Genomic DNA, 54,715 nt, shown 5'->3' with positions numbered 1-54,715 from the left:
GCAGCGGCCAGTCGGCGATGGCGTCGGAGCCGTCGGCCATCGCCTCGGTCTCCCGGTACGGCGAGGCCACCGACCCGCTGTCGAGGTGGTCGCGCCCGATGACGACCGGCGCCCGCAGTTCGCCGGAGGCGACCATGTCGTTGAAGCGCTCGCCCGCCAGGTGGCGCTCGCCGTAGCCGAGCCAGCAGATGCGTGCCGGAAGCCCCTGGAAGTGCACCTTCTCCCCCGCCTTGCGGATCCACCTGGCCAGCGGCTCGTTGTCGGGGAACAGCTCCAGGACGGCCCGGTCGGTGGCGGCGATGTCGGCCGGGTCACCGGACAGCGCGGCCCAGCGGAAGGGGCCTTTGCCCTCGCAGAACAGCGGCCGGATGTAGGCGGGCACGAACCCGGGGAAGTCGAAGGCGCGGCCGTACCCGGCGAGCTGGGCCTCGCCCCTGATGGAGTTGCCGTAGTCGAAGACCTCCGCGCCCGCGTCCTTGAAGCCGACCATGGCCTCGACGTGCCTGGCCATGGACTCGCGGGCCTTCTGGGTGAATCCGGCGGGGTCCTTCTCGCGCGCGGCGGCCATGTCCTCGAAGGCCACGCCGAGAGGCAGGTACATGAGGGGGTCGTGGGCGGAGGTCTGGTCGGTGACGATGTCGATCTCGGCGCCGCGCGCCAGCAGTTCCGGCAGGGCCTGCGCGGCGTTGGCGACGAGGCCGATGGACAGCGGCCTGCGGGCGTCGCGGGCCTCGTAGGCCAGGCGCAGGGCCTCGTCGAGGGTGGCGGCCTCGACGTCGAGGTAGCGGTGCTCGATGCGGCGGGCGACGCTGCGCGGGTCGCAGTCGAGGCAGATGGCGACGCCGCCGTTCATGGTGACGGCCAGCGGCTGGGCGCCGCCCATGCCGCCGAGCCCGGCGGTCAGCGTGACGGTGCCTTCGAGGGAGCCGCCGAAGCGCTTGGCGGCGACGGCGGCGAAGGTCTCGTAGGTGCCCTGGAGGATGCCCTGGGTGCCGATGTAGATCCAGGAACCGGCGGTCATCTGCCCGTACATGGTCAGGCCGGCGGCCTCCAGCCTGCGGAACTCCTCCCAGTTCGCCCAGTCGGGCACCAGGTTGGAGTTGGCGATGAGCACCCTGGGCGCCCACTCGTGGGTGCGGAAGACCCCGACCGGGCGCCCCGACTGCACGAGCAGGGTCTCGTCGCCGTCGAGCGTGGTGAGCGTCCTGACCATCGCGTCGAACGACGGCCAGTCGCGCGCGGCCCGGCCCGAGCCGCCGTAGACGACGAGCTGCTCGGGGTGCTCGGCGACCTCGGGGTCGAGGTTGTTCTGGAGCATACGGAGGGCCGCCTCCTGCGGCCATCCCTTGGCGGTGAGCTGGCTGCCCCTCGGCGCGCGCACGACCCGACTCATAACACCTCTCCTGAATGAACATATTCAGCTATGTCACTCGAAGAGTACAGCTCAGCCGCCTAGGCCACCAGGAACTGTGTGGCGGCCAGCTCTCGGTACAGCTCGTCGGCGCCGACGAGGTCGTCGTGGCTGCCGACGGCGCGCACCTGTCCGGCCTCCATGACCACGATGCGGTCGGCGCCGGTGACGGTGGACAGCCGGTGGGCGATGACCAGCACGGTCGTCTCCGCCGCGACCTCGGCGATCACCTCGCGCAGTCGCAGTTCGTTGACGGCGTCGAGCTGCGAGGTGGCCTCGTCGAGCAGCAGCAGCCGGGGACGGCGCAGCAGCGCCCTGGCGATGGCGACCCGCTGGCGCTCGCCGCCCGACAGCAGCACGCCCCGGTGGCCGACGGCGGTGTCGAGCCCCTCGGGCAGGCGGGCGACCAGGTCGTCGAGGCGGGTGCGGCGCACTGCCCGCGTCAAGTCCTCCTCGGTGGCGTCGGGGGCGGCGAACAGCAGGTTCTCGCGCAGGGTGCCCGCCAGGACGGGGGCGTCCTGCTCGACATAGCCGAGCGCGGCGCGCAGGTCGGCGAGCGGCCAGTCGCGGATGTCGCGGCCGTCGACGGTGATCGTGCCGCTCTGGTGCTCGTAGAAGCGTTCGAGCAGCGCGAACACGGTGGACTTGCCCGCGCCGGAGGGGCCGACGAGCGCGGTCAGGCCGCCGGGCGGCACGTCGAAGGTGACGCCGTGGTGGACGCGTTCGCGGTCTTCGCCGTACTGGAAGACGACGTCGTCGAAGCGCACGCCGACGGGGGTGCCGTCGCTCGCGCCGGTGGCGCCGGACGGCTCGCCGGGCAGGTCCTCGACCTCGCGGATGCGCTTGAGGGCGGCGAGGCCGTTCTGGAACTGCACGGCGCCCTCGACGAGCTGGCCGATCGGCGCGACCAGGTAGAACAGGTAGAGCAGGAAGGCGATCAGCGAGGAGATCTCCATCGCGCCCGAGGCCACGCGGGCGCCGCCGACGGCGAGGACCGCGAGGAAGGCGATCTGCACGGCCATCCAGGTGGCGGTCCCGGCCATGGAGGTCCAGACGGCGACGCGCAGGCCCCGGTCGTGCGCCTGCGTGGCGGCCTGCGTGACGTTGCCGATCTCGCGGTTCTCCGCGCCGCTGGCCTTGACGGTCCGGTACGACTGCAGTGCCCGGTCGAGCACCGCGCCCATCTCGCCGACGGACTCCTGCGCCTGGAGCTGGGCCCGCTGGATGCGCGGCATCAGCAGCGCGACCAGGCCGCCGATGACGACGATGACGAGCAGGGTGACGAGCAGCAGCACCCCGTCCATCACGATCATGAAGGCGATGGCGCCGGCCAGCGTGAACACCGCGCTGATCGAGTTGACGATGCCGTTGGTGAGCACCGCGCGCAGCAGCGTGGTGTCACCGGTGACGCGGGAGAGCAGGTCGCCGGGCTTCAGCCGGTCCACGTCGGCCACGCGCAGCCGAAGCAGCCGGTCCACGAGTTTGCGGCGGGCGCCGAGCACGACGCCCTCGCCGGTGCGTTCCATGAGGTAGCCGCCGAAGGCCGACACGACCGCGCCGACGAGGACCGCGGCGGTGAGGCCGAGAAGCGGGCCGGTCATCGACCCGCCCTCCCCGAAGGCGTCCACGACGTACTTGGCCAGCAACGGCATGGCCAGCCCCGCAGCGGAGCCGACGAGGCTCAGGATCCCGCCGAGCAGGAGCACCTTGCTGTGCGGCCGGACATACTCCACCATCAGCCGCCATGGCGCCTTGTTCTCCACGCCGGGGGTCCTTTCCTCCAGAAGATCTACCAAGGGGACAACGTGCGAACGGACCGAATCCGCACCCGTCAACATAAATTGACGACCTAAGTATGTCAATAGATGTTGACGCTCCTCCCTGGGGAGTACTCCTCTCAGTCGATCGCCGGTACGTCGGAGACGTCCACGGGGATGTCGCCGTCGTCCGCGCGGCGCAGTTTGACGTCCTCCGCCCACGCGCGGGCGAACCCGCGCACCCGTCGCGCGCCGTCGGCGCCGAGGCCGGGGAACGCCTTGTCCGACAGCAGGTCGGCACCCTCCAGCCGGTCGATCAGCTCGTCGAGCGGGAGCCCGTCCGAGTGCCGCCCGGCCAGCCGCTCCAGCTCGCGGAAGGAATAGCCGCCCGCCGTACCCGCGACGTCGGCGAGGTCGCCGGGCAGGCCGCGCTCGTACAACGCCCGCACGGCCAGCCCGACCGCGTCGTCCCTGCCGACGACCTGCGGCAGGCCGGGCCGGTCCGGCACGTCGAGCGGCCGCTCGCGCAGGTGCTCGGTCCGCAGCGTGATCGCGCACTCCAGCCCGGGCACCTCGTCGGTGACGGACATGTCGCGGACCGGCACCCGCCCGCCCGCGACCGGCCCCACGATCAGGCCCGTGGCGCCGACGCGGGCCGCGAGTTCCTCGGCCAGGCCCTCGGCGGCGCCGGTCACGGCCAGTTCGAGGCCGGGGCGGGGACGGTCGGAGAAACCGTGGACGCGCATCGCGAGGCCGCCCGCGAGCAGCACGCCACGGCTGCGGCACACCGGCGCGACGGCCTCCAGCACCCGCAGGTGAAGATCATCGAACATGTCAGTCAGTATGCCGCCGGATACGCCGCGTGGAGGGCAGGTCGTGGCGCCCTGACACGAACTCCTGAAATGCGATCTTGGCCCGGATCACCGGCCGCCGCCAGCGCTCCTCCCGGTGCAGCGCCCTGGCCAGCTTGCGCGGCGAACGGGGGACGAAGAACCAGTGCGCCCACGGCGAGCCGGGACGGGCCAGCCGGATCGCGCCGACGACGAGCAGGCCCGGCACGAACAGGCCGACCAGGCCGGTCCAGATCTTGCCCTTGAGCAGGGTGACGACCGCGAGCGCGCCGTTCGCCACGACGAGCATGCCGGGGCTGACCGGGGTGCCGTAGTCGTAGGCGAGCGGGCGCAGGCCCATGAGCAGCAGGCCGGTGACGGCGACGGCGACGAAGACGGCGTCGACGGAGGTGCGCCCCTCCTCCTCCCAGTACACGTCGTGCAGGTGCAGGATGAGCGCGAACTCGTCCAGGACCAGGGCGGAGCCCACGCCGAAGACGGAGGCGGCCACGGCGTACCAGACCTGCTGGCCGGACACCAGGAGCCCGGCCACGCCGCCGAGCAGCATCAGGACCACGCCGAACACCACGTGGTGGATGTGCATCTCACCGACGGTGACGTTGCGGAACCAGCCGACCTTCGCCCGGATCAGCCGGACGTTGATCCGCGTGAACACGAAAGTCAGGATGAGCGCGACGAAGAAACAGAACAGCGGCAGCCGCCCCGTTGCGATGACGTTCTGATCAAACCACCCCATAGTCCCCTCGATGCTACGAGCTCGCCCGGCCTCGCGGCTCCCATGCCGCCTCTCGTTTAGCCCCATCCAGCCGCAAAGCGTGTGATCTGGGATCATGTGGACATGCAGCTGCCAGCAGAGGACCGCGCGCTCAGCCCGTACACCGGATGGGGGCGGCCCCACTGGGAGGCGGTCGCCGACGGCCTCCTGCGCGCCGTCGAGCCCCACCGCTCGGCCGACGGGGCAACCGTCCTCCTGCCGGGCCGGGCCAGTGTGTCGCGCTGCGACGGGCTCGAAGGGTACGCCAGGACGTTCCTGCTGGCCGCCTTCCGCGTGGCGGGCGGCGGCCCGCCCGCCCTCCTCACCCCGTACGCCGACGGCCTCGACGCCGGCCCCCGCGTGTGGCAGCCGATCCGCGACCGCACCCAGCCCATGGTCGAGGCCGCCTCTCTCGCCATCGGCCTCTGGCTCACCCGCGAGCACCTGTGGGACACCCTGCCCTGGCCCACCCGCGAACGCGTCGCCGACTACCTCGCGGACGCCCTCCACCACGAGCCCGTCGACAACAACTGGTGGCTCTTCCCCGTCATGACCGGCGCCTTCCTCGACGCCGCCGGGCTGCACACCGGGCCCGCGCGGGCCGCCGTCGAACGCGGCCTGGCCCGGATCGAGGACTGGTACGCGGGCGGCGGATGGTACTCCGACGGCCCCAACCGGTCCTTCGACCACTACAACGGCTGGGCGATGCACCTGTACCCCGTCCTGCTCGCCCAGTTGAGCGGGCGCGAACCGGGGGCGTACGGGGCGCGCCTGCGCGACTTCCTCACCGGGTACGCACTGACCTTCGACCGCGACGGCGGCATGCTCTACCACGGGCGCTCGCTCACCTACCGCTTCGCCGCCGCGACCTCGCTGTTCGCGGGCGCGCTCGCCGGGGTCAGCCCGCTGCCGCCGGGCCGCACACGTGGCATCGCCTCCTCGGTGCTGCGGCGCTTCCTCGACCGGGGGGCGCTGTCGGCCGACGGGCTGCTCACGCTCGGCTGGCACGGGCCGCACCCGGCCTCGCTCCAGGGGTATTCGGGGTCGGCGTCGCCGTACTGGGCGGCGAAGGCGTTCGCCGGGCTCCTGCTGCCCGCCTCCCACCCGGTGTGGACCGCGCCGGAGGAGCCCGCAAGCACCGGTGTGGCGGCGCTGGCCGGGCCGGGGTTCGTCGTGCACAACACCGGACGGGTGGCCCGGGTCGTCAACCACGGCAGCCAGCATCACGTGGGCGACCCGCTCTACGACCGCTACGCCTACTCCACGCGGACGGGGCCGACCGAGGCCGGTGACGTACCGGACAACCACATCGGCCCGCCCGGCTCCGGACGCGGCCGCATCCGGCCCCTCGGCGCCGGGACACTCGCCGCCCCCGGCGCGAGGGCACCCGGAACGGGCGGTGCCGAGGCACCCGACGCACCCGGCGCCCTTCAGGCGCCTGTCGTCCGGGAGTCCCCCGCGTCCGCCGCATCCTCCGAGGTCGCGTGGGCGGCCTCGGTGGCGGAGGAGACGGGGGTCGAGAGCCTGAGCGTGGTGCGAGGGGCGGTCGAGATCCGCATCCACCGCACCCGCCCGGGGACGCTCCTGCGGCAGACCGGCTGGGCGCTGGCCGCCGCCTCGCCCGAGCCGGGCGCACAGGGCGCAGCGGGCGCGCGCGACGCGGACGGGCTGATCTCGCGCCTCACCCCGCTGTACGGCGCCGCCCAGCAGAGCCCGTCCGTGCTGGTCGCGGAGGCGGGCACCGCGTTCGGCGCCCCCGCCCTGGTGCCCGCGCTGACCGGGGTGACACCGACCGGCTGGGTGGTGACGGCGGCCGTCCTCGACCACGCCCCGGCCGAGGCCCTGGCCACGGCGGACCCCGGCGCCGCCACGACCGATCTCCGCCTGCCCGAAGCCGTGGTCGCGGCGGACACGGTGACGCTCACCTGGCCGGACGGCCTGTCGCACACCTTCACGGCGGCGGGACCGCTGTAACGGGCGGCGGCGGAACCACCCCGCCGACCGCTGCGGGTCAGCCCGTGACGGACAGCTCGGCCGCCGTGATCGCGTTGCGGAGCAGCATCGCGACCGTGGTCGGGCCGACGCCGCCGACCCGGGGCGTGATCGCGCCCGCCACCTGCTCGACGGACTCGTCCACGTCGGGCAGCAGCCGCCGTCCCTCGTAGCGGACCCCGCCGCCGACCACGACCGCGCCCGGCTTGACGTGCTCGGGCTGGATGATCCCCGGCACCCCGGCCGCCGCGATGAGGATGTCGGCCCGCTGCGTGTAACGGGCCCAGTCGGGCACCCCGGTGTGGACGACGGTCACGGCCGCGTTCGCGGTAGGCCGCTTCTGGCTGAGCATCATCGCCAGCGGACGCCCCAGCGTGGCCCCGCGCCCGAGGATGACGACCTCGCGCCCGGCCACCGGGATCTCGTAGTGCGCCAGCAGCGCCTCGATGCCCGCGGGCGTGCACGGCAGCGGGCCCGGCATGCCGAGCGCGAGCCGCCCCATGTTGATCGGGTGCATGCCGTCCACGTCCTTGTCGGGGTCCATGGACATCAGCGCGGCGTCGTAGTCGAGGTGGCCGGGCACCGGGTACTGCACGAGCAGCCCGTGCACGGCGGGATCGTCGTTGTAGGCGGCGATGGCGGCGTGCAGGTCGGCCTGGGTGGCGTCGGCGGGCAGGTGCGTGTGCGGCGCGTCGAAGCCCATCTCGGTGGCCTTGCGCTGCTTGATCCGGATGTATCCGGCGCTCGCGTCGTCGTCGCCGACGAGAAGGGTGGCCAGCGTGGGGGTGACCCCCTTGGCGGTGAGTACGGCGGCGCGGGCTGCCACGTCCTCCAGTACGCTCTCGGCGACCGGGCCGCCGGGTAGCAGTCGTGCGGACATGCTCCTCCTCCGGGAAGTGGTCGCCCAGGCGGTCGGCTTCCACCGTTGTGCTTCCCGATGGTCGATTCCATCCTCTTTGCCGCCAGTCGCTCCCCCTAAGCATGCCCGACTCGCGGGCGAACTCACGACAGGAAGCCGCGCAGCAGCGCCGCCGTGCCTTCGAGGTGCTCGGAGACCGCGCGGCGGGCGGCACCGGGGTCGCCCGCGAAGATCGCGGTGACGATCGCCTCGTGCTGCGCGGCGGCGTGCTCGATGTTGACCTGGAGCATCGGGATGGCGTTGAGCAGGTCGCCGACCCGCAGGCGGGCGTCGGCGCAGGCGGCGGCCAGCAGCGAGGACCCGGTGAGTTCGGCGATGCACAGGTGGAAGGCGGTGTCGAGGCGCCGGTAGTCGCCGGGCCCGGCGGCGTTGAGCTCGTCGAGGCGGGTACGCAGGGTGGCGCGCTGGGCGGCGGTCAACTCGGTCGCGGCGAGCACCTCGGCCGCCCCGCACTCGACGGCCATGCGGAAGGTGAGGGCGTCGGACAGGTCGGCGGTGCCCATGTCGGTCACGGCTCTGCGCAGCGCCCCGGTGCCGGGCCGGGGTGGGACGTAGGTGACGAAGGCGCCGCCGTACCGGCCGCGCCGTACGTCGAGGAAGCCCGCGTCCTGGAGGGCGCGGATGGCCTCGCGCAGAGTCACGCGGCTGATGCCGAGCAGGGCGGCCAGTTCGCGCTCGGGCGGCAGCTTCTCGCCGGGGCCGACGGCGCCGAGCTTGATGGCCTGAAGGAGTCGTTCGACCGTCTCCTCGAAGGCGTTGCCCGCCCGGACGGGTCGAAGCACCGTCAACGGGTTCACCATCGTCTCCCCCCATCGGGCCGGTGGGCCTTGACAACAGATCCCGCCGTCCATCTCAATGGTCTGACACTAGCCCAATTAACGGGAGACCGTGGCGGCCAGATCGGAGCGTGGTGACGTGAACACCGGAATGCTTTCCGTGGAGGAGTTGCGCCAGGAGGTCGCGGCCGGGCGCATCGACACGGTCCTGCTGGCGGTCGCCGACATGCAGGGACGTCTCCAGGGCAAGCGGCTGTCGGCCCGCTACTTCCTCGCGGAGGTGCTGCGGCACGGCTCGGAGGGCTGCGACTACCTGCTCGCGGTGGACGTGGACATGAACACGGTGGACGGCTACGCGATGTCGTCGTGGGAGCGTGGGTACGGAGACTTCGTGATGAACCCGGACCTGTCCACCCTGCGCCGCGTCCCGTGGCAGGAGGGCACCGTCCTGCTCATGGCCGACCTGGCCTGGGAGGACGGCACGGACGTGACGGCCTCCCCACGCCAGATCCTGCGCGCCCAGCTCGCCCGGCTGGAGGAGCGGGGCCTGCGCGCCTACGTCGGGACCGAGTTGGAGTTCGTCGTCAACGACAACAGCTACGAGGACGCCTGGAACCGCGCCTACCGTGACCTGACACCGGCCAACCAGTACAACGTCGACTACTCCCTGCTCGGGACCGCCCGCGTCGAACCCCTTCTGAGACGGATAAGACGCGATATGGAGGGTGCCGGGCTCTATGTCGAGTCCGCCAAGGGCGAGTGCAACCTGGGCCAGCACGAGATCGCCTTCCGCTACGCCGAGGCACTCGCGACCTGCGACAACCACTCGATCTACAAGAACGGCGCCAAGGAGATCGCCGCCCAGGAGGGCCGCTCGATCACCTTCATGGCCAAGCCGAACCAGCGTGAGGGCAACTCCTGCCACATCCACCTGAGCCTGCGCGGCGCGGACGGCGAGCCGGTGATGGCGGGCACCGGCCGGCACGGCCTGTCGGAGCTCGGCGCCCGGTTCGTCGCGGGCCAGCTCGACCGCCTGCGCGAGTTCACGATGCTGTACGCGCCCAACATCAACTCCTACAAGAGGTACGTCCCCGGCAGCTTCGCCCCGACCGCCGTCAAGTGGGGCGTCGACAACCGCACCTGCTCGCTGCGCCTGGTCGGCCACGGCCTCGGCCTGCGCGTCGAGAACCGGGTGCCGGGCGGCGACGTCAACCCCTACCTCGCGGTATCCGCGATGATCGCGGCGGGCCTCGACGGCATCGACGCCGAGCTGCCCCTCCCGGAGCCGTACGAGGGCAACGCCTACACCTCGGGCGCCGAGACGGTCCCCCACACGCTCCGCGACGCGCTCGCCCTGTTCGAGGGCTCGAAGGCGGCGCGGGAGGCGTTCGGCGAGGACGTGGTCGCCCATTACGCCAACTACGCCCGCGTCGAGCTCGCCGCCTTCGACGCCGCCGTCACGGACTGGGAACTGTTCAGGGGGTACGAGAGACTGTGAAGATCATCAATCCGGCCACCGAGCAGGTCGTCGCCGAGGTCGAGGCGGCGGACGCGGCCGAGGTGGACCGCGCCGTCGAGCGGGCCGCGCGGGCCTGCCCGGGCTGGCGCGCGATCGCGCCCGGCGACCGGGCCCGGCTGCTGCGCCGCTTCGCCGACCTGGTGGACGCGCACGCCGAGGAACTCGCCCAGCTGGAGATCGCCAATGCCGGGCACACGGTGGGCAACGCGCGCTGGGAGGCGGGCAACGTCCGCGACGTGCTGCACTTCTACGCGGGGGCGCCGGAGCGCCACCACGGCAAGCAGATCCCGGTGCCCGGCGGGGTCAACGTCACCTTCCAGGAGCCGCTGGGCGTCGTCGGCGTGATCGTCCCGTGGAACTTCCCGATGGTCATCATGACGTGGGGGGTCGCGCCCGCGCTCGCCGCCGGCAACACGGTGATCGTGAAGCCCGCCGAGTGGACGCCGCTGACGGCGTTGCGGCTGGCCGAGCTGGCGCTCGCGGCGGGCCTGCCGGAAGGGGTGCTCCAGGTGCTGCCCGGCGTGGGCGAGGTCGCGGGCGCCAGGCTGGTCGAGCACCCCGAGGTGGCCAAGATCGTCTTCACCGGGTCGACCGAGGTCGGCAAGGAGATCGCGGCCAAGGCGGCGGCCCGGGTCAAGCGGATCACGCTGGAGCTCGGCGGCAAGTCCGCCAACATCGTCTTCGCCGACGCCGATCTGGACAAGGCGGCGCGGACCGCGCCGTACGCGGTGTTCGACAACGCGGGGCAGGACTGCTGCGCCCGCTCGCGGATCCTGGTGGAGCGCGGGGTGTACGAGGAGTTCCTGTCCCGGCTGTCGCAGGCCGTGCTGGGCGTGAAGGTCGGCGACCCGCGCGAGGAGAGCACCGAGATGGGCCCGCTGATCAGCGCCGAGCACCTGGCCAGGGTCAGCGGCTTCGTCGAGGACCCCTACCTCCAGGGCTCCTGCCCGGCCGGTCCCGGCTACTGGTTCCCGCCGACCGTGCTCACCTCCGGTCCCGGCGACCGGGCCTTCACCGAGGAGGTGTTCGGGCCGGTGGTGTCGGTGGTGCCGTTCGTGGACGAGGCGGACGCGGTGCGGATCGCCAACGACACGAGGTACGGCCTCAGCGGCTCGATCTGGACCCGCGACACCGGGCGGGCGCTGCGAGTGGCCCGCGCGGTCGAGGCGGGCAATCTGTCGGTGAACTCGCACTCGTCGGTGCGGTACTGGACCCCGTTCGGCGGGTTCAAGGAGTCGGGGCTGGGCCGCGAGCTGGGCCCTGACGCGCTGAGCGCCTTCTCGGAGACCAAGAACGTCTTCCTGTCATGGGACTGACGCCCTTTACGAAGTAAGCCCATATTTCAGGAAGTGGGAGTTATGCACCGTTTGCAGGACCGGGTGGCCGTCATCACCGGCGCGGGCAGCGGCATCGGGCTCGCGACCGCCCGCAGATTCGCCGAGGAAGGCGCCAAGGTGGTCTGCGCCGACGTGGACGAGGAGGCGGGCACCAAGGCCGCCACCGAGGTCGGCGGCCTGTTCGTCAAAGCCGACGTGACCAGCGACGACGACGTCGCGCGGATGTACCGGATCGCGCACGACACCTACGGCAGCGTGGACATCGCCTTCAACAACGCCGGGATCTCCCCGCCCGACGACGACTCCATCCTGGAGACCGGCCTCGACGCGTGGCGCCGGGTGCAGGAGGTGAACCTGACCAGCGTGTACCTGTGCTGCAAGCACGTCCTGCCGTACATGCGGCGCCAGGGCAAGGGCTCGATCATCAACACGGCCTCGTTCGTGGCGGTGATGGGCTCGGCCACCTCGCAGATCTCCTACACGGCCTCGAAGGGCGGCGTGCTGGCGATGTCGCGCGAACTCGGCGTGCAGTTCGCGCGCGAGGGCATCCGGGTCAACGCGCTGTGCCCGGGGCCGGTGAACACGCCGCTGCTGCGGGAACTGTTCGCCAAGGACCCCGAGCGGGCGCAGCGGCGGCTCGTGCACGTGCCGGTCGGCCGCTTCGCGGAGGCTACGGAGATCGCGGCCGCGGTCGCGTTCCTCGCCAGCGACGACGCCAGCTTCATCACCGCGTCGGAGTTCCTGGTGGACGGCGGCATCTCCAGCGCGTACGTGACCCCTCTCTAGCCCCCTTACGGCTCGGCCCATCCACCGCCACCCGCCGACGCCACCCGGTGGCCTCCAGGGTGACGCCCCTGTCCCCCGCCGCGTCCCGCCGTGACGCCGTGCGTCGTCACGGCGGGACGGTGCGCGGGGAGGAGCGTCTTCCTGGAGGCCATGGTGGGATCACGGTGGGTGGCGTTAGGGTGGCTGGCCGTAATGAACTACGGTTCGGCGGCGATCAGCACGAGAGCGGAGAGCACCATGCGGCCCGTCATCGGGGTGTCGTGTTATGTGGAACGGGCGCAGTACACCGTCTGGGACCTTGAAGTCGCGCTGCTGCCCCGGATGTACGTCCAGAAGATCGTCGACGCGGGCGGCCAGCCGGTGCTGCTGCCCCCCGAGGGCGACCCCGCCTCGCTCGTCGAGCGGCTCGACGGCCTCATCCTGGCCGGTGGCGGCGACATCTCGCCCTGGCGCTACTCCGAGCCGCCCGACACCCGCACCGGCTACGTCCGCGAGTTCCGCGACGACGCCGAGTTCGCCCTGGTGCAGGCCGCGCTCGCGATCGATCTTCCCTTCCTCGGCGTCTGCCGTGGCATGCAGATCCTCAACGTCGCCCTCGGCGGCAGCCTCCACCAGCACCTTCCCGACGTCGTCGGCCACACCGACCACGCCCCCGAGCCCGGCGTGTTCGGCGTCATGCGCACCCTGCTGACCGAGGGCGGCTCCCTCGCCAAGATCCTGGACGCCGACGAGGTCATGGTCCCCCACTACCACCACCAGGGCATCAAGCGCCTCGGCGAGGGGCTCGTCGTCACCGCCGTCCACACCGACGGCGTGATCGAGGGCATCGAGGTCGAGGGGGCCGGGTTCGCGCACGGCGTCCAGTGGCATCCCGAGGCCGGTCAGGACCTCACCCTCTTCTACGCGCTGGTCGAGGCCGCGAAGGGGTCGTAGGACCAGCCGCTCCACCGCTCGACCGCGACCACCACGACCGGCCCCTCCGGCGGGGCCGCGATGTACTGCGGGTAGCGGGCGGCCAGCCGCGCCACCCATCGGGCCCGCTCGCCCGGCTCGGCCACGATCTCGGCCCGGCCGTCGGCCCGCGCCCACCACAGCCGCGTCCAGTCGTCCTCGTAGTGGTCGGCGAGGAGGCAGACGCACGGGTTCGCCGCGATGTTGCGCAGGCGCCGCAGGTCGGCGCTGCGCTTCGGCTTGTGGTCCACGGCGAAGGCGAGCGCGTCGCCCTCGACGGCGAACACCACGGGCACGAGATGCGGAACCCCGTCCGCCCCCGAGGTCGCCAGCCGGGCCACCCGCGCCGCCGCGAACCTCTCCCGCGCCTCCATCCCCACATTGAACCACCCTGCAGCCTTACGATCAGGGGATGTCCGTCAGACTCGCCCGCCCCGAGGACGTCCCCGGCCTGCTGCGTCTGGCCGCCCAGGTGGAGCACTGGTTCGGCCCGATGGTCGACGAACCCGGCTTCCACGACGCCCTGCACGCCCACATCCGCGACTCCATGGCCCTGGTCGCCGAGTCATCGGGCCCCGACCTCCTCGGCGGCCTGCTCTTCGGCGCGGAACCCCCCGTGTACCACGTGCACTGGTGCGTGGTCTCGGCGCAGGCGCGCGGCACGGGCGTGGGGCGCAGCCTCATGGACGCGGCCGTCGACGCCTACGTCCGCACACCGGGCACGCTGGAGGTCGTCACCTTCGGCCCCGACCACCCCGGCGCCGTCACCAGCGGCGCCCGCGCCTTCTACGAGCGCCTCGGCTTCACCCCCGCCGAAGCCACCGACCCGGGCCCGGAGGGCGGCTCCCGCCAGATCTACCGCCGCCCCGTCACCGCGAGTACGGCGTCGCCCGAGATCACTCTGCTCTGACACCCGAGGGCGGACGGAACCGGTGGTTCTCGCGAAATCGCGGGCGGCCAGGTGGCCCGACCTGGGGTGATGCCGTGTCAGCGGTGGCGTCAGCGCGGTGACGGTGCGGTATCAGGGTGGTCGGCGAACGTTGTCCACATGAACGGTTCAGCGATTGCGGCCTCGGGGCTGCGAAAGTCTTACAAGGACAAGGTCGTGCTCGACGGCATCGACCTGAACGTCCGGGCAGGCACGATCTTCGCGCTGCTCGGTCCCAACGGCGCCGGCAAGACCACGACGGTCAACGTGTTGACCACGCTGCTGCCCGCCGACGCCGGGAAGGCGCTCGTCGCCGGTCACGACGTGACCACGCAGACCAAGGCGGTGCGCGCCGCGATCGGAGTGACCGGTCAGTTCGCGTCGGTGGACAACCTGCTCACCGGCGAGGAGAACCTGCGGCTGATCGCCGACCTCCTGCACCTGCCCAAGTCGCAGGGCAAGCGGGTCATCCGCCGGTTGCTCGACCGGTTCGAGCTGACCGAGGCGGCGGGCAAGCCGGCGGCGTCCTACTCGGGCGGCATGCGCCGCAAGCTCGACCTCGCCATGACGCTGGTCGGCGCCCCGCAGATCATCTTCCTGGACGAGCCCACGACCGGCCTCGACCCGCGCAGCCGCCGCACCATGTGGGAGATCATCCGGGAACTGGTCGCCGACGGCACGACCATCTTCCTCACCACCCAGTACCTGGAGGAGGCCGACCAGCTCGCCGACCGCATCGCCGTACTCGACCAGGGCAAGCTGGTCGCCGAGGGCACCGCCGCCGAGCTGAAGCGCCAGGTTCCCGGCAGCCACGTCCGGCTGCGGTTCGCCGACCGGCCCACGCTCGACCTCGCGGCGCAGGTCCTGGACGCCTCCACGAAGGACGACGAGGAGCTGGCCCTCCGGGTGCCCGGCGACGGCGGGGTGCGGTCGCTGCGCGCGCTGCTCGACCGGCTCGACCGGCATTCCGTCGACGTCGAGGAGCTGTCGGTGCACACACCGGACCTGGACGACGTCTTCCTCGCCCTCACCACCAACACGAACACGAAGGTCAACGCCCGATGAACGTCATCTCAGACTCCACAACGCTGCTCCGGCGCAACTTCCGCCACTCGATCCGTAACCCCGTCGCGCTGTTCAACTCCGTCATCATGCCGATCGTGCTGATGTTCCTGATGGTCTACGTGCTCGGCGACGGGTTCAGCGTCGGCACCGCCTACGCCGACTACGCGACGCCGGGGCTGATTCTGACGACCATCTGCTACGGCGTCAGCGCCACCTCGATCGCGGTGAACTCCGACATGACGACCGGATTCATCAACCGGTTGCGCGTCATGGAGGTCTCCAGGGCCGCGGTGCTGAACGCCCATGTGATCATGACCGTGCTCCGGAGCCTGGTGGCCATCACCCTCGTCATCGGGGTCGCGCTGCTGATGGGTTTCCGCCCGGAGGCGAGTTTCACGCAGTGGCTCGGCGTGCTCGGCGTCGTCGCGCTGGCGGTGCTGGCGATCGGCTGGCTGACCGTCGCGTTCGGCCTCGCGGCGAAGACGCCGGAGAGCGCGGGCATGGCCGCCGTCCCGCTGATGATGCTCCCCTTCCTGAGCAGCGCGTTCGTACCCGCCGAGAAGATGGGCGCGGGCGTGCGGCAGTTCGCCGAGTTCCAGCCGTTCACCCCGATCATCGAGACCCTGCGCGGCCTGCTGGCCGGTACGCCGTCGACCGGGCCGATCCTCACGGCGGTTGTCTGGTGCGTCGGAATGGCGCTGGTCGGCTACCTGTGGGCGAGCGCCTCGTTCAAGAAGCGAGCGTGATCTCGGCCAGCTCCCGCCAGTCCGCCTGCCCGCCGTCCAGCATCGCCTCGGTGAACACCTGTTCACCGAGGCGATCGCGTGCGGCGGCGGCGTTCCGGGCGGCGTCCGGCTGCGACCGGTCCGGCGTACCGCGTACGCCGTCGCTCGCCCCGAGCAGGCGGGCCGCCTGCTCGTACTGCCCCTCGCGCGCCGCGAGATCCGCGAGCCCGATCAGCGTCTCGGCGACCAGCGGGTAGAACCCCTGTCCGTACGCCATCGCCGCGTGGAAGGCCTCGATCCGATACGCGCGGGCCTCCTTGAGGTCCTCGGTGAGGTAGGCGCGCACATCCGCGCTCACGGCACGGATCATGCTGTTCATATGGACGCCGCCCTGCACCACCTCCGCTGCGGCCAGGTACCGGTGGGCCGCGTCCGGCTCGCCCCGCCGACGCGCCAGCTGCGCCTTCTCCAGCTCCAGGTTGGCGAGGACGTCCGGCCAGGCGATCCCGCCCGCGCACCGCTGCGCCTCGGCCATGGCGTACGCGCTGGAGCGCTCGTCGCCGAGCAGCCAGTAGAGCTGAGCCTGCCGTGACCGGGAGTAGACGACGTCCTCCATCGCGCCCATCTCGGTCGTCGCCACGATCGCCACCTCGTAGTGCTCACAGGCGCGGGCCAGTTCACCGCGCATGGCGAGTTGGTCGGCCAGGAAGCTCTGCGCCAGGGCGATCCCGAACCGGTCGCCCACCGAGCGGAACTCTGCGAGGGCCATCTCGGCGTCGATGTCCACGTCCGTTGCGTCTCCGCCGAGCGTGAGCCGAAACCGGGCGCGGGCCAGCCTGGCCTGCGCGCGTACCCACGGATCGTCGCTGGCGACGAGCGGCTCGAAGGCGGGCATGAACTCGGCCGGCCCCGCCAGCAGCCCTTTCAGCACCCCGAGGAACCCGAGCATCGGATGGTTGTACCCACTGCGCCGAGCGTGATGATGCGCCTGCCTGATCCACTCCTCCGCCTCAGCCGGACCGGCGCCCGGCCAGGAGGTCACGAACATCGTCACCCACGCGTAGGCCAGCGCCCGCACCTCGTCGGTCACCTCGCCCGGCAGCGAGGCCGCCGCGATGCTCAGTTCGGTGCCCTCGGCCCGTTGCCCGCTGAGGAACCAGTACCAGCCCCCGAACCCGGACAGCCGCATCGCCTCCTGCGCCCAGCCCTCCGCGATCGCCCCGCGCAGGGCGGCGCCGAGGTTGTCGTGCTCGGCGTGGAGGACGGCCATCCATTCCAGTTGCTCGGCCCGGCGCAGGTGCGGTTCGGCCGTCTCGGCCAGCTCGATGAAGTAGGCGAGGTGCGCCCGGCGCGCCGCCTCGCTCTCCCCGGCTTCGGCGAGCCGCTGCGCCGCGTACTCCCTGATGGTGTTGAGCATCCGGTAGCGCGCCTGGTCCTCGCCGTCGGCGAGGACCAGCGACTTCTCGATCAAAGCGGTCAGTACGTCGAAGACCGGCTCCCCGTCCGCGGAGTCGCACACCCGTTCGGCCGCCTCCAGGCTCGCCCCTCCGGAGAACACCGACAGCCGCCGCAGCACGCCGCGTTCGGCCTCGGTGAGCAGGTCCCAGCTCCAGTCGACGACCGCGCGCAGCGTCTTGTGCCGGGACAGCGCCGTCCGGCTGCCGCCGGTCAGCAGCCGGAACCGGTCGTCGAGCCGGCGCGCGAGCTGGTCGACGGACATGGTGCGCAACCGGGCCGAGGCCAGTTCGATCGCCAGCGGCATCCCGTCGAGCGCCCGGCAGATCCGCGCCATGGCCGCGATGGTGTCCGGGTCGGAGCCGATGTCCTTGCGCACCAGGTCCGCGCGGTCGCGCAGCAGCCGTACGGCGGGCGAGGACGCGGCCTCCGTGGGCCCGGCGTCCTGCGGAGGCAGCGCCAGCGGCTCGACCTGCCACAGGACCTCGCCGGTGATGCCGAGCGGTTCCCTGCTCGTGGCCAGGATCCGCAGTCTCCGGCACTCGCCGAGGAGCTGGTCCGCGAAGGCCGCGCTCGCCTCGATGACGTGTTCGCAGTTGTCCAGGATCAGCAGGATCGCGCGGTCCCGGATCGCGGTGACGAGCCGGTCCGCCGCCTCGCCGCCGCGCGGCTCGCCGAGCAGGGGCTGGTCGCGCAGCCCGAGCGCGTTCAGCGTGGCCTGCGCCAGGTCGCCGCCCGCCTGCACCGAGGCCAGTTCGACCAGCCAGGCGCCGTCGGGCAGGTCGGCCAGCATGGTCCGCGCGGTCTCGGTGGCCAGCCTGGTCTTGCCCGAGCCGCCGGGTCCCGTCAGGGTGACCAGCCGGTGTCCGGCGGCGAGGCCGGCGACCTGTGCGATGTCGTCGTCCTTGCCGACGAAGCTCGTCAGCTCGGCGCGCAGGTTCGTCCTGCGCTCGTCCGCCCGCTCGCCCAGTTCGCCCCGGAGCAGTGCGGTGTGCACCGCGGACAGCTCCGCCGACGGGTCGGCGCCCAACTCGTCGGCGAGCCGCTCGCGGGTGCGCTGGTACACGGTCAGCGCCTCGTTGCCGCGCCCGGCGTCGGCGAGCGCTCGCATGAGGGCGGCCACGAATCCCTCGCGCAGCGGGTACGTGGCCACCAGTTCGGTCAGTTCGGGAACCAGTTCCGAGCCCCGGCCGAGGCGAAGGTCGGCCTCCACCCGGTCGCCGAGGGCGGCGACGTGGAGTTCGTCCAGGCGGGCGACGACGGCGTCGAACGTGTCGCTGTCGCGCAGGGCGATGTCGGCCAGGGCCGTACCGCGCCACAGGGCGAGGGCCGAGCGCAGCAGCTGTGCCCGCGCCGCGGGTTCGGCGGCGCGGGCCTGGCCGACCAGGTCCTCGAACCGGCACACGTCCACGGCGTCGGGGGGCACGGCCAGCCGGTACCCGCCGGCCTCCGCTCCGATCACGCCGTCCGGCAGTACCCTGCGGAGTCTGGACACCAGCGCCTGCAGGGCGTTCACCTCGTCGGCGGGCGGCTGCTCGCCCCAGATCCAGTCGACCAGCCTCGCGCGTGAGACGATCCGGCCGGGGGTGAGGGCGAGCGCGGCCAACAGCGCGCGCAGCCTGCTTCCGGGGACCTCGACCACGGCCCCGTCACGGTCTCTGACCTCGAACGGCCCAAGCAATCCGACTCGCACATCGGTATTGTGCCGAACCTGGGAGCTGTCGGAAACGCCGGTGGCGGGCGTGGCCCGCCGGGCAGAATCGTCGGTCATGGTCCCACATGGTACGTGTATTCACGATATGTCGCGAGCTAGTGCGCACCCATGGACGGCGTGACGCCGGTCAGCCGCTCGGACAGCTCCCAGAGGCGGGCGGCGGTGGCCGCGTCGCGGATGGCGCGCTCGCGAGTGCGCCGCGTGGGCTCGCCCCGCAACTGCAGGACGCCGTCGGGCACGATGTAGCTGCCCCCGGGCAGGCCGGGGACGGTCGCGGCGTACAGGGAGGTCTTCGCCCCCTCCGGAGTCGGCCGGAAGGCCGCGCGCACCAGCAGGCGCACGAGGGTCGCGTACAGCCGTCCCCTGCCGGCGTTGGCGCCGCCGGTGAGCACGTTCGTGCGGGTGAGTCCGGGGGCGACGGCCATGCTGCGCAGCCTCAGCCCTGCGGCGTCCGCCCGGCGCTGCAGTTCGATCGCGAAGTAGAGGTTGGCCCGCTTGGAACGCACGTAGGCGAACGCCGCCCGGTAGCCGCGCTCGGCGTCGAGGTCGCTCAGGTCGAGGCGGGCGAAGCGCTGGCCCTCGCTGCTGACGGTGACCACCCGGGGATCGCGCGCGGCCAGCAGGTCCAGCCGCCGCAGTTCCAGTCGGGCGCCGGGCACCTCGCGCCGCAGGCGGGCGAGGGCGGCGTGTCCGCGTCCGGGGTCGCGGCAGGCCAGGACGACCCGTGCGCCCCGGCGGGCCAGTTCGCGGGCGGTGACGTAGCCGATGCCGCTGTTGGCGCCGGTCACCACGGCGATCCGGCCGGTCTGATCGGGGATGGCGTGAACGGTCCAGCGAAGCATGATGCGCCCTTTCAGAGAATTATCGCAACTTCAAGTTGCGATATCGTCATCTTGTCACCCGTTTCACGACTATCGCAACTTGGAGTTGCAATGCAGCCTGAGCAGCCCTCCGCCCGTACGGTCGGCCGTGGCGCCAAGGTGCGCGCCGCCGTACACGCCGCCGCGCTCGCCGAACTCGTGGACAAGGGGTACGCGGCGCTGAGCGTCGAGAACGTCGCCCTGCGCGCCGGAGTCCACAAGACGACGGTGTACCGGCGCTGGAAGGATCGCGAGAGCCTGCTCACCGACGCCCTGGGCGAGCACCTGGCGATGGACATCCCCGTGCCGGACACCGGGGCGGTCGAGACCGACCTGCGGGCGCTGGCCCGCTCGATCGTCCAGACGCTCACCGGCCCGACCGGGCAGGCCGTCCTCGCCGCCATGTTCACCGGAGCGGCCCACCTCCCGGAGATCGCCGAGGCCCGGCGCCACGTGTTCGACGACCGCCTCACCAGAGCCGAACCCGTGGTCACCCGCGCCGTCCGGCGCGGCGAACTGCCGGAGGGCACCGACCCGGCAGAGCTGCTGAAGACCCTGGCCGCGCCGATCTACCTGCGCCTGCTCATCGCCGCCGACCCCGTCGACGAGACCACCGCCGACCGGGCGGCACACATCACGCTGGCCGCCGCCCGCGCCGGCGCCCTGCGAGCGCCGGCGTCGTAGCCGAGGGAACCCTCGACACACAGGTGGACCACGGGCGGCCGGTTCAACAGGCCGACGGCCTCGGCCGGCCGACCTGTCCAGCGGGCCGGCGGACCACAGGTGGCCGGCCGGTTCGACGCACCCGCGGGCCTCGGGCGGTCGCCCCGATCCAGGCGGCATAAGGTTGGGGGGTGGCGACACGACTTGTGCAGATTGCGATGAATGCCAAGGACGACTCCGTGGTGGGGCGGTTCTGGGCGGAGGCGCTCGGCTGGGGTCTGTCCAGCGAGGGGCCCGGCGTGACCAACGTCGAGCCGGAGGGCTTCGTCTATCCGGACCCCGTCGCCGTCTGCGTCGACGTCCTCGCCGTCCCGGAACCCAAGACCGGGAAGAACCGCGTGCACCTCGACCTCGCGACCACCTCGGCGGCCCATCAGGCGGAACTGGTCGCGCGCCTGAAGGGCCTCGGCGCGACACCCGCCGACGTCGGCCAGGGCGAGGTCCCCTGGACGGTTCTCGCCGACCCGGAGGGCAACGAGTTCTGCGTGCTGGAGCCCCGGCCGATCTACCGGGACACCGGGCCGATCGCCGTGGTGGTGGTCGACTGTGTGGCCCCCCGGGCCATGGCCGCTTTCTGGGACGAGGCGATGGACTGGACCCTGCACGAGGTGACCGACGACCACGCGGTCCTGCGCTCGGCCAAGGGGGTCGGGCCGTACCTGGAGTTCCTTCGCACACCCGGCGTGAAAACCGTGAAGAACCGCATCCATCTCGACCTCCGCCCGTACGCCGGTGACGACCAGGCGGCGGAGGTGGCCAGGCTGCGCGCCCTCGGCGCCACCGACGTCGATCTCGGCCAGGGCGACGCACCGTGGACGATCCTCGCCGACCCGGAAGGCAACGAGTTCTGCGTCCTCACCCCGCGCTGACCGGCGCCCTCACACCGAGCAAGCCCGTCCGCCTTGTCGTGAAGGGTGGGCGTCGTGGTGACATCCCGGCTCACGTCGGCGGCGGCGTCGCGTTCCGCCGTCTCAGGCGGATCTCGCCCGGTAAGCGGCCTTCTCCTCGGCGGTCAGGTGCTCCATCGCGTAGGTCAGCATGGTGCGCGGCATTGCGGCGGCGTACCGGTCGAGGAACGCCAGCAGGCGCGGGCGATCGTTCTTCCCGGCCCCCCGCAGGACTCCCCCGACGGCCTTGTGGATGAGGTCGTGAGGGTCGGCGATGAGCAGTTCGGCCAGGCGGTAGATGTCGTCGTCGTCACCCTTGCGGGTGAAATAGAGGGCGGCATAGACGGCGGTACGGCGTTCCCAGGGGTTGGCCGAGCGGGCCAGGTCGTCCAGGACGTCGCGGGGTTTGTCTTCGAGGTAGCGGCCGACGGCCCAGGGGGCGGCGAGGTCGACCAGGTCCCAGTTGTCGATGACGTCCATGCGCGACAGGTACAGGTCGTACAGTTCCTTACGGCGCCCCTCGCCGGTGCGCTTCAGCCGGGCCTGCTTGTCCATGATGCTGAGGGCGCCGACCCGCGCCTCGCGGATCGGGCTGTCGAGCAGGACGTTCAACTCGGCGGGCGGCAGGTCGACGAACTCCTTGGCGAGGTCGAACACCTCCCCCATGCGGACCCCGATGGCACCGGACACGCCGCCCTTGAAGTAGCGCTGGATCTTCTCCTGCTCTTCCGGGGAGGCCAGCGCGGTCAGGCGGTCGATGAATCGCTCAGCTCTCATAGGCGGTTGGCAGCCTGCCGGGCCGTCCAGGCGCCTGCCTTTCCGGGCCGCAGACCATGATCTCCTCAGCTCTACTTTCAACGGATGCGTGGCCGGTCGAGTTCTAGCCGGTCGCGCCATCCGGGCGCGTCAGGGCCACCACCTGGATAAGTCGGTCAAGGCCGTCGAAGTCCTTCGGGTTGGCGGTGTACAGGGGCAGTTCGTTCGCGGCGGCGATCGCCGCGATCATCAGATCGGCCGTTCGTCCTCTCGGTTGGCGGCCGATGGAGTACACGGAGGCACACACCTGACCGAACATACGGGCCGACTCGGCGTCGTACGGCAAGGGGTCGCCAAACGCCGCCTCAGCGTGCTGGAGGACTGAGATGCGGCCTGCTCGCTTTACCGGATCGTCGGTGGCGTACGGTCCTCGTGATAGTTCGCCGAGTGTGACTGCGGTGATAGCGGCCTCAATCGGAAGTTCGGCAGGATCGAAAAGCTTGAAGGCGGCGGCGACGTTGGTGTCGAGGATGCCGCGGTCGTGACGATTCATAGCCCGGTCCCTTCAAACGGATCGCGCAGTGAATCGTCGATCACATCGTCCCACTCGGCACGCACGTCTGCCCAGTCGATGGCAGGGGCGGTGGCGAAAATGGCTTGAGCCTCAGCCGTGGGCACGAAGCGGCGACGCCGAATCGGCTTCACCTCGGCGAGCGGCTCACCGTTGATCGTCAGAATGTATCGCTTGCCCTCCCGTAGACCACGCGTCACGCTGCCAGAGTCATTGACGAACTGGCGGACGCTGACCTCGGTGGCCCGCATCGTTGGCTTCATAGCCTCATCGTACCTCAGCGTGCCACGGCGTGCCATAGTCGGCGGGCGGCGCCTACGCAAGTCCGCGCAGCGATCTATTCTCAGACACGCTCAAGGGATGCGAGCCGCTGATGCCCCATTCGGCGGCGAGCTTGTCGCGGGTGAATGTCCGCGTGGGGCCGGGATCGCTGGCGTTCGCCATGATGGCGTGCAGCGCCTGTTGACGACCGACCTCGCGGCGCAGCCGTCGGACCCCGGCCTTGAGCGCCTCGTACTCGTCGCGAGGGACGGTGACGACCTTGTCGTGGTGATACGCCGTCATGCCCCAACGCTAGCCGCTCGCTGCGACAGATTCCGGGCGCACCAGCCAAGTGGCGGCCAGGCCGCCCCACGAGATCTCCCGGTGTTTGTCCCAGCATGTCCCGCAAGGCCCCGACCGGTGGGCTCGATCACCGCGCCCGGTGCGGCCGACCTTGCTCGATGTACCGACCCACATCACAACGCCCGAATGGCTGCGTCGACAGGTGCGACCGGGGGACACTGGACGAGAAGGATTGCTCCCGCCCCTCCCATGACGAGGTGTGGCATGGCCGCCGAACTGCCCCGCGCCCTTCCGACCTGGGCCGAACTCCTACGGGAGAAGCGGCGCCAAGCCGGTTGGTCCCAGAAGCAACTCGCCATCCGGCTGTTCAAAGCAGCGGGCGGTGGTATCAGCCTTCCAGAACTCGACTCGGTGATTCGTCGAATCAAAGATCACGAAGCCGGTAGACATCACCCCGCCGACCCGTACCCCTTGCTGTACGGCCGAGTTCTCGGCCTGAGTGAGGCGATATTCATCGACCCGCCGCCGGCCCCTGGTAAAGCCACCGAGAGTGACGAGGTTGAAGCGCTGGAACTCGCGCGCAGAGTCACGGCGAGCGATGTCGGCGAAGAGACACTTCAGCGCCTCGAAGCCACTGTGGACGAGCTGGCTTCGATCTACTCGAAGACACCGCCTGCGGCGCTCCTCAGGAGAGTGCGTGTGCATCTCGGGTATGTCAGCCGTTTGCTGGACGGCAAGAAGACGCTCGCGCAACACCGTCGCCTTGTCGTAACCGAGGGCTGGCTGTCACTTATCGGTGCCACTTGTCACATCGATCTCAAAAACCAACCTGCCGCCGCCGCACAACTGCGAACTGCAAGGCACCTGGCCAAGCAAGCCGAACATCCGGAAATCATCGCGTGGTGCCTGGAGACAGAAGCATGGCAGGTACTCATCGACGGCGATTACCGGCGGGCCGTGACGCTTTCTCAGGAGGCACAGGCCGTGGCTCCTCGCGGAACTTCGGTCCATGTGCAGGCGATCGCCCAAGAAGGCCGGGCATGGGCACGTCTCGGGGCGGGCGCCGAAACCCGGGATGCGCTCAATCGGGTTCACGGCCTGGTTTCCCCGATGCGCATGCCGGATCGCCCGGAGCACCATTACCGCTACGACCCGGCCAAAAGCGACGCCTACACCGCCACGACACTTGCGTGGATCGGCGACACCGCCGCCGAATCGTACGCCAGGCAGGTGCTGACCCGCCTGGAGGCACCCACGGACGGCGGTCCCCGACCTCGTCGCGCGGCCTCCGCCCGACTGGATCTCGCGCTGGCACTGTTGGCAAGCGGCCAACTCGAAGAAGCAGGCCACGTGACCGGCGAGGCTATGACCAGCGGCATGCTGGTGCCATCGAGTCATTGGCGTGCCGCCGAAATCATCGCCGAGGTGGGAGCACGTGGTCTACCCGAGGCAACGGAACTGCTAGAGATGTACCGGGAACTTCGGCGTCACGCCGCCGCCGTATCGACGTGACCCGGTGTCCGTTCTTCCCGAAAACGGAACACGTCCGCACCCTGCCGTTCCGAATTCCCAGTCTCAGCGAGATCACGAACCCCAGCCACGCGGGGAGCGCTCGCCCGGGGTGTGGGGCGAAGCCCCACCGTGACAGCCCGAACCCCGAGGCGCGAAGCGCCGCTGGTGAGGACCTTGCCTTCAGGACCTTCAGCACTCGATGACGTTGACGGCCAGGCCGCCGCGTGAGGTCTCCTTGTATTTGTCCAGCATGTCCCGGCCGGTGTCGCGCATCGTCTTGATGGCCTTGTCCAGGCTGACGAAGTGGCGGCCGTCGCCGCGCAGGGCGATGCGGCCCGCCGCGATGGCCTTGATCGAGGCGACCGCGTTGCGTTCGATGCACGGGATCTGGACCAGCCCGCCGATCGGGTCGCAGGTCAGCCCCAGGTTGTGTTCGATGCCGATCTCGGCCGCGTTCTCCACCTGCTCGGGGGTGCCGCCCAGGACCTCGGTCAGGCCCGCGGCCGCCATCGAGCACGCCGAGCCCACCTCGCCCTGGCACCCTACCTCCGCCCCCGAGATCGACGCGTTCTCCTTGAACAGGACGCCGATCGCGGCCGCCGTCAGCAGGAAGCGGACGACCCCGTCGTCATCGGCCTGCGGGACGAACCGGGTGTAGTAGGTCAGCACCGCCGGGATGATCCCGGCCGCGCCGTTGGTGGGGGCGGTGACGATGCGGCCGCCGGCCGCGTTCTCCTCGTTTACGGCGAGGGCGAACAGCGACACCCAGTCCATCGTCTGCAGCGGGTCCTTCTCGGGGGACTCACTGCACAGGCGCCGGTGGAGCTGGTGGGCACGCCGTTTGACCTTGAGGCCGCCGGGCAGCACGCCCTCCTTGGCGATGCCGCGCCGTACGCACTCGCCCATGACCTGCCACAGGTGCAGGATGCCGCTGCGGATCTCCTGCTCGGTACGGCCGAACGCCCTCTCGTTGGCCAGCATGAGCCCGGAGATGGACAGCCCGGTGTTGGAGCAGTGCTTCAGCAGTTCCTCGGCGGTGGTGAAGGGGTAGGGCAGGACGGTGTCGTCGGGCTTGATGCGGTCGGCGCCGGTGGCGTTCTCGTCGACCACGAAGCCGCCGCCGACCGAGTAGTAGATCTTCTCGCGCAGGACGGTGCCGTCCTCGGCGCGGGCGGTGAAGCGCATCCCGTTGGGGTGGCCGGGCAGGGAGATCTTGCGTTCGAAGACGAGGTCCTCGCCGACGACGAAGGGGATCTCCTTGGTGCCGTAGAGGCGGACGGTGCCGGAGGTGCGCATCTCGGCGAGTCTGTCGTCGACGGTGTCGACGTCGACCAGTTCCGGCTTCTCTCCGGACAGGCCGAGCAGGACGGCCTTGTCGCTGCCGTGGCCTTTGCCGGTCAGGCCGAGCGAGCCGTACAGGATCGCCTCGACGCGAGCGGTGGCGTCGAGGAGGCCGTCGGTGTCGAGACCTCGGGCGAACTTGTGGGCGGCGGCCATCGGGCCGCCGGTGTGCGAGCTCGACGGACCGATGCCGATCTTGAAGAGGTCGAAGACGCTGATCGCCATGGGATGCGCCCTTCCGCGCTGGTGGTGCGCCGGGGCCCGGCAGGGCCCCGGCATGGTGGGTCAGGACTCGGCGGAGGTGAGGGCGGCGTACTCCTCGGCCGTCAGGAGGTTCTCGGGGTCGCCCTCCAGGCGGATGCGGAACATCCAGCCGTCGCCGTACGGGTCGCTGTTGCAGAGTGAGGGGTCGTCGACGACGGCCCGGTTCACCTCGATGACCTCGCCGCCGACGGGGGCGTAGATCTCGCTGACCGACTTGGTCGACTCGACCTCGCCGATGGACTCGCCTTCCTCGACGTTCACACCCACCTCGGGAAGCTGGACGAAGACGACGTCACCGAGGGCGTCGGCGGCGAAGGCGGTGATCCCGACGGTCAGCGTCAGGCCGTCGTCGAGGCCGGCCACCCACTCGTGCTCCTTGGTGTAGCTCAGCTCGTCAGGGATGTTGCTCACTTACTTCCTCCTGTAGAAAGGCAGCTCGACCAGGTCCACGCCTTCGTGGCTGCCTCGGATGTCCACGGCCAGTCCTTCGGTGACTCCAGTGTCCACGTAGGCCATCGCGATCGGCTTCCCGAGGGTCTGGGAAGGCGCTCCGCTGGTGACCTCGCCGACGACGGCGCCGTCCTTGGTCACGGGGTACCCGTGGCGGGGCACCCTGCGGCCCTGGGCGACGAGTCCGACCAGGCGGCGCCGGGGCGGAGTGTCCTTGACCGCCTCCAGCGCCGCCCGGCCGACGAAGTCTCCGGGCTTGTCGAATTTCACCACTCGTCCCAGTCCCGCGTCGAACGGGGTGAGGGCGGTGGACAGCTCGTTGCCGTACAGCGGCATGCCCGCCTCCAGGCGGAGCGTGTCGCGGGAGGACAGCCCGGCGGCCACCAGCCCGTACGGTTCCCCCGCCTTGGTCAGCGCGTGCCAGAGCGAGACGGCGTCGGCGTTCGCGACGAACAGCTCGAATCCATCCTCACCGGTGTAGCCGGTGCGCGCGATGAGCGCCTGGGCTCCGGCGACGGTGCCGGGCAGTCCGGCGTAGTACTTGAGGCCGGGCAGGTCGGCGTCGGTGAGCGTGGCGAGGATCTCCTGCGCGCGCGGTCCCTGCACCGCGATGAGCGCGTACTGGTCGGAGCGGTCCTCGACGGCCGCGTCGAAGGCGCTGGAGCGGGTGGTCAGCTCACGGGCGACGAGTTCGTAGTTGGAGGCGTTGGCGACGACCATGAACTCCTCGTCGCCGAGGCGATAGACGATGAGGTCGTCGAGGACGCCGCCCTCGGCGTTGACGATCATGGTGTAGCGGGCGCGGCCGACGGCGAGGGCGGACAGGTGGCCGACGAGGGCGTGGTCGAGGGCCTGCCCGGCCTGCGGGCCGGTCACGAAGATCTCGCCCATGTGGGAGAGATCGAACAGTCCGGCTGCGGTGCGTACGGCGGTGTGCTCGATGGACTCGCTGCCGTAGCGCAGGGGCATGAGCCAGCCCGCGAAGTCGGTCAGTGTCGCGCCGAGACTCTCATGGATGTCTCGCAGCGGCGTCGGTCGGGACATGTGCGCACCTCAGGGCAGGATCGGATGCCAGCATCCTCCCCCTCTGTCATGGTTGCCTGAGAGCTTCGCCCGGGTTTTGCCGGACTTTCACCTTCGGCGAGGTCGCAAGGACCTGCTTTCCAGAGGCCACCTCGCCCGCGCGGTCCTTTGCCTTGAGAGGTTCGCGGGGAGGGCTTGCTCCTTCAGGGTTCCTGACCGGGTGTCAGGACGCTCTCCCGCGTGGGTTCATCGGTGCCACCGCCAGCCTAGTGCCGCCATGGGGGTGTTGTCGCGTTCAGGATGTGCTGTCCACGAACTGGGAGGCGTACTCCTCGGTGGGCGGAATGTTGGTGATGATGTCGATGAGGAGGCCGTTGGGGTCGGCGACGATGAAGTGTCGCTGCCCGAAGTCCTCGGTGCGGAGGTCGAGTTCGGCTTTCAGGCCCTCCTTGACGACCAGGCGCTCCCATTCGGCGTCCACGTCCTCGACCTCGACGTTGAGCAGGACGCCCTGGGCGGTCTTGCGGTAGGCGGCGGGCACGGTGGGGTGGGCGTGGTCGAGCAGGGCCAGTTCGTGGCCGCCACGTCGCAGGCTGACGTACCAGTCGGCCTCGAAGGTGATCTCGAAGCCGAACAGGTTCACGTAGAAGTCGCGCGACTCCCGGATGCGGGAGGTGCCGATCACGGGGTAGAGGCTCTGGAGTTTCACGGTGAATCCTTTCACATACCGCTGGTATGCGAGTAAGCTAGTTCGCATACCAGCGGTATGTCAAGGAGGAGTCCATGCCGAGCACGCGAGCGGAACAGCGGGCCCAGACCAGGCGCGCCCTGATGGCCGAGAGCAGGCGGCTGTTCGCCACCGAGGGGTACGCCGCCGTGGGCCTGTCGGAGATCGTCTCGGCCGCCGGGGTGACCAAGGGCGCGCTCTACCACCACTTCGCCAGCAAGGCCGAGCTGTTCGAGGCCGTGCTCGCCGAGGTCCAGCAGGAGGTGGCCGACCGGGTCGCCACGGCCGCCGACCGGCAGTCCGACCCGTGGGAGCAGCTGACCACCGGCTGCCGCACGTTCCTGGCGGCCAGCACCGCGCCGGAGATCCAGCGGATCATGCTCATCGACGGCCCGGCCGTACTCGGCTGGTCGCGCTGGCGCGAACTCGACGAGGCGGGCTCCGGACGACACCTGGAGGAGTCGCTGTCGGCCCTCATCGCGGCGGGCGTGATCACGCCGCAGCCCGTCGCCCCGTTGACCCGCCTGCTGTCCGGGGCCATGAACGAGGCGGCGCTGTGGCTGGCCGACTCCTCCGGCCCCGACGACCTCGCCGCCACCCAGGCCGCCCTCTCCCGGATGCTGGCGGCCCTGCGAACTTGAGACTGCGGGCTTAGTTCTTGCGCACGTGCAACCGGATGACCGTGCCCAGGTCGTCGTCGCGGACCTCGCGCCGGATCCGGCCGACGATGTCCTTGTCCAGCTTGCCGACCACCGCGCCGACGTCGGTCGTCGCCGGGCAGGTCAGGTTGACGCGGAGGCGGTCGGCGCGGCCCACCACCCGCACCACCGCACGGGACAGGCCCTCGACGTCCTTCAGGCCCACGCACAGCATGGCCGTGCCCGTGCCGTCGCGCGCGCCCCTGCGCCCCCAGCCGAGGCTGAGCAGCAGCCAGCGCAGCGTGGTCAGGGCCAGCAGTACCAGAGCCAGGGCCGTGAGCCACAGCGCCCACGGGTGGGCGGCGACCGCGTCCGCGCTCTCCTGCGGCAGCAGCTTGGCGCGCGGCGCCTGGCCCGGCAGCTTGGACTGGCCGCGCAGGTAGGCGTACACGCCGACGGCGAGCAGGACGAGGCCGACGACCGCGAGGCCGATCCGGTTTCCCGAGTACTGCTTCATCTACAGCCCCCTCCGGCGCAGCCGTACGACGACCTCGCCCGCGCACAGCGCGCCGAGGCCCGCCAAGCGGTCGCCCACGGCGGTGCCGACCTGCCTGAGCATGGCGCCCGAACTCTCCGGGCCGGTGACGACGGTGACCTCGATCGTGCGCTTGCGCAGCCGCACGCGGGCGTGGCCGACGCCGTCCACCGCCTGGGCGACCGCGCGGACCGTACGGCGCAGGCCCGAGCGGGTGATCCCGATGACGATCAGCGGGTCGCCGGTCTCGACCGGCACCAGCCTGGTACGGCCCGGCAGCACCGCGAGCCCCAGCATCACCGTCCCGGCGACGGCCACGACCAGCGCGACGAAGGAGATCTCCCACCACGTCGTCCGCCCCGCCAGCGCGATGGCGCGCTCCAGGGGCAGCCAGCGGAGCGGGCGGCCCACGAGCGCGCAGACCACCTCGGCGGCGCTCAGCCCGAGCAGTGCGGTGAGGGTGAGGGCGAGGACCGATCCTGCGGGGGTTCGCGCGGGTTTGAGCACCCGGGTGGATCTGCGAAGCGGGGTCTCCGGCTGGGCGAAGGCGGCCGCGCCGGGCAGCAGTTGCTGGAGCGTGGTCATCACAGCTCCCAGGGGTATCGGCTCCCGTATCCGCCGGGCCGCCTCCCCGCCGCCGGTTTGCCGGATCATTACAGGCCCGCCCGATTAACGCGAACCATGCTCATGTTATTTTGCCCGGTATGCAACTACCCTGCTGATATGGATGACCGCCAGCGCTACGATCGCGCGACGTCCGCCCTTGAACCCCCCTTCGCGATCCTCGACCTGGCGGCCATGCGGGCGAACGCGGCCGACCTCGCGCGGCGGGCCGGCGGCAAGCCGATCCGCGTCGCCACCAAGTCCGTGCGCTCGCGCCCGCTGCTCGAACTCCTCCTCTCGCTGCCCGGCTTCCGCGGCCTCATGGCGTTCACGCTGCCCGAAGCGCTCTGGCTGGTCTCCCACGGCTTCACCGACGTCCTCGTCGCCTACCCGAGCGCGGACCGGGCCGCCCTCGCGCGCCTGGCCGCCGACCCCGTCGCCGCGCGCGAGATCACGCTCACCGTCGACTCCGCCGCCCACCTCACCCACCTCGACGAGGCCCTGGCCGATGCGGGAGCGCGGGAGGAGCTCCGGCTCTGCCTCGACCTCGACGCCGGGTACCACGCCCTCGGCGGGCGCTTTCGCGCCGGGGCGCTGCGCTCGGCCGTGCGCACCCCGGACCAGGCAGCGAGCCTCGCCGCCGCCATCGGCAAGCGGCCCGGACTACGGCTGGTCGGACTTCTGGCCTACGAGGCCCAGATCGCCGGAGTCGGGGACGACCCGCCGGGCAGCGCCGTGCTCGCCCGCGCGATCCGGGTCATGCAGCACCGCTCGGCCCGCGAACTGACCGTCCGCAGAGGGCGCGTCGTGGCCGCCGTACGCCGCCACGCCGACCTCGAGTTCGTCAACGGCGGCGGCACCGGCAGCATCGAGCGGACCGTGCGGGAGAAGGCCGTCACCGAGGTCTCGGCGGGCTCCGGGTTCTTCCATCCGAGGCTGTTCGACCACTACCGGAGCTTCACCGGCAGGCCCGCCGCCCTGTTCGCGCTGCCGGTCGTCCGCAGGCCGGGGCCCGAGGTCGCGACCGTGCTCGGCGGCGGCTACACCGCCTCGGGGGCGGCCGGGCCGAGCCGGTTGCCGCAGCCGTACCTGCCCGGGGGGCTCGGCTACGCGGCCGGCGAGGGCGCCGGGGAGACGCAGACCCCGCTCATCGGACCCGCCGCGCGGGACCTGCGGATCGGCGACCGCGTGTGGTTCCGGCACGCCAAGGCGGGCGAACTGTGCGAACGCTTCGACCGCCTGCACCTCGTCGAGGGCGAGGCGGTCACCGGCGTCGTGCCCACCTATCGGGGCGAGGGCCGTACGTTCCTGTGATCAGTGACGGCGCCTGCGGCGCCACAGCACGACGAGCGCACCCACGACCAGCGCCGCGCCCACGCCGACCAGCACCGGGGCGAGGCTCGGCGGCTCGTCGTCCCACAACCCCTCCGCGTCCTCGCCCACCTCGACCGGACGGGCCGACAGCCCGAGAGCGTCGCCCACGCGCGCCTTCACGTCGGCCACCGTACGCTCGGCGACCTTCTTCGGGCTCACCCGGTCGGCGATGGCGTCGACCGTGTGCGCCAACTCGGCGCGGGTGCGCGTGATCCGCCGCTCCAGCTCATCGGGGTCGGTCTCGGCCATGGCTCTCCTCAACGCTCGTGCGGCGACCAGTCTGTCAGGTCGGGCCTTCGTACGGCACGGCGACCGGCCCGGTAGGTTCGGGGAATGACCGAATCCAAGCTCGCAGCTGGTGATGTCGCGCCGGACTTCACGCTACCCGCCGCCGACGGCGCGGACATCTCACTCGCTGCGTTGCGCGGCAAGCGAGTGATCCTTTACTTCTACCCCGCCGCGATGACCCCCGGCTGCACCAAGCAGGCGTGCGACTTCCGCGACAACCTCGGGCAGCTCACCGCCGAGGGGTTCGTCGTGCTCGGCGTCTCGAAGGACAAGACCGACAAGCTCGTGAAGTTCACCGAGCGCGACTCCCTGACGTTCCCGCTGCTGTCGGACCCCGAGCTGGAGGTCCACAAGGCGTACGGCGCGTACGGCACCAAGAAGCTGTACGGCAAGGAGGTCGTCGGCGTGATCCGCTCGACGTTCGTCATCGACGCCGACGGGAAGGTCGAGCTGGCGCTCTACAACGTGAAGGCCACCGGGCACGTGGCGAGCCTGAAGAAGAAGCTGGGCCTCGCCTGACGGAAAATGCGGGTCCTCCTGCGCGGAGGGCCCGCTAGACTCTGGTGCGAATCAGACGCGGGCGTGGCGAAATTGGCATACGCGGCAGGTTTAGGTCCTGTTGGTGGAGACACTGTGGGGGTTCGAGTCCCCCCGCCCGCACTCGGCCGTGGATCGGGCCGGATGGCGCTTCCTCTTCGCCACCCGGCCCGACGTCTCGATCATGATCTCCCTTTACCGCCCCTGGGGGCGCTCCCGAGACCAACCTTCCCAAATCCCCGGTAAGGCCCGCATAAGACCTGATCGGGCATCAGACCAGGGTCGTAGACACGGTTCCGTCTTCAGGCGGATCGCGCGCCCGCCGGTTGTACGTATCGTGATGGTGTGTTCGGCAGGATACGCATGTGGTCGAGGCGGCACACCAGGGCGATGGACGCCGTCAGGGTGTCGCCGCTGTTCGCGTTCTGCCTCCTCTCGATGAGAGACTTCTCCGTGCACCAAGAGGGCTCGCCCCTCCTCGACGTCGCGACCTCCCTGGTCCTGCTGGTGCCGCTGCTGTGGCGGGGCACCAGGCCGCTGCAGGTCTTCGGGTTCCTCTCCCTGGTCAGCTTCGCGCAGTGGGCCCTCGACTACGTGGTGCTCCCCGCCAACCTCGCCGTCCTGGTCGCCTTCTACTCGGTGGTACTGCATCGCGGCCGGGTGTGGGCCGTCGCCGGGCGGCTGGTCTGCGAACTCGGCGTCGTGCTGGCCTTCAAGCTGTACGACAGCCCTTCTCCTGGCATGTTCGTCACCAGCACCACCCTGGTCCTGACCGTCGGGCTCACAGCTCTCTACACCAAGACCCGCCGCAACTACATGGAGAGCCTGGAGGAACGCGCCGAGCGGGCCGAGCGCGAACGCGACCAGCAGGCCAGGATCGGGGCGGCCACCGAGCGGGCCCGCATCGCGCGGGAACTGCACGACGTCGTGGCCCACAACGTGAGCGTCATGGTGGTGCAGGCCGACGGCGCGCGCTACGCGATCGACGGCGACCCGGAGCAGGCGCGGCTGGCCGTACAGAACATCTCGCGGACCGGCAGGGAGGCCCTGGCCGAGATGCGCAGGCTGGTCGGCGTGCTGCGCGAGGACGCGCTGGACGGCGACGGCGCGGAACAGACCGACTACCTGCCGCAGCCCGGCCTCGGCCAGCTCGAAGAGCTGGTCGGCGGCGCCGGAGTGCCCGCGGAGCTGTGCGTGTCCGGCGAGGCCGGCGAACTGCCCGAAGGACAGCAGCTCGTCGTCTACCGGATCGTCCAGGAGGCCCTGACGAACACCCTCAAACACGGCGGACCAGGCACCCGGGCGAGCGTCGAACTCGCCTTCGGGCCGGCCGAGCTGATGGTCAGGATCACCGACGACGGCAGAGGCGCCGCCGCCCCGCCCGTCGTCGGCGGACACGGCCTGCTCGGCATGCGCGAGCGCGTCAGCATGTACGGCGGGGTCGTCTCGGCCGCCCCCCGCGCGGGCGGCGGCTTCGAGGTGCTGGCCCGGCTGCCCGTCTCGACGGCGAAGGCGGCCTGACCGTGATCCGGGTGATGCTCGTCGACGACCAGGTACTGCTGCGCGCCGGGTTCCGCATGGTGCTGTCCGCACAGCCGGACATCGAGGTGGTGGCCGAGGCGGGCGACGGCTCCCAGGCGCTGGAGGTGCTCGCGCACACCGAGGTGGACGTGGTGCTGATGGACGTGCGCATGCCGAAGATGGACGGCGTCGAGGCCACCGCCAGGATCGACGGCCCCAAGGTGCTGATCCTGACGACGTTCGACCTCGACGAGTACGCCTTCGCGGCCGTGAAGGCGGGCGCGTCCGGGTTCCTGCTGAAGGACGTGCCGCCCGACGACCTGCTGACGGCGATCCGGCAGGTGCACGCCGGCGACGCCGTCATGGCGCCGAGCACGCTGAGCCGCATGCTGCGGCGCTTCGCCGCGCACCTGCCCTCAGGCGGCGGCGACGGCGCCGTCGCCGGGTTGACGCCCCGCGAGCACGAGGTGATGATCATGGTGGCGCGCGGCCTGTCGAACACGGAGATCGCCGACCGCCTGTCGGTCGCCGAGGCCACGGTCAAGACCCATCTCGGCCGCGTCCTCGCCAAACTGGGGCTGCGCGACCGGGCGCAGGTCGTCGTGTACGCCTACGAGGCGGGACTGATCGTGCCGTCGAATCGACCGAAAGTCTGACCCGGGTCATCTCAGGTGGCACACGAAGTCCCTCCTCAGGGGCCATAACGGGGCGGAAATCCGCCCCTAGCTTGGGTGTCGTTCCACGAAAGACGACCCAGGAGTGAACGTGACCATCACGCACACCACGCGCCAAGCGCCGCCCGCCGTGGTGGCCAGGTCCCTGACCAAGGTGTACGGCCAAGGCGACGCCCAGGTGCACGCGCTGCGCGGCGTGGACGTCGCCTTCGCCACGGGGGCGTTCACCGCCATCATGGGCCCCTCCGGCTCCGGCAAGTCCACGCTCATGCACTGCCTGGCCGGGCTCGACGCCGCCACCGGCGGCAGCGTCCACATCGGCGACGTCGAGCTGACCGGCCTGAACGACAAGGAGCTGACGCTGCTGCGCCGCGAGCGCATCGGTTTCATCTTCCAGGCGTTCAACCTGCTGCCGACGCTGACGGCCGAGGAGAACATCCGGCTGCCGCTGGAGATCGCCGCACGCCAGGCCGACCAGCTGCTGTTCGACCGCGTCATCGACACCGTCGGGCTCAGGGACCGGCTCGGCCACCGGCCGACCGAGTTGTCCGGCGGCCAGCAGCAGCGGGTGGCGGTGGCCCGCGCCCTGATCAGCAAGCCGCAGGTCATCTTCGCCGACGAGCCGACCGGCAACCTCGACTCGCGCAGCGGCGCCGAGGTGCTGTCGTTCCTCCGTACCAGCGTGCGCGAGCTGGGCCAGACCATCGTCATGGTCACCCACGACCCGGTCGCCGCCTCCTACGCCGACCGGGTCGTCTTCCTGCGCGACGGCTCCCTGGTCAGCGAGTTGGACGCGCCGTCGCCACAGGCCGTCCTCGACACGCTGATGAAGCTGGAGGCGTGAGGTGCTGAAGACGACTCTGGCCGGGCTGCGGGCGCACCGGCTGCGCCTGCTGCTCACCTCGCTGGCGATCGCGCTGGGCGTGGGCTTCATCGTGGGCACGTTCGTGCTCACCGACACCATGGAGTCCGGCCTCTCGCAGAAGGTCACCGCCGACGCCGGCAAGGTGGCGGTGGCCGTCCTGTCGGAGGAACGTGACAAACCGCTGGCGCCCGAGGTCCTGGACACGGTCAGGAAGGTCCCCGGGGTCACGGAGGCGCACGGGCTGACCATGGCGCCCGCGCCGCTGATCGGCAAGGACGGCAAGGCCGCCGGCGACCAGCCGACCACCGCCGTCTCGATGATCAGCGGGCCGCTGGCGCGGGCCGTGATCACCAGCGGCACCGGTGTCGGCACCGACGACCAGGCCGTCGTGATCGACAAGAACACCGCGGAGAAACAGGGGTTCAAGCTCGGCGACACCGTGACCGTGCTCGACCACCGGCAGGACGAACACCGCTTCCGGCTGGTCGGCACCATCGACACCGGCGTCGACCAGATACTCGCCTACACCGGCATGGTGGGCTTCACCCCGGAGACCACCCAGCGGATGACGGGCGTGAAGGGGTACGCCGAGATCAACGCGGCCGGCGCCGACCCGGACGCGCTGAAGAAGGCCGTCGCCGCCGCCGTCGGCACCGGCCCGTACGTCCTGACCGGCTCCGAACTCGCCGCCGAACTCGCCGAGGCGGCCGGGGTCTCCAACCAGGTGCTCACCATGGGGCTGCTGCTGTTCGGCCTGGTGGCGATGCTGGTGGCGGCGCTGGTCATCTACAACACCTTCAACATCCTGGTGGCCCAGCGCACGCGCGAGATGGCGCTGCTGCGCTGCATCGGCGCCACCCGCGGGCAGGTCTTCTCCTCGATCCTGTTCGAGTCCGCCGTCGTCGGGCTGCTGTCGTCCCTGCTCGGCCTGCTCGCCGGGTACGGCCTCGGTGCGGGCGCCATGGCGATCCTGGACGCCGTCGACGCGCCGATGGCCGCCGGGGTGGGCGCCACCCTGTCGCCCAGGACGATCGCGGTCGCACTGGCCGTCGGCCTGGTCGTGACGGTGGGCGCGGCGCTGCTGCCCGCACGCGGGGCGACCCGGGTGGCGCCGATCGCGGCGCTGCGCTCCCAGGTGGAGGAGCAGACGTTCCGCACGGGCGTGGTCCGGGCCGTCTTCGCCGGGCTCTTCCTGCTGGCGGGCGCGGGCGCGACCATCGCGGGCGTCATGATGCCGCCCGGCGAGATGCCCTCGCTGATCGCCGTGGTGGCCGGGGGCGCGCTGACCTTCCTCGCCGTGCTCATCCTCGGGCCGGTGCTGGTCCGGCCGCTCAGCGCGGCCGTCGGCTGGATCCCGGGCAAGCTGTTCGGCGTGCCCGGCCGGCTCGCGGTCGACAACTCCGGCCGCAACCCCCGCCGGGCCGCCACCACGACGATCGCGCTCACGATCGGCGTGACGCTGATGACGCTCATCTCCATCGTCACCGCCTCGACCCGCGAGACGATGACCGGCAAGCTCGACGACCAGTTCCCCATCGACTACATGATCATGTCGCAGTCACAGGAGGCCGGGATCCCGCCGAGCGTCGGCAGGGACCTGCGGGCCAAGCCCGAGTTCGAGTCGGTCGTGCAGATCCGCGACGCCACCGCCAGGATCGACGGGCGCGAACACTTCGTCGGGACGTACGAAGGGCCGGTCCGCCTCACCCCCAAGGCAGGCTCGCTGGCCGGGTTCGCCGCCGGTCAGGTCGCGCTGAGCGAGGACATGGCCGAGGAACTGAAGGTACGGGTGGGCGGCACGATCGAGGTCACCACCAAGAAGGCGGGCCGGGTCGGGCTCAAGGTGGCCGCGATCATCGACAACGAGTCGTACGCGCCTGCGGTCACCGTACCCGGTGATGCCTTCCGCGAGTACTTCGGCGACGTGCGGGACGTGCGGGTCATGGTCAACATCAAGGACGGCGTCGCGCCGGAGCGGGCCCGCGCGGCCGTCGACGCGGCCACCGCCGCCTTCCCGACCGTGAAGGTGTCGAGTTCGACCGACGTGCGCGGCCAGTTCGACGAGGCGCTCGACATGGTGCTGATGATCGTCACGGCGCTGCTGGGGCTGGCGATCCTCATCTCGCTGCTCGGCATCGCGAACACGCTCTCGCTGTCGGTCCACGAACGCACCAGGGAGTCGGCGCTGCTGCGCGCCCTCGGGCTGACCCGGCCCCAGCTACGGCGCATGCTGTCGGTCGAGGCGCTGGTGCTCGGGCTGATCGGGGCGCTCGTCGGGGTGGCGCTCGGCGGCGTGTTCGGCTGGGCGGCCACCCAGGCCATGATCAACGGGGCGGTGTTCTCGCTGCCGGTCGGTCAGGTGCTGCTGTTCGTCGCACTGTCGGGACTCGCGGGCGTCGTGGCGGCGGTACTGCCCGCCCGCCGCGCGGCCCGCGCGTCCATCGTCGGCTCGCTGGCGGCGGGCTGACCCACCGGATCCCGCGCCCGAACCACAGCTCGGGCCCGGGTCCAGGGTGGCTCACCGGGTGACCGGCCCAGGCCGCTGCTCGGCCACGGTCCCGGGCTGAGTCACCGGGTGACGCGCCCGGGCCACTGCTCGGCCACGGTCTCCGGGTCGAGCAGTGGCCTGATCACCACTTCGCCGGTGGTGCGATCGACGACGACGCAGCCGCCGCCCACGACCTCCGGCAGCGTCGCCGGATCGTCCGGCTCCGGCTCGCGGGTCCACGCCACGTAGCCCTCGTTGAACGCGTGCACGCCCACGACCAGGGCCTCTCCCGGGGCGCGGACCCCGTTGAAGTACTCCTCCGCCAGCGCTCTGGCCTGGTCCAGGTTCATCGCGGCTCCCCCTGCCGGTCGACGATCACACAGAAGACGCCCGTCACGGTCGTGTACGTCGGCTCGACCGCCATGTGGCCGCGCTGCGCGTCGATCCAGATGATCTCGCCGCCGTGGTTGACGGCGTTCCAGGCGTGCGCGCCGCCGCCCGGCCAGCGCACCACCAGGACCGCCGCCGCGCCGTGACCGGCCTCGACGAGCCTGCGGGCGATCAGCGGGTACGCCTGACGGCCCTGGCCCGCGCACTCGAAACGCCGGCCGATCCAGCGTTCCATGCGGGCGGTGCCGCCACGTTCGCCGGTCAGCAGCGGGCGACCCACCCGGTCGTACTCCGGCTGCCTCGGAGCCGCTGCGGCGGGCTCGCCGTGCCAGGTGGAGACCACCGACAGGGCACAGTCCACGGCGTTGCCCGCGCGGAAGGGGTCGTCGGCGGCGCCGCCGCCGTTCACGAGCCTGATCCAGGTGCCGCGCGGGTCGGGGAACCGGGCGCCGGGGACGAGGGCGTCGGCGAGGTCGCGTTCGACCTGCGGGTCCGGGTGCGCGAGGCCGCCCGGCATCCCGTACGGCCTGCTGTCGGCCAGCCTCGGGGGCCGGTCGTCCCGGTCGAACCAGTCCGGCCCCGACCACCCGGCACCACTCCAGCCGACGCCCGCCCAGTCAGCCTCCGACCACGTGCCACCGGCCCCCTCGGGGACCGGCAATCGGCCACCGGCCCCCTCGGACCCCGGCCACGCCCCGCCAACCGCCTCGAACCCCGGCCTTTGGCCACCGGCCACCTCGGACCCCGACCACGTGCCACTCGCCCCTTCGACGTCCGGCCAACGGCCACCGGCCACCTCGGACCCCGACCATCGACCGCCGGCATCCTCGGTGCCGGGCCGTCCGGAGCCCGCCGCCTCGGAACGTCCACCGCCACCCGCGCCTGGCAACGCGTCGCCGGATGTCCCGGCGCCGGAACGGTCCTCGCCGTATCCGTGGTTGCCGAAGCGGTCGTTACCGACCCTGTCATTACCGGACCTGCTGTTACCGACCCTGTCAATACCGGACCGGTCGTTGCCGACCCTGTCAATACCGGACCGGTCGTTGCCGACCCTGTCATTACCGGACCGGCTGTCGATGGATCGGTCCACGCCGGTGCGATCGCGTCGCCGACCGTGCCGGAACCGGCCGGCCCTGGGCGGGTTGCGGTCGCGGCTGGGCTGCTCACGACCGGAACCGGGCTGGTCTCGCCCGGCGCTGACCTCCGGGCGGTCGCGCCCAGAGCTGTGCCCGTTGCCACCGGCGCCACGCGCGTCATGGGCGCCACGCGCATCGTGGGCGGGCGCGTCTGCGATGGGCACCTCAAGGCTGCGCACGTCATGGCCGCGTGCCTCATAGCCAGGCACGTCACGGCCAGGCACGTCACGGCCAGGCACGTCACGGCCAGGCACATCATGGCTGGACACGTCGTGGGCGGACACGCCATGACCGGGCACGTCATTGGCGGTTTCGTCGGCGCGCGGGCGGTCGCCCCCCGCCGCCGGGTCGCTCTCTGCCGCCCTCTCGGCGGCGGCCTCGTAGTCGCTCCAGCGGACACCGTCGGCGACCAGCGGGTCGTACCGCCCGCCGGGAAGGCTCCACCGGACGCCTGCCTCCTCGTCGCGGTTCACGCCCCTGCCTCCTGTCGTCCTCCGACGACCGATGGTAGAGGTCATGTCGCGCTGAGTCAGCGACTTGACGCTTTTCTCAAGGCCCGACGGTTCCTCGGGGTTCGTCGATTCTCAGGGTTCGACGGTGACGCTGATCGTGTGCCAGCCGCTCGCCCCGTCGGGGGCGGGCGGTGCCACGACGGCGGTCTGGGTGTAGCCGGTCGCGTCCGTCGCCCGCACCTGGACGGTGTGCCGCCCGGCGACGGCGTCCCAGTCGAGCGTCCACTGCCGCCACGTGTCCGGCCCCGTCACCTCGGCCAGCCGCGCCCGCTGCCACTCCCCTCCGTCGATCCGCACCTCGACGGCCGCGATCCCCTTGTGCTGCGCCCAGGCCACCCCGGCGATCGCCGTACGGCCCGCCCGCACCGTCGCCCCCGCGCCGGGCACGTCGATGCGCGACTCCGTCTTGATCGGCCCCTTGGCCGACCACCCCCTCGACGTCCAATAGGCCTCGTCGATGTCGAACCGGGTCACCTTGATGTCCACCACCCACTTGGTGGCCGAGACGTATCCGTACAGTCCCGGCACCACCTGCCGCACCGGGAAGCCGTGGGCCTGCGGCAGCGCCTCGCCGTTCATGGCGACGGCGAGCAGCGCGTCCCTGCCGTCCATGACCACGTCGACGGGCGTGCCGCACGTCCACCCGTCGGCCGACGTGGACAGCAGCATGTCGGCCCCCGACCGGACCCCGGCCTCCCTGAGGACATCGGCCAGCCGCGCCCCGAGCCAGCGTGCGTTGCCCGTGAGATCGCCGCCGACCTCGTTGGACACGCAGGCGAGCGTCACGTCGGCCTCCACGAGCGGCCGCCGCAACAGGTCGTCGAAGGTCAGCTCGACCGGACGGTCCACCATGCCGTGCACGCGCAGCGTCCACGACCGGGGATCCACCCGAGGAAGGATCAGCGCGGTGTCCACGCGGTAGAAGTCCGAGTTCGGGGTGACGAACGGCGTCAGCCCCGGCATTCTGAGATCGACCCCGGCCGGAAGCGGACGTGCGGGCACGGCGGGTATCGGAAACCGCAAGCCGGCCCGTACCGCCTCCAGCGACTGCGCCCCGGCCCAGAGCCGCCCGGCGACCGCGGTGGCCCCGGCCACCAGCACTCCCCCGGCCGCCCCGACGAGCAACCTCCGCCGGTCGAACCTCTGCGCGCCGACCGGCCGGACCTGCCGCTCCGGCCCGATCTCAGCCCCACCCGGTCCGCCACCGCCCTCCGACCCGGCCGCGGGCGCGCCCGGCCCGCCGCCCTCCTGCGCAGGCCCGGCCCCGCCCTCCGGAGCGGGTCCGCCACCGCCCTCCGGGGCGGGGCCAGCGCCGCCCTCCGGCATGGATCCGCCGCTCGGTACGGCGCCGCTCGTGTCCGCGACGGCGCGGCGGAGCAGCCAGCCGAGGGTCCAGATGCCCGCGCCGACCCCGACCACCGTGGGCAGGACGTCGAGGGAACCGGCCTGGGGCCGGGTCAGCGCGGCGGCGACACCGACGACGGCGATCAGCGCGAACCCGGCCTGCGCCAGCCCGAGAGACCGCCTGGCCAGCACCCCGAGCCCGGCGGCGATCACGACCAGCACCGCGAAGACACCGGCCATGAGCACGTTCTTGTCGTTCTCACCGAAGGTGCTGATCGCCCATTCCTTGAGCCAGACAGGCGTCAGATCGACGACGGCGTCCCCCACCGCGACCACGGGGAACGACTCCGGCCGCACCACGGCGGCCACCAGTTGGGCGATGCCGAGAGCCACCGCCCCGGACACCAGACCGGCCACCGCACCTGCCCAGACGGGCACCACACTCGCGCGCACACCCTGACGCTACGCCAAAGGGCCCACGCGGGATCCGGCGTTCACGGATGACGGCGCGTCGTCACGGCGAGGGCGGGGTCCGGCGGAGGAGCGCCGGAGAGGCCGCCGACGGACGGCGGCGGGCGGCGTGGGGGCGGCTTGCCGTGACGACAAAGAAGAGAACACAACCGTGACGACCGGGAGAGACAGCACCGTGACGACCGGAAGGGACCGCACCGTGACGACCGCGAGAACGGAACCGTCACGACCGGCAGGACAGCACCGTCACGACCGGCACAACGGAACCGAGAACAGAACGCGGGTCAGGAGGCCAGCAGGGCGCGCACGACCGGAGCCAGCGCCGTGAACGCGCGCCCGCGATGGCTGATCGCGTCCTTCTCCTCCGGGGGCAGCTCCGCCGTGGTGCGCGTCTCCCCCTCCGGCACGAAGATCGGGTCGTATCCGAACCCGTTCTCGCCCACCGGAGTACGGATCAGCCGCCCCCGCAGCACGCCCTCCGTCGCCCGCCACTCCCCCGACGGCAGCGCCAGCGCCGCCGTGCACGCGAAGTGCGCCGTCAGCAGCGCGTCCGGCACGTCGGAGACCTGCCGGAGCAGCAACTCCAGGTTTCCCCTGTCGTCGCCGTGCCGCCCCGCCCACCGTGCGGAGAACACCCCCGGCATCCCGTTGAGCACGTCCACGCACAGCCCGGAGTCGTCCGCCACCGCGGGCAGCCCGGACTCCTTGGCCACCGCGTGCGCCTTGAGCAGCGCGTTGGCCTCGAAGGTGACCCCGGTCTCGACGACGTCCTCGATCTCGGGGAACTCCTCCAGCCCCACGATGTCGAAGCCGGTGAGGATGCGCCGGAGTTCGGCGATCTTGCCCTGGTTGCGGGTCGCGAGCACGATGGTCATCGGCCCAGGGCCTCCTGCTGGTGGAGCGTGAGCTCCTCACAACCGGCGGCGGCCAGGTCGAGCAGCTGGTTGAGGACGTCGCGGTCGAACGGGGCGCCCTCCGCCGTGCCCTGGACCTCGACGAAGGCGCCCTCGCCGGTCATGACCACGTTCATGTCGGTGCCCGCGGCGACGTCCTCGACGTAGCAGAGGTCGAGCAGCGGCACCCCGCCGACGACGCCGACGGAGACGGCCGAGATCGAGCCGATCAGCGGGTCTCCCGGGCACATCTTGCGCTCGCGCATCCACCGGACCGCGTCGGCCAGCGCGACGTAGGCGCCGGTGATGGCCGCGGTCCTGGTGCCGCCGTCGGCCTGAAGGACGTCGCAGTCGAGCACGACGGAGTTCTCGCCGAGCGCCTTGAAGTCGACGCAGGCCCGGAGCGAGCGGCCGATCAGGCGGGAGATCTCGTGGGTGCGCCCGCCGATCTTGCCGCGCACGGACTCGCGGTCGTTGCGGGTGTTGGTCGCCCTCGGCAGCATGGCGTACTCGGCGGTCACCCACCCCTGGCCGCTGCCCCGCCGCCAGCGCGGCACACTGTCCTGGACGGAGGCGGCGCACAGCACCCGGGTGCCGCCGAACTCCACCAGCACCGAGCCCTCGGCGTGCGCGATCCAGTCGCGGGTGATGGTGATCGGCCTGAGCTGGTCGGGCGCGCGGCCATCCTGACGAGACATGCAGATCACCCTATCTCCGTGTGCGCGCGCCCTTGACCGCCGCCCGGTTACACATAGATCCTTACCCAATGACAACGGGGGTGTTACGCAACCCGGACTTCCTTCGTTTTCTGGGCTCTCACGTGTCCAACGAGCTCGGAGCGAACATCGCGCGTGTGGCCTTCCCCTTGGTCGCGGTGCTCACGTTGCACGCCACGCCGTTCGAGGTCGGCGCCCTTTCGGCGCTGCAGTCGGCGGCGTTCCTGATCGTCGGCCTGCCCGCGGGGGTGTGGGTCGATCGGTTGCGGCGTCGGCGGGTGCTCCTCACCTCGGACCTCGCGCGCTTCCTGCTGCTCGGCAGCATCCCGCTGGCGGCCCTTCTGGACCTGCTGAGCATGCCGCTGCTGTACGCCGTGGCCCTGCTCTCCGGTATTGCACAGGTCTTCAACGACGTGGCCGACCAGACCTACCTGCCCACGCTCGTCGCCAAGGACGGCCTCGCGGACGGCAACGCCAAACTGGAGCTCGCCCGCAGCGGCGGCGCGCTCGCCGGACCCGGTCTCGGCGGCCTCATCGCGCAGTTGCTGGGACCGCCCACGGCGGTGCTCGCGACCTCGCTGGGCGCGCTCAGCTCGGTGGTGCTGCTGGCCACCATCGGCCGGTCGGAGCCGCGCCCTCCGGTATCGGAACGTTCCGGAATGTGGGCCGAGATCCGCGAGGGCCTGTCCTTCGTGTGGAAAGACCGGTTGCAACGTTCCATCGTGGTCGCCACCATGGCCACCAACCTGTGTGTGAGCGCGGTGCTCGGCCTGTCGGTGATGTTCCTCTCCAGTGTGGTGCACCTCGCGCCGGGCGTGATCGGCGTGCTGCTGGTGTCGGGCGCGGTCGGCGGCATCATCGGCGGCCTGCTCGCCGCCAGGCTGTTCGAGAGGTACGGCACCGCCAAGGTCACCTGGCTCGCGCTGGCCCTGAGTTCGCCCTTCGGCCTGCTGCTGCCGCTGACCGAGGCCGACTGGCGGATCTCGTTCTTCGCCGCGGCCTCGGTGATGCTGTCGATCGGCGCCATCCTCTACAACATCGGCACCATCACCTACCGCCAGACGGTGGCGCCCCCGCGCCTGCTCGGCCGGGTCAACGCCAGCGTCCGGTTCCTGGTCTGGGGCGCGATGCCGATCGGTGCGTTCGCGGGCGGCCTGGTGGCCCAGCAGATCGGCGTGCGCGAGGCGCTTTGGGTGTTCATGTGCGGGCGGCTGCTGTCGTTCCTGCCGCTGCTGTTCTCACCCCTGCGCGGGCTGCGGGACTTCGCCGAGAATCAGGCCAGTTCGTAGACCGCGCCGCTGCGGGCGAGTTCGACGGGACCGGCGAAGCCGCCGCCGGTCGCCTCGTCGAGCACGCGAGCCGGGTCGTGCCACGGCACCAGGTGGGTGAGCACCAGCCGGGCGGCGCCCGCCTTGGCGGCGTGCTCGGCGGCCTGGCGGCCGGTCAGGTGCAGCCCGGCGGGCAGGTCGGGGCCGTCGAGGAAGGACGCCTCGCACAGCATCAGGTCGGCGCCCGCCGCCAGGTGGACGAGTTCGTCGCACTCGCCGGTGTCGCCGGAGTAGGCGAGGCTGCGTCCGCCGTGGGCGAGGCGGAAACCGTACGCCTCGACGGGGTGGTTGACCAGGGCCGCGGTCAGCGTGAACGGGCCGACCTCGAAGGCGCCGGGCGCGAGCGCGACGAAGTCGAAGGCCGTCTCCAGGCCCGGTTCCTCCGGCATGCCGTAGGCGGCCGCCAGGCGCCGGGGCGCGTCGCCGGGGGCGTACACGGGCACCTTCGGGTACGGCGCGGCGGGCCCGTACGTGCGGGCCACGTGGTAGCCGCAGACGTCGAGGCAGTGGTCGGCGTGCAGGTGGGTGAGAGCGATGGCGTCGACGTCGTAGAGGCCGATATGCCGCTGCAGCGCGCCCAGCGACCCGCTACCGAAGTCGAGCAGCAGCCGGAAGCCCTCCGCCTCGACCAGGTAGCAGGACGCGGGGCTGTCAGGACCCGGGAAGCTTCCCGAGCATCCGACGATGGTCACCTTCATGTGGGCCTCCGTTGGTGGTACTGCCCCCGACTGGTGCGAGTTCGACGGCGTCGATCTCGGGCCCGAGGAAGCGCTGCCCGAGCTGGGCGAACAGGGCCGAGTCGCCGGTGGCGCGGAAGAGGTGCCTGGGGGTGGCCTCGCTCCCGGCCGCCAGGCCGCGGTCGTGGAGGACGCGGTAGACGTCCTTGGCGGTCTCGTCGGCGCTGGAGACCAGGGTGACGCCGTCGCCGGCGACGTAGGAGATCGCGCCGGCCAGGAGGGGGTAGTGCGTGCAGCCCAGGATGAGCGTGTCGCATCCGGCCGCCTGGACCGGCCGGAGGTAGTCGCGGACCACCTCGATGAGCTCCTCGCTGGTGGTCTCGCCGCGTTCGACGTACTCGACCAGCAGCGGGGCGGCGACGCCGGTGAGCTGCACGTCGGGGGCGGCGGTGAAGGCGTCGTGGTAGGCCATCGACTCGATGGTGGCGCGGGTGGCGATGACGCCGACCCGGCCGTTGCGGGTGGCGCGCACCGCGCGGCGGGTGGCGGGCTGGATGACCTCGATCACGGGTACGTCGTAGCGTTCACGGGCGTCGCGCAGCACGGCGGCGCTGGCGCTGTTGCAGGCGATGACGAGCATCTTGACGTTGCTCTCGACGAGGTGGTCCATCACCTCCAGGGCGTATTGGCGCACCTCGGCGATGCGCTTGGGCCCGTACGGCTGGCGAGCCGTGTCGGCGACGTAGGTGAGGGACTCCTGGGGCAGCTGGTCGATGATCGCCCTGGCGACCGTGAGGCCGCCCACCCCGCTGTCGAAGATTCCAATGCTCGCGTCCGGCACGCATCCGAGGGTAAGCGACCGGGGGCGCCTTCACCGCGTAAGAATCCTCACAGCGCCGGACGCGTCCCGGCCCTTGCGAGCTGGCGCGACTGTGCCACGAGGCGGCCGGCGGCGTCCCAGACCTCGACGTCCTCGTCGAACCAGCCGTCGGCGGCGAGCCTGCCCGTGGCGCGGACGGCGAGCCAGCCGGGTGCGGGCAGGGCGCGCAGGTGCCAGGTGAGCTCGACGGTGGGCGACCAGCCTCTGGCGGCTCCGGCCGACAGGACGACGGGCGGCAACGCGTCCACGGCGAGGGCCAGCACGTACGGGTCGGGGTCCTGCGGCTCCGCCATGCGGAAGTGGGCGCGGGCCTCCGGGACGCCGGTGGGCTCGCCCTTGAGCCAGCCGATCGTGGGCGGGTCGAACCACAGCTCCATCCGGGCGTTGAGGGTCATGCCCGAGTCGGGTCCCGGCTGGGGCAGGCGAAGGCATTCGGACAGCGGCGGCAGGTCGGCGGGAACAGGGGCCGTGTAGACGGGGGCGGCGCCGTCCAGGGTGGCGGTGGTGATCAGGCTCTCGATATGGGGGCGGCCGTCCTGGACGAGGGTGGCCCGGTGGAAGGCGGCGGTACGGCCGGCCTTCAGCCGTTCGATCCGCACCTGGGCGGGTCCTGCGGCGGGGGCGCGGAGGAACTGGCAGGAGGTGCTCACCGGGTGGGCGAAGGGCGAGTCGTCCACGACCGCCCGCAGGATCACGGCCATGAGGTAGCCGCCGTTGAGCGGCCCGCCGACGGCGTAGCCGGGGTCGAGGCACACGTCGTAGGTGTGCTCGTCCACCCTGACGGCCTGGGTGGCCTCGTCGAACTTGGTCATCAGCCGCCATCCTCAATTCAAGAACTAAATTCTAGTAAACCCCTACTCTAGGGCATCCCGCCTATCAGCGCGCCTACCTGCAGAAACGGGCGATCGGTGCCACGGTCGGACCTATGGCAGGGGTTACCGAGCTCATGGGCCAGCACGTCTGGGACTCGCAGGGCATCTGGGTCGGCCAGGTGGTCGATGTGCGCGTGGTCAGGAACCGGGGCGGGCTGCAGGAGGCGTGCACGGTCTACGGACTGGTCGTCTCGTCCCTGCGCGGGCCGGTCTTCCTCGGGCTGACGCGCGATCGGCAGGGCAGCTTCTGGTGGGTGTCCGAACTGATCGCGAAGATCGTTTATACCGGGTGCCGGTTCGTGCCGTGGGACTCCGTCGGCGACTACGGCCAGGGCGAAGTTTTCCTCAAGGCCACCAGGGATGATCTGAATCGCATTTAGTGATCTTCAGCCCATTGCAAGCGGCCGTCTAGCGGCATCCGATAGCTTCACTGTGGTCAAAAGTCCACAATGTGAGTTGAGTGATGTCTGCGAATTATCCCCCGAGTGGTCAGGATCCGGAGAGGACTACGGCGTATCGCTGGAACCAAGACCAGCCGCACGCGGAGAACCCGCAGGCGACGCCCACGCCCCACGGACACCCGTACCCGCAGCAGCAGCCCCAGCAGGGCTATGGTCAGCCCACGCACTCCCAGCAGCCCGGCTACGGCCAGCAGCCCGGCCACCCCCAACAGCACGGCCACCCCCAGCAGGGCTACGGTCAGCAGCCCGGCCAGGGTGGCTACGGTCAGCAGCCCGGCTATCAGCAGCAGCCCGGTCACCAGCAGCAGCCCGGTCACCAGCAGCAGCCCGGTCACCAGCAGCAGCCCGGTTACCAGCAGCAGCCGCCCCCGGGCTGGCAGCACGAGGGCCCTGAGGGCTTCGCCGCCGTGGAGCGGCCCAGCAGGCGCAAGGGCGGCGGTGGCGGCAAGAAGGGCCTGGTGATCGGCGGCATCGCGGCCGCCGCGGTCATCCTGCTCGGCGGCGGCACGGTCTTCGCACTCACCTCGCTCAGCGGCGGCGGCACCCAGCCGCACGAGGTGCTGCCCGCCTCCGCCGTCGCCTACGCGCGCCTCGACCTCGACCCGGCAGCGGGCCAGAAGGTGGCGCTGTTCCAGATCGCCCAGAAGTTCACCGTGTCCAAGGACACCTTCAAGGGCGACGACATGCACAAGGCGCTCTTCGACACCTTCAAGGGCCTCGGCGCCGGGGGCGACATCGACTACGCCAAGGACATCCAGCCGTGGCTCGGCGACCGGGTCGGCGTCGGTGTGCTGCCGCCGGCAGCGGGCAAGAAGGAGCCCGGCATCGTCGTCGCCGTCCAGGTCAAGGACGAGGAGCAGGCCAAGGCGGGCCTGAACAAGCTGATGGGCGAGGACAAGCCCGGCCTGTCCTTCCGCGAGGACTACGCGCTCATCACCGAGGACCAGGCCAGCGCCGACAACTACGCCAAGGCGGGCGACAGCCTCGCCGACAACACCGACTTCTCCTCGGACTTCGACTCCCTGGGTGAGCCGGGCATCCTCTCGTTCTGGACGAACGTGGGCAAGCTCAGCGAGTTCTCCGGTGACCTGATGCCGTCGGGCGCGGCGGCGGCCCAGCTCAAGAGCACCCGCATGGCACTCGCGCTGCGCTTCGACAGCGCTTATGCCGAGCTCGCCGGCGTCGTGAGCGGCAGCCAGGACATGGGCGAGTCCAAGCCGATCACCCTGGGCAACCTGCCCGCCACCACCGCCGGCGCAGTGTCGCTGTCCGGCGCGGGCGAGATCGTCACCAAGCAGTGGAAGGAGCTGGAGAAGTCCCTGGGACAAACCCCGGGCACCCAGCAGTTCACGCAACTCCTCGACGAGGCCAAGACCAAGTACGGCCTGCAGCTCCCCGGCGACCTGGCCACGCTCATGGGCGAGAACCTGACCGTCGCCGTCGACAGCCAGGGCCTCGGCGGCGACCAGATCAACGTCGGCGTCCGCGCGGTCACCGACCCGGCCAAGGCCAAGGCGGTCGTGGACAAGGTCCTGAACGGGATGTCCTCCGGCGGCCAGGCACCGCCGCTGGCCCGGGTAGAGGGCGAGGGCACCTACACCGTCGCCACCAACGACGCCTACGCCAAGAAGTTGTCGGAAGAGGGCGGGCTGGGCGACAGCGACTCCTTCAAGACCGCCGTCCCCGATGCCGACAGCGCCACGTTCGGCGCGTTCGTGGACCTCAACAAGATCGAGTCGATGTACACCGCCAACCTGCAGGGCGAGAACAAGGCCAACGCCGAGGTCCTGCGCGCGGTCGGCCTGAGCGGCAAGGCCAGCGGCAACGAGGGGAGCTTCTCCCTCCGGGTGCTGTTCGACTAGGAACCGGAAGAACGAGAGCGGCGGGCGCCCGGCGCCCGCCGCTCTTTCACGTTCTCAGGCCCAGAGCTGGCCTTCGAGGCGCTCCTCGGCCTCGTCCAGCGTGCCCTCGTAGGCGCCCGTGGACAGGTACTTCCACCCGCCGTCGGCCACCACGAAGACGATGTCGGCCCGCGCCCCCGCCGTGACCGCCTTACGCGCCATCCCCAGCGCGGCGTGCAGCGCCGCCCCCGTGGACACGCCCGCGAAGATGCCCTCCGCGCTCAGCAGCTCACGGGTACGCCGCAGGGCGTCGCCCGAGCCCACCGAGTAGCGGGTGGTCAGCACCGACTCGTCGTACAGTTCGGGGATGAAGCCCTCGTCCACGTTGCGCAGGCCGTAGACGAGTTCGCCGTAACGCGGTTCCGCGGCCACGATGCGCACCTCGGGCACCCGCTCGCGCAGGAACCGACCCACGCCCATGAGCGTTCCCGTCGTGCCGAGCCCCGCGACGAAGTGCGTCACACCCGGCAGGTCCTGCAGAATCTCGGGACCGGTCGTCTCGTAGTGCGAGCGCCAGTTGGCCGGGTTGCCGTACTGGTAGAGCATGATCCACGTCGGGTTGTCGGCCGCCAGGCCCTTCGCCACCCGCACCGCCTCGTTGGAGCCGCCGGCGGCGGGGGAGGAGATGATCTCCGCACCCCACATGCGCAGGAGCTGCCTGCGTTCCTCCGAGGTGTTCTCCGGCATGACGCAGATCAGCCGGTAGCCCTTGAGCCGGGCCGCCATCGCCAGCGAGATGCCGGTGTTGCCGCTGGTCGGCTCCAGAATCGTGCAGCCGGGCGTGAGCAGGCCGTCCTTCTCGGCCTGCTCGACCATCCACAGAGCGGGCCGGTCCTTGATCGACCCGGTGGGGTTGCGGTCCTCAAGCTTGGCCCACAGGCGTACGTCGCCGGACGGCGACAGCCGGGGCAGCCCGACGAGAGGGGTGCGACCGACGGAATCGATCAGCGAGTCGAAGCGCATGGTCAGCGCGCGCCGCCGGCGACGGCGGGGAGCACGGTCACCGTGTCGCCGTCCGCGACGGGCGTGCCGAGACCGCCGAGGAAGCGGACGTCCTCGTCGTTCAGGTACACGTTGACGAAGCGGCGCAGAGCGCCCTCGTCGACCAGGCGGGCCTTGATGCCCGGGTGCCGGGACTCGAGGTTGCTGATCAGCTCGTCGAGCGTGCTGCCCTCGGCGTCGACGGCCTTGGCGCCGTCCGTGTACGTGCGCAGGATGGTGGGAATGCGGACCTCGATGGCCATCGCAGGAGTCTCCTCTTGGGGTGTCGGTCTATGTCGGTCAGGAAACCGCTTGGGCGGGGAGTCCGATCAGCGACAGTCGTAAACGACCACAGAGCGCGTGTGCGCGAAGAGAAAGCTCTGGACGGGCCTCACCCACGCGGCGGCGGAAGCGGCGGTCCTCATGGGGTAAACCTTACCTCCTCCTCCGAAACCACCCCATCCAGGATCCGGTACGAGCGGAACTCCACGGAGTCCTCCTCGCGGGTGGACACCAGGACGTAGTGCGCGCCCGGCTCCGAGGCGTACGAGATGTCGGTGCGCGACGGGTATGCCTCGGTCGCGGTGTGCGAGTGGTAGATCACGACAGGCTCCTCGTCGCGGTCGTCCATCTCCCTCCAGACCCGCAACTGCTCCAGTGAGTCGAAGCGGTAGAAGGTCGGAGAGCGCTCGGCGTTCTCCATGGGGATGAACCGCTCGGGCACCCCGTTCCTTCCCGCGATGACCCCGCACGCCTCGTCGGGGTGGTCGGCCCGCGCATGGGCAACGATCTGGTCCACCAGTTCCTGCGAGATCGTCAGCATGTCGCGGAAACTACCAGAGCGCCCTCACGAGGCTGTCCTGGAGGTAGGTCAGCCAGTCGTAGGTCACGTACGCCGGGTAGCGGGGATCGTCCTCCGACATCGTCGCGATCTCCTCGTGGACGTCCTCGGTCACCTCCAGACGGGTGCCGAGGGCCAGCCGTACGTCGTTGAGCGAGCGCAGCCACGCCTGCGCCTGCTCGGCCGTCAGCTCGCTGCGGCCGGGACGCGCGGTCGCGAGCATCGTCTGCGCGTCCGCGCGCTTGCCGTCGCGCAGCGTCGCCTCGGTGTAGCGGCGGAACTCCGCCGAATGGTCCGCGTCCTCGTACGCCGAGGGGAACAGCCGGGCCAGCACCGGGTCGGACGGCTCCTGCGCCGAGCCGATGCCGAGCGCGCGCTCCAGCGGGTCGTCGCTCGTCTGCCCCGGCTCGACCAGCCCGAGGATCTGGCCGACCAGCGACTTCAGGATCGAGACCTCGGCGGCCTCGAACTCGGCCACCACCCCGCCGTTGTGGGACTTGAACCCAGAGCTCACCGGTGCCGCCTCACTTGGCCGAGTCCGGCTGGAGCGTCGCCCACAGACCGTAGGAGTGAAGAATCTGCACATCGCGTTCCATCTCTTCACGCGTGCCGCTGGACACGACGGCCTTGCCCTTGTGGTGGACGTCCATCATGAGCTTCTCGGCCTTGGCCTTCGAGTAGCCGAAGACCGATTGGAAGACATAAGTCACGTACGACATGAGGTTGACCGGGTCATTCCAGACGATCGTCACCCACGGCAGATCGGGCCGGACGTCCGATGACGGACGCTCGACGGCGATTGGAGCAGTGCTACCCACATCCACGAGTCTGCCCTATCTGGGCCGTAGTCTTCGACTCGTGACAATGACCATGAGCACTGCGTTGCTCACAGATCACTATGAGCTGACAATGCTGCAGGCCGCACTACGGAGCGGAGCTGCCCGGAGACGGGCGGTTTTCGAGGTGTTCGCCCGGCACCTTCCGGGTGGACGCAGGTACGGCGTGGTCGCGGGAATCGGGCGCGTCCTGGACGAGCTCGAACACTTCCGTTTCGGTGCCGAAGAGCTCGCCTTTCTCCGCGAAAACGGCGTCGCGGACGAGCCCACGCTGGAATTCCTCGCCGACTATCGCTTCTCCGGCACCATCCACGGCTACCTCGAAGGCGACCTGTACTTCCCCGCCTCCCCCATCCTCGTCGTCGAGGGCACCTTCGCCGAGGCCGTCCTTCTCGAAACCATGATCCTTTCCATCCTCAACCATGACTGCGCCATCGCCTCCGCCGCCTCCCGCATGAGCAACGCGGCGGGCAAACGGCCGCTCATCGAGATGGGCTCGCGCCGCACGCACGAGCGCGCCGCCGTCGCCGCCGCCCGTGCCGCCTACCTCGCGGGGTTCACCTCGACCTCCAACCTGATGGCCGGGCACGCCTACGGCGTCCCCACAGCCGGTACGGCGGCGCACGCGTTCACGCTGCTGCACGACAGCGAGAAGGCGGCCTTCGAGGCGCAGATCGCCTCGCTCGGGCCCGGAACCACGCTCCTCGTGGACACCTACGACGTGCCGGGGGCCGTGCGCACGGCGGTCGAGCTGGCGGGCACCGAACTCGGCGCGGTCCGCATCGACTCCGGGGACCTCGCGGCGGCGGCGCAGGCCGTACGGGAGCAGCTCGACGCGCTCGGGGCGTTCAAGACCCGCATCCTGGTCACCTCCGACCTCGACGAGTACGCCATCGCCGCCCTCGCCGCCGCGCCCGTGGACGCCTACGGCGTCGGCACCTCGCTGGTCACCGGGTCCGGGGTGCCGACGGCGGCGCTGGTGTACAAGCTGGTGGCGCGGGAGACGGCGGCGGGCGTCCTGGAGCCGGTCGCCAAGCGCTCGGTCGGCAAACCGTCGCGCGGCGGGCGCAAGCACGCCTACCGGCTGTTCGACGCGGCGGGTCACGCCGAGACCGAGTTGGTGACCACGTCCGGACCCGCGCCGGAGGGCGGCGAGCCGCTGCTGCACGAACTCGTCCGCGACGGGGTCGTGGTCGGCCGCGAGCCCCTGGAGTCCGCCCGCGCCCGCCACCGCCACGAGATCGACCGCCTCCCCCAGGAGGCCCTGCACCTCGGCCGGGGCTACGCCGCCATCCCCACCGAATTCGTCTGACCCCCACCGCCCCGCCCGTCCGGCACACCCCTCTCGCCCTCTCGCCTGGATGATGGCGGCAGCCAACCCTCGTATCCACCCTCACCTCACCCACCGATGCCGACGCCGCACGTCGTCCTCCTGCCCCTCACGTGGCCCCGTCGCCCGGCCTCTCCGGTCGACCCTCACGGCAGCCCCAGGCCCCAGCCCCACGGCACCGCCCGTCCCGGCACCGTCTCCACCCGGGCCGCCACGCTCGGCCGCTCCCCTGCGATGGTCGGTCGCCGGACGCCCTGACGGCGCCCCGCACGGCTCTCGGCGGAGGCGTCACGACGACCCGTCGCCGGGCCGTACCCGGCCGGTCTGTCCTGGGGGAATGGCGTGAGACGGCGGGTGCTGACCGCTTGCCGGGGGTTGCTGACGTATCGTGCTGCTATGAGCACGGCGCTGATCATCGTCGATGTGCAGAACGACTTCTGCGAGGGCGGGAGCCTGCCGGTGGCGGGCGGTTCCGAGGTGGCCGCCGCCGTCACCAGGCACGTGAGCGACCACGGCTACGACCATGTGGTGGCCACCCGCGACTACCACGTGGACCCGGGCGAGCACTTCTCCGACGCCCCCGACTACGTCGGCACCTGGCCGCGCCACTGCGTGGCGGGAACCCCCGGCGCCGACTTCCATCCGTCCTTCGACGTGGCCGCCGTCGAGGAGGTCTTCAGCAAGGGCGCCCACGCGGCCGCCTACAGCGGCTTCGAAGGTGCCAGCGGCGACGGCGTGAGCCTGGCCGACTGGCTCAGCGCCCACAACGTGCACGAGGTGGACATCGTCGGCATCGCCACCGACCACTGCGTGCGCGCCACGGCCCTGGACGCCGTCAAGCACGGTCTGGCCGTCCGTGTCCTGCTCGATCTCACGGCCGGGGTCGCCCCGCAGACCACGCGGACCGCCCTCGCCGAACTGGCCGAGGCCGGCGCCGTCCTCGAAGGGACCCCGCTCGTCCAGAGCTGACAGAGATGATGGAGGCGAGCACCTCCCGAGGGGGTC

57 protein-coding genes, 1 tRNA gene and 3 riboswitches (1 of these 61 cut by a window edge) are annotated in these 54,715 nt (G+C 71.2%); of the genes, 24 read left to right on the top strand and 34 right to left on the bottom strand.

Translation table 11 applies throughout. The features are described 5' to 3' along the window. The 4 genes from hutU to ABD120_RS38570 all read right to left on the bottom strand — a co-directional run. A protein-coding gene (hutU, locus tag ABD120_RS38585) for a urocanate hydratase (protein ID WP_343955337.1) crosses the window boundary here: on the bottom strand, positions 1-1,393 show its 5' portion. 257 nt of this gene lie to the left of the window's left edge; the window shows 1,393 of its 1,650 coding nt (coding positions 1-1,393); the start codon lies at positions 1,391-1,393; its stop codon lies beyond the left edge, outside the window. Between the two features lie 59 nt (positions 1,394-1,452). Next, a complete protein-coding gene (locus tag ABD120_RS38580; protein WP_343955336.1) occupies positions 1,453-3,174 on the bottom strand; it encodes an ABC transporter ATP-binding protein in 1,722 nt (573 codons plus the stop codon). Positions 3,175-3,308: 134 nt separating this feature from the next. Then, complete coding sequence (locus ABD120_RS38575) at positions 3,309-4,001, bottom strand: hypothetical protein (protein WP_343955335.1); 693 nt, start codon at positions 3,999-4,001, stop codon at positions 3,309-3,311. A gap of 1 nt (position 4,002) precedes the next feature. Further along, positions 4,003-4,755 carry a hypothetical protein gene (locus tag ABD120_RS38570; protein ID WP_343955334.1) on the bottom strand — a complete coding sequence of 251 codons (753 nt, stop codon included), beginning with the start codon at positions 4,753-4,755 and terminating at the stop codon, positions 4,003-4,005. 102 nt (positions 4,756-4,857) lie between these two features. On the opposite strand from ABD120_RS38570, the gene ABD120_RS38565 reads away from it, so the two are divergent. Continuing rightward, positions 4,858-6,747, top strand: a complete 1,890-nt coding sequence (locus ABD120_RS38565) for a DUF2264 domain-containing protein (protein WP_343955333.1) — start codon at positions 4,858-4,860, stop codon at positions 6,745-6,747. Positions 6,748-6,784: 37 nt separating this feature from the next. Here the strand turns inward: ABD120_RS38565 and ABD120_RS38560 are convergent, their stop codons facing one another. Both ABD120_RS38560 and ABD120_RS38555 read right to left on the bottom strand, forming a co-directional pair. Beyond that, entirely contained in the window at positions 6,785-7,645 is an 861-nt protein-coding gene (locus tag ABD120_RS38560) for a bifunctional 5,10-methylenetetrahydrofolate dehydrogenase/5,10-methenyltetrahydrofolate cyclohydrolase (RefSeq protein ID WP_343955332.1), read from the bottom strand. Positions 7,646-7,660: 15 nt separating this feature from the next. Further along, positions 7,661-7,745: riboswitch (ZMP/ZTP riboswitch) on the bottom strand. Between the two features lie 22 nt (positions 7,746-7,767). Continuing rightward, positions 7,768-8,484: a FadR/GntR family transcriptional regulator gene (locus tag ABD120_RS38555; RefSeq protein ID WP_343955331.1), complete on the bottom strand. Its 717-nt coding sequence runs from the start codon at positions 8,482-8,484 to the stop codon at positions 7,768-7,770. Positions 8,485-8,611: 127 nt separating this feature from the next. Here ABD120_RS38555 and ABD120_RS38550 point away from each other — a divergent pair, with 127 nt between their 5' ends. The 4 genes from ABD120_RS38550 (at position 8,612) to ABD120_RS38535 (ending at position 13,035) form a co-directional block, all read left to right on the top strand. Beyond that, positions 8,612-9,958 (top strand): glutamine synthetase family protein, encoded by a 1,347-nt coding sequence (locus ABD120_RS38550; RefSeq protein ID WP_343955353.1) that lies wholly within the window; start codon positions 8,612-8,614, stop codon positions 9,956-9,958. Beyond that, on the top strand, positions 9,955-11,295 hold the full coding sequence (locus tag ABD120_RS38545) for an aldehyde dehydrogenase family protein (RefSeq protein WP_343955330.1): 1,341 nt from the start codon (positions 9,955-9,957) through the stop codon (positions 11,293-11,295). The genes ABD120_RS38550 and ABD120_RS38545 overlap by 4 nt, the downstream gene beginning before the upstream one ends. Positions 11,296-11,337: 42 nt before the next feature. Next, positions 11,338-12,102 carry a 3-oxoacyl-ACP reductase gene (locus tag ABD120_RS38540; protein ID WP_343955329.1) on the top strand — a complete coding sequence of 255 codons (765 nt, stop codon included), beginning with the start codon at positions 11,338-11,340 and terminating at the stop codon, positions 12,100-12,102. A gap of 192 nt (positions 12,103-12,294) precedes the next feature. Continuing rightward, positions 12,295-13,035, top strand: coding sequence for a gamma-glutamyl-gamma-aminobutyrate hydrolase family protein (locus tag ABD120_RS38535; protein ID WP_343955328.1), 741 nt, complete (start codon positions 12,295-12,297; stop codon positions 13,033-13,035). Here the strand turns inward: ABD120_RS38535 and ABD120_RS38530 are convergent. Then, complete coding sequence (locus ABD120_RS38530; protein WP_343955327.1) at positions 13,002-13,427, bottom strand: TIGR03668 family PPOX class F420-dependent oxidoreductase; 426 nt, start codon at positions 13,425-13,427, stop codon at positions 13,002-13,004. The two genes, ABD120_RS38535 and ABD120_RS38530, sit on opposite strands and share 34 nt — an antisense overlap. 38 nt (positions 13,428-13,465) lie before the next feature. Between ABD120_RS38530 and ABD120_RS38525 the strand changes: the two genes are divergently transcribed. The 3 genes from ABD120_RS38525 to ABD120_RS38515 all read left to right on the top strand — a co-directional run bounded on the left by ABD120_RS38525 (position 13,466) and on the right by ABD120_RS38515 (position 15,792). Then, positions 13,466-13,963: a GNAT family N-acetyltransferase gene (locus ABD120_RS38525; protein ID WP_343955326.1), complete on the top strand. Its 498-nt coding sequence runs from the start codon at positions 13,466-13,468 to the stop codon at positions 13,961-13,963. Between the two features lie 138 nt (positions 13,964-14,101). Beyond that, positions 14,102-15,046 carry an ATP-binding cassette domain-containing protein gene (locus ABD120_RS38520; RefSeq protein ID WP_343955325.1) on the top strand — a complete coding sequence of 315 codons (945 nt, stop codon included), beginning with the start codon at positions 14,102-14,104 and terminating at the stop codon, positions 15,044-15,046. Then, on the top strand, positions 15,043-15,792 hold the full coding sequence (locus ABD120_RS38515) for an ABC transporter permease (RefSeq protein ID WP_343955324.1): 750 nt from the start codon (positions 15,043-15,045) through the stop codon (positions 15,790-15,792). Before ABD120_RS38520 ends, ABD120_RS38515 begins: the two co-directional genes overlap by 4 nt. Here the strand turns inward: ABD120_RS38515 and ABD120_RS38510 are convergent. Next, positions 15,776-18,919, bottom strand: coding sequence for an AfsR/SARP family transcriptional regulator (locus tag ABD120_RS38510; protein ID WP_343955323.1), 3,144 nt, complete (start codon positions 18,917-18,919; stop codon positions 15,776-15,778). The two genes, ABD120_RS38515 and ABD120_RS38510, sit on opposite strands and share 17 nt — an antisense overlap. A gap of 116 nt (positions 18,920-19,035) precedes the next feature. Continuing rightward, a complete protein-coding gene (locus tag ABD120_RS38505; RefSeq protein WP_343955322.1) occupies positions 19,036-19,782 on the bottom strand; it encodes an SDR family NAD(P)-dependent oxidoreductase in 747 nt (248 codons plus the stop codon). A gap of 90 nt (positions 19,783-19,872) precedes the next feature. Here ABD120_RS38505 and ABD120_RS38500 point away from each other — a divergent pair, with 90 nt between their 5' ends. Together ABD120_RS38500 and ABD120_RS38495 are read left to right on the top strand one after the other, a co-directional pair. Then, complete coding sequence (locus tag ABD120_RS38500) at positions 19,873-20,484, top strand: TetR/AcrR family transcriptional regulator (protein WP_343955321.1); 612 nt, start codon at positions 19,873-19,875, stop codon at positions 20,482-20,484. A 197-nt stretch (positions 20,485-20,681) separates the two neighbouring features. Beyond that, on the top strand, positions 20,682-21,392 hold the full coding sequence (locus tag ABD120_RS38495; protein ID WP_343955320.1) for a VOC family protein: 711 nt from the start codon (positions 20,682-20,684) through the stop codon (positions 21,390-21,392). Between the two features lie 102 nt (positions 21,393-21,494). Here ABD120_RS38495 and ABD120_RS38490 read toward each other — a convergent pair whose 3' ends face one another. The 4 genes from ABD120_RS38490 to ABD120_RS38475 form a co-directional block, all read right to left on the bottom strand. After that, positions 21,495-22,187, bottom strand: coding sequence for a DNA alkylation repair protein (locus ABD120_RS38490; protein WP_343955319.1), 693 nt, complete (start codon positions 22,185-22,187; stop codon positions 21,495-21,497). Between the two features lie 103 nt (positions 22,188-22,290). Next, a complete protein-coding gene (locus ABD120_RS38485; protein ID WP_343955318.1) occupies positions 22,291-22,719 on the bottom strand; it encodes a type II toxin-antitoxin system VapC family toxin in 429 nt (142 codons plus the stop codon). Then, positions 22,716-23,000, bottom strand: a complete 285-nt coding sequence (locus tag ABD120_RS38480) for a hypothetical protein (protein WP_343955317.1) — start codon at positions 22,998-23,000, stop codon at positions 22,716-22,718. Before ABD120_RS38480 ends, ABD120_RS38485 begins: the two co-directional genes overlap by 4 nt. Before the next feature lie 52 nt (positions 23,001-23,052). Beyond that, complete coding sequence (locus ABD120_RS38475) at positions 23,053-23,301, bottom strand: hypothetical protein (protein ID WP_343955316.1); 249 nt, start codon at positions 23,299-23,301, stop codon at positions 23,053-23,055. 264 nt (positions 23,302-23,565) lie between these two features. Here ABD120_RS38475 and ABD120_RS38470 point away from each other — a divergent pair, with 264 nt between their 5' ends. After that, positions 23,566-24,813: a helix-turn-helix domain-containing protein gene (locus ABD120_RS38470; RefSeq protein ID WP_343955315.1), complete on the top strand. Its 1,248-nt coding sequence runs from the start codon at positions 23,566-23,568 to the stop codon at positions 24,811-24,813. A 189-nt stretch (positions 24,814-25,002) separates the two neighbouring features. Here the strand turns inward: ABD120_RS38470 and ABD120_RS38465 are convergent, their stop codons facing one another. The 4 genes from ABD120_RS38465 to ABD120_RS38450 form a co-directional block, all read right to left on the bottom strand. Continuing rightward, on the bottom strand, positions 25,003-26,379 hold the full coding sequence (locus ABD120_RS38465; protein ID WP_343955314.1) for an L-serine ammonia-lyase: 1,377 nt from the start codon (positions 26,377-26,379) through the stop codon (positions 25,003-25,005). A gap of 60 nt (positions 26,380-26,439) precedes the next feature. Beyond that, the gene (gene gcvH, locus ABD120_RS38460) at positions 26,440-26,829 is read right to left on the bottom strand and encodes a glycine cleavage system protein GcvH (RefSeq protein ID WP_343955313.1); all 390 of its coding nucleotides are present in this window, start codon (positions 26,827-26,829) and stop codon (positions 26,440-26,442) included. Beyond that, on the bottom strand, positions 26,830-27,912 hold the full coding sequence (gene gcvT / locus ABD120_RS38455; protein WP_343955312.1) for a glycine cleavage system aminomethyltransferase GcvT: 1,083 nt from the start codon (positions 27,910-27,912) through the stop codon (positions 26,830-26,832). It lies immediately after the preceding gene. Positions 27,913-27,945: 33 nt separating this feature from the next. Continuing rightward, positions 27,946-28,042: riboswitch (glycine riboswitch) on the bottom strand. Beyond that, positions 28,043-28,140, bottom strand: a riboswitch (glycine riboswitch). A gap of 46 nt (positions 28,141-28,186) precedes the next feature. Next, positions 28,187-28,600: a VOC family protein gene (locus ABD120_RS38450; protein ID WP_343955311.1), complete on the bottom strand. Its 414-nt coding sequence runs from the start codon at positions 28,598-28,600 to the stop codon at positions 28,187-28,189. A 74-nt stretch (positions 28,601-28,674) separates the two neighbouring features. Here ABD120_RS38450 and ABD120_RS38445 point away from each other — a divergent pair, with 74 nt between their 5' ends. After that, on the top strand, positions 28,675-29,259 hold the full coding sequence (locus ABD120_RS38445; RefSeq protein ID WP_343955310.1) for a TetR/AcrR family transcriptional regulator: 585 nt from the start codon (positions 28,675-28,677) through the stop codon (positions 29,257-29,259). Positions 29,260-29,269: 10 nt separating this feature from the next. Here the strand turns inward: ABD120_RS38445 and ABD120_RS38440 are convergent, their stop codons facing one another. Continuing rightward, positions 29,270-29,773, bottom strand: a complete 504-nt coding sequence (locus ABD120_RS38440) for a hypothetical protein (RefSeq protein WP_343955309.1) — start codon at positions 29,771-29,773, stop codon at positions 29,270-29,272. Then, on the bottom strand, positions 29,774-30,376 hold the full coding sequence (locus tag ABD120_RS38435; protein WP_343955308.1) for a DUF6286 domain-containing protein: 603 nt from the start codon (positions 30,374-30,376) through the stop codon (positions 29,774-29,776). It abuts the gene before it with no gap. 138 nt (positions 30,377-30,514) lie between these two features. On the opposite strand from ABD120_RS38435, the gene ABD120_RS38430 reads away from it, so the two are divergent. After that, positions 30,515-31,708: an alanine racemase gene (locus ABD120_RS38430; protein WP_343955307.1), complete on the top strand. Its 1,194-nt coding sequence runs from the start codon at positions 30,515-30,517 to the stop codon at positions 31,706-31,708. Here the strand turns inward: ABD120_RS38430 and ABD120_RS38425 are convergent, their stop codons facing one another. Then, positions 31,709-32,017, bottom strand: a complete 309-nt coding sequence (locus ABD120_RS38425; RefSeq protein ID WP_343955306.1) for a DUF3618 domain-containing protein — start codon at positions 32,015-32,017, stop codon at positions 31,709-31,711. It lies immediately after the preceding gene. 84 nt (positions 32,018-32,101) lie between these two features. On the opposite strand from ABD120_RS38425, the gene bcp reads away from it, so the two are divergent. From bcp to ABD120_RS38395, 6 genes are all read left to right on the top strand, one after another. Beyond that, positions 32,102-32,575: a thioredoxin-dependent thiol peroxidase gene (gene bcp, locus ABD120_RS38420; RefSeq protein WP_343955305.1), complete on the top strand. Its 474-nt coding sequence runs from the start codon at positions 32,102-32,104 to the stop codon at positions 32,573-32,575. Positions 32,576-32,632: 57 nt separating this feature from the next. Beyond that, positions 32,633-32,716: transfer RNA gene (locus ABD120_RS38415), tRNA-Leu, on the top strand. A gap of 222 nt (positions 32,717-32,938) precedes the next feature. Then, positions 32,939-34,114, top strand: a complete 1,176-nt coding sequence (locus ABD120_RS38410) for a sensor histidine kinase (RefSeq protein ID WP_343955304.1) — start codon at positions 32,939-32,941, stop codon at positions 34,112-34,114. A gap of 2 nt (positions 34,115-34,116) precedes the next feature. Continuing rightward, on the top strand, positions 34,117-34,770 hold the full coding sequence (locus ABD120_RS38405; protein WP_343955303.1) for a response regulator: 654 nt from the start codon (positions 34,117-34,119) through the stop codon (positions 34,768-34,770). Positions 34,771-34,879: 109 nt separating this feature from the next. Continuing rightward, the gene (locus ABD120_RS38400) at positions 34,880-35,632 is read left to right on the top strand and encodes an ABC transporter ATP-binding protein (protein WP_343955302.1); all 753 of its coding nucleotides are present in this window, start codon (positions 34,880-34,882) and stop codon (positions 35,630-35,632) included. 1 nt (position 35,633) lies between these two features. Next, on the top strand, positions 35,634-38,120 hold the full coding sequence (locus ABD120_RS38395; RefSeq protein ID WP_343955301.1) for an ABC transporter permease: 2,487 nt from the start codon (positions 35,634-35,636) through the stop codon (positions 38,118-38,120). Positions 38,121-38,221: 101 nt separating this feature from the next. On the opposite strand, the gene ABD120_RS38390 is transcribed toward ABD120_RS38395, so the two are convergent. The 5 genes from ABD120_RS38390 to rph form a co-directional block, all read right to left on the bottom strand. Continuing rightward, positions 38,222-38,491: a hypothetical protein gene (locus ABD120_RS38390; protein WP_343955300.1), complete on the bottom strand. Its 270-nt coding sequence runs from the start codon at positions 38,489-38,491 to the stop codon at positions 38,222-38,224. After that, on the bottom strand, positions 38,488-39,192 hold the full coding sequence (locus ABD120_RS38385; RefSeq protein WP_343955299.1) for a toxin glutamine deamidase domain-containing protein: 705 nt from the start codon (positions 39,190-39,192) through the stop codon (positions 38,488-38,490). Before ABD120_RS38385 ends, ABD120_RS38390 begins: the two co-directional genes overlap by 4 nt. Positions 39,193-40,251: 1,059 nt before the next feature. Continuing rightward, positions 40,252-41,976 carry a molybdopterin-dependent oxidoreductase gene (locus tag ABD120_RS38380; protein ID WP_343955298.1) on the bottom strand — a complete coding sequence of 575 codons (1,725 nt, stop codon included), beginning with the start codon at positions 41,974-41,976 and terminating at the stop codon, positions 40,252-40,254. Positions 41,977-42,278: 302 nt separating this feature from the next. Beyond that, positions 42,279-42,869 (bottom strand): RdgB/HAM1 family non-canonical purine NTP pyrophosphatase, encoded by a 591-nt coding sequence (rdgB, locus tag ABD120_RS38375; protein WP_343955297.1) that lies wholly within the window; start codon positions 42,867-42,869, stop codon positions 42,279-42,281. Further along, on the bottom strand, positions 42,866-43,585 hold the full coding sequence (gene rph / locus ABD120_RS38370) for a ribonuclease PH (RefSeq protein ID WP_343955296.1): 720 nt from the start codon (positions 43,583-43,585) through the stop codon (positions 42,866-42,868). Before rph ends, rdgB begins: the two co-directional genes overlap by 4 nt. A gap of 68 nt (positions 43,586-43,653) precedes the next feature. Between rph and ABD120_RS38365 the strand changes: the two genes are divergently transcribed. Next, positions 43,654-44,892, top strand: a complete 1,239-nt coding sequence (locus ABD120_RS38365; RefSeq protein WP_343955295.1) for an MFS transporter — start codon at positions 43,654-43,656, stop codon at positions 44,890-44,892. Here ABD120_RS38365 and ABD120_RS38360 read toward each other — a convergent pair. From ABD120_RS38360 to ABD120_RS38350, 3 genes are read right to left on the bottom strand one after another with little or no spacing between them, the layout of a single operon-like run. Further along, on the bottom strand, positions 44,877-45,629 hold the full coding sequence (locus tag ABD120_RS38360; RefSeq protein ID WP_343955294.1) for an MBL fold metallo-hydrolase: 753 nt from the start codon (positions 45,627-45,629) through the stop codon (positions 44,877-44,879). The two genes, ABD120_RS38365 and ABD120_RS38360, sit on opposite strands and share 16 nt — an antisense overlap. Next, positions 45,583-46,449: a glutamate racemase gene (gene murI / locus ABD120_RS38355; protein ID WP_343955293.1), complete on the bottom strand. Its 867-nt coding sequence runs from the start codon at positions 46,447-46,449 to the stop codon at positions 45,583-45,585. The genes ABD120_RS38360 and murI overlap by 47 nt, the downstream gene beginning before the upstream one ends. 47 nt (positions 46,450-46,496) lie before the next feature. Continuing rightward, entirely contained in the window at positions 46,497-47,300 is an 804-nt protein-coding gene (locus ABD120_RS38350; RefSeq protein WP_343955292.1) for a thioesterase family protein, read from the bottom strand. 113 nt (positions 47,301-47,413) lie between these two features. Between ABD120_RS38350 and ABD120_RS38345 the strand changes: the two genes are divergently transcribed. After that, the gene (locus tag ABD120_RS38345; RefSeq protein ID WP_343955291.1) at positions 47,414-47,740 is read left to right on the top strand and encodes a hypothetical protein; all 327 of its coding nucleotides are present in this window, start codon (positions 47,414-47,416) and stop codon (positions 47,738-47,740) included. Positions 47,741-47,796: 56 nt separating this feature from the next. On the opposite strand, the gene ABD120_RS38340 is transcribed toward ABD120_RS38345, so the two are convergent. Next, entirely contained in the window at positions 47,797-48,204 is a 408-nt protein-coding gene (locus tag ABD120_RS38340; RefSeq protein WP_343955290.1) for a hypothetical protein, read from the bottom strand. Positions 48,205-48,228: 24 nt separating this feature from the next. Between ABD120_RS38340 and ABD120_RS38335 the strand changes: the two genes are divergently transcribed. Further along, positions 48,229-49,683 carry a DUF3352 domain-containing protein gene (locus ABD120_RS38335; protein ID WP_343955289.1) on the top strand — a complete coding sequence of 485 codons (1,455 nt, stop codon included), beginning with the start codon at positions 48,229-48,231 and terminating at the stop codon, positions 49,681-49,683. A gap of 54 nt (positions 49,684-49,737) precedes the next feature. Here ABD120_RS38335 and ABD120_RS38330 read toward each other — a convergent pair whose 3' ends face one another. From ABD120_RS38330 to clpS, 5 genes are all read right to left on the bottom strand, one after another. Next, positions 49,738-50,685 (bottom strand): PLP-dependent cysteine synthase family protein, encoded by a 948-nt coding sequence (locus ABD120_RS38330; RefSeq protein ID WP_343955288.1) that lies wholly within the window; start codon positions 50,683-50,685, stop codon positions 49,738-49,740. A gap of 2 nt (positions 50,686-50,687) precedes the next feature. Continuing rightward, the gene (locus ABD120_RS38325; RefSeq protein WP_343955287.1) at positions 50,688-50,966 is read right to left on the bottom strand and encodes a MoaD/ThiS family protein; all 279 of its coding nucleotides are present in this window, start codon (positions 50,964-50,966) and stop codon (positions 50,688-50,690) included. Positions 50,967-51,124: 158 nt separating this feature from the next. Next, positions 51,125-51,526 carry a M67 family metallopeptidase gene (locus ABD120_RS38320; protein ID WP_343955286.1) on the bottom strand — a complete coding sequence of 134 codons (402 nt, stop codon included), beginning with the start codon at positions 51,524-51,526 and terminating at the stop codon, positions 51,125-51,127. A 10-nt stretch (positions 51,527-51,536) separates the two neighbouring features. Further along, entirely contained in the window at positions 51,537-52,058 is a 522-nt protein-coding gene (locus ABD120_RS38315; RefSeq protein ID WP_343955285.1) for a DUF2017 domain-containing protein, read from the bottom strand. A 10-nt stretch (positions 52,059-52,068) separates the two neighbouring features. Then, a complete protein-coding gene (clpS, locus tag ABD120_RS38310) occupies positions 52,069-52,362 on the bottom strand; it encodes an ATP-dependent Clp protease adapter ClpS (protein WP_343955284.1) in 294 nt (97 codons plus the stop codon). Positions 52,363-52,408: 46 nt separating this feature from the next. On the opposite strand from clpS, the gene ABD120_RS38305 reads away from it, so the two are divergent. After that, entirely contained in the window at positions 52,409-53,692 is a 1,284-nt protein-coding gene (locus ABD120_RS38305; protein ID WP_425564113.1) for a nicotinate phosphoribosyltransferase, read from the top strand. A gap of 414 nt (positions 53,693-54,106) precedes the next feature. Next, the gene (locus ABD120_RS38300; RefSeq protein ID WP_343955282.1) at positions 54,107-54,679 is read left to right on the top strand and encodes an isochorismatase family protein; all 573 of its coding nucleotides are present in this window, start codon (positions 54,107-54,109) and stop codon (positions 54,677-54,679) included. Positions 54,680-54,715: the final 36 nt, after the last annotated feature.

This window comes from Nonomuraea longicatena, assembly GCF_039525605.1.
In the GTDB taxonomy this organism is placed as follows: Bacteria; Actinomycetota; Actinomycetes; order Streptosporangiales; family Streptosporangiaceae; genus Nonomuraea; species Nonomuraea longicatena.
This window is presented reverse-complemented; position numbering and strand designations above follow the sequence as displayed.

Excerpts from the sequence above, each read along its gene's own strand:
- ABD120_RS38535 (WP_343955328.1), top strand. The coding sequence starts at position 12,295 with ATGAACTACGGTTCGGCGGCGATCAGCACGAGAGCGGAGAGCACCATG.
- ABD120_RS38530 (WP_343955327.1), bottom strand. The coding sequence starts at position 13,427 with ATGGAGGCGCGGGAGAGGTTCGCGGCGGCGCGGGTGGCCCGGCTGGCG.
- ABD120_RS38430 (WP_343955307.1), top strand. The coding sequence starts at position 30,515 with ATGGATGACCGCCAGCGCTACGATCGCGCGACGTCCGCCCTTGAACCC.
- ABD120_RS38570 (WP_343955334.1), bottom strand. The coding sequence starts at position 4,755 with ATGGGGTGGTTTGATCAGAACGTCATCGCAACGGGGCGGCTGCCGCTG.
- ABD120_RS38390 (WP_343955300.1), bottom strand. The coding sequence starts at position 38,491 with ATGAACCTGGACCAGGCCAGAGCGCTGGCGGAGGAGTACTTCAACGGG.
- ABD120_RS38505 (WP_343955322.1), bottom strand. The coding sequence starts at position 19,782 with ATGCTTCGCTGGACCGTTCACGCCATCCCCGATCAGACCGGCCGGATC.
- ABD120_RS38325 (WP_343955287.1), bottom strand. The coding sequence starts at position 50,966 with ATGGCCATCGAGGTCCGCATTCCCACCATCCTGCGCACGTACACGGAC.
- ABD120_RS38425 (WP_343955306.1), bottom strand. The coding sequence starts at position 32,017 with ATGGCCGAGACCGACCCCGATGAGCTGGAGCGGCGGATCACGCGCACC.
- ABD120_RS38490 (WP_343955319.1), bottom strand. The coding sequence starts at position 22,187 with ATGAGAGCTGAGCGATTCATCGACCGCCTGACCGCGCTGGCCTCCCCG.
- ABD120_RS38525 (WP_343955326.1), top strand. The coding sequence starts at position 13,466 with ATGTCCGTCAGACTCGCCCGCCCCGAGGACGTCCCCGGCCTGCTGCGT.
- ABD120_RS38575 (WP_343955335.1), bottom strand. The coding sequence starts at position 4,001 with ATGTTCGATGATCTTCACCTGCGGGTGCTGGAGGCCGTCGCGCCGGTG.
- ABD120_RS38495 (WP_343955320.1), top strand. The coding sequence starts at position 20,682 with ATGAATGCCAAGGACGACTCCGTGGTGGGGCGGTTCTGGGCGGAGGCG.
- ABD120_RS38435 (WP_343955308.1), bottom strand. The coding sequence starts at position 30,376 with ATGACCACGCTCCAGCAACTGCTGCCCGGCGCGGCCGCCTTCGCCCAG.
- ABD120_RS38305 (WP_425564113.1), top strand. The coding sequence starts at position 52,409 with ATGACCATGAGCACTGCGTTGCTCACAGATCACTATGAGCTGACAATG.
- ABD120_RS38300 (WP_343955282.1), top strand. The coding sequence starts at position 54,107 with ATGAGCACGGCGCTGATCATCGTCGATGTGCAGAACGACTTCTGCGAG.
- ABD120_RS38515 (WP_343955324.1), top strand. The coding sequence starts at position 15,043 with ATGAACGTCATCTCAGACTCCACAACGCTGCTCCGGCGCAACTTCCGC.
- ABD120_RS38555 (WP_343955331.1), bottom strand. The coding sequence starts at position 8,484 with ATGGTGAACCCGTTGACGGTGCTTCGACCCGTCCGGGCGGGCAACGCC.
- ABD120_RS38465 (WP_343955314.1), bottom strand. The coding sequence starts at position 26,379 with ATGGCGATCAGCGTCTTCGACCTCTTCAAGATCGGCATCGGTCCGTCG.
- ABD120_RS38475 (WP_343955316.1), bottom strand. The coding sequence starts at position 23,301 with ATGACGGCGTATCACCACGACAAGGTCGTCACCGTCCCTCGCGACGAG.
- rdgB (WP_343955297.1), bottom strand. The coding sequence starts at position 42,869 with ATGACCATCGTGCTCGCGACCCGCAACCAGGGCAAGATCGCCGAACTC.
- ABD120_RS38345 (WP_343955291.1), top strand. The coding sequence starts at position 47,414 with ATGGCAGGGGTTACCGAGCTCATGGGCCAGCACGTCTGGGACTCGCAG.
- bcp (WP_343955305.1), top strand. The coding sequence starts at position 32,102 with ATGACCGAATCCAAGCTCGCAGCTGGTGATGTCGCGCCGGACTTCACG.
- ABD120_RS38350 (WP_343955292.1), bottom strand. The coding sequence starts at position 47,300 with ATGACCAAGTTCGACGAGGCCACCCAGGCCGTCAGGGTGGACGAGCAC.
- ABD120_RS38470 (WP_343955315.1), top strand. The coding sequence starts at position 23,566 with ATGGCCGCCGAACTGCCCCGCGCCCTTCCGACCTGGGCCGAACTCCTA.
- ABD120_RS38500 (WP_343955321.1), top strand. The coding sequence starts at position 19,873 with ATGCAGCCTGAGCAGCCCTCCGCCCGTACGGTCGGCCGTGGCGCCAAG.
- ABD120_RS38440 (WP_343955309.1), bottom strand. The coding sequence starts at position 29,773 with ATGAAGCAGTACTCGGGAAACCGGATCGGCCTCGCGGTCGTCGGCCTC.
- ABD120_RS38365 (WP_343955295.1), top strand. The coding sequence starts at position 43,654 with ATGACAACGGGGGTGTTACGCAACCCGGACTTCCTTCGTTTTCTGGGC.
- rph (WP_343955296.1), bottom strand. The coding sequence starts at position 43,585 with ATGTCTCGTCAGGATGGCCGCGCGCCCGACCAGCTCAGGCCGATCACC.
- ABD120_RS38330 (WP_343955288.1), bottom strand. The coding sequence starts at position 50,685 with ATGCGCTTCGACTCGCTGATCGATTCCGTCGGTCGCACCCCTCTCGTC.
- ABD120_RS38560 (WP_343955332.1), bottom strand. The coding sequence starts at position 7,645 with ATGTCCGCACGACTGCTACCCGGCGGCCCGGTCGCCGAGAGCGTACTG.
- ABD120_RS38550 (WP_343955353.1), top strand. The coding sequence starts at position 8,612 with ATGCTTTCCGTGGAGGAGTTGCGCCAGGAGGTCGCGGCCGGGCGCATC.
- gcvT (WP_343955312.1), bottom strand. The coding sequence starts at position 27,912 with ATGTCCCGACCGACGCCGCTGCGAGACATCCATGAGAGTCTCGGCGCG.
- ABD120_RS38360 (WP_343955294.1), bottom strand. The coding sequence starts at position 45,629 with ATGAAGGTGACCATCGTCGGATGCTCGGGAAGCTTCCCGGGTCCTGAC.
- ABD120_RS38320 (WP_343955286.1), bottom strand. The coding sequence starts at position 51,526 with ATGCTGACGATCTCGCAGGAACTGGTGGACCAGATCGTTGCCCATGCG.
- ABD120_RS38445 (WP_343955310.1), top strand. The coding sequence starts at position 28,675 with ATGCCGAGCACGCGAGCGGAACAGCGGGCCCAGACCAGGCGCGCCCTG.
- ABD120_RS38520 (WP_343955325.1), top strand. The coding sequence starts at position 14,102 with ATGAACGGTTCAGCGATTGCGGCCTCGGGGCTGCGAAAGTCTTACAAG.
- ABD120_RS38480 (WP_343955317.1), bottom strand. The coding sequence starts at position 23,000 with ATGAAGCCAACGATGCGGGCCACCGAGGTCAGCGTCCGCCAGTTCGTC.
- ABD120_RS38540 (WP_343955329.1), top strand. The coding sequence starts at position 11,338 with ATGCACCGTTTGCAGGACCGGGTGGCCGTCATCACCGGCGCGGGCAGC.
- ABD120_RS38485 (WP_343955318.1), bottom strand. The coding sequence starts at position 22,719 with ATGAATCGTCACGACCGCGGCATCCTCGACACCAACGTCGCCGCCGCC.
- ABD120_RS38565 (WP_343955333.1), top strand. The coding sequence starts at position 4,858 with ATGCAGCTGCCAGCAGAGGACCGCGCGCTCAGCCCGTACACCGGATGG.